Below are 55,789 nucleotides of genomic sequence, written 5' to 3'. Positions count from 1 at the left end.
GTGTACAGCACCGGGAAGTGCGCGCGCAGCCGGGCCGCCACATAATTCGCGGAAAGGACCGCCGCGGCCGTGGCCTGACGCAGCCCCTCAGCCCCCATCATCCGGACATAGGCCCACGACACCGGCAAGATCCCCGCCGAACCGTGCGGCGCCCCCGAAATCGGCGCACCGTCGAAAACGAACCCGCCCGCGTGGTCTGCACGCGGCGAGAACGGATGCCCCGGCAAGAACGGTGAAAGATGCGCTTTCGCCGCGACCGGGCCGACTCCGGGTCCGCCACCGCCGTGCGGGATCGCGAAAGTCTTGTGGAGGTTCAGGTGCGACACATCGCCGCCGAGATCACCGAACCGCGCGTAGCCGAGGAGCGCGTTGAGGTTCGCGCCGTCGACGTACACCTGCCCGCCCGCGTCGTGCACGGCCTGGGTGATGTCGAGTACATCGTGCTCGTACACACCGTGGGTCGAGGGGTACGTGATCATGAGCGCGGAGAGCGTCGCGGCGTGCGCCTCGATGTTGGCGCGCAGGTCATCGAGGTCGACGTTGCCGGCCTCGTCGCATGCCACGACAACGACGCGCATTCCGGCAAGCACAGCCGAAGCCGCGTTCGTGCCGTGCGCCGATGAAGGAATCAGGCAGACGTCGCGTCCGAGGTCGCCCCGCGAACGGTGGTACCCGCGGATAGCCAGCAGTCCCGCGAGCTCCCCCTGCGACCCGGCGTTCGGCTGCAGCGATACGGCGTCGTAGCCCGTGACCTCGGCGAGCCAGGTCTCGAGCTGCTCGATCAGGCCCAGGTATCCGCGCACGTCGGCCTCGGGAGCGAACGGATGTACCCGCGCGAACTCCGGCCACGAGATCGCCGCCATCTCGGTCGCCGCGTTCAGCTTCATCGTGCACGAGCCGAGCGGAATCATGCCGCGGTCGAGCCCGTAGTCGCGGTCGGCGAGCGTCTTCAGATAGCGCATCATCGCGGTCTCGCTGCGGTGCGCGTGGAAGACCGGATGCGTGAGGTACTCGTCCTCGCGCAGCAGATCGGTCGGCAGGGCGCCGATAGGGGCACCCTCGCGCGTGGAAGAGGCACCCTCGCGCGTGGAAGGGGCACCCTCGGGCGCGGAAGGGGCACCCTCGGGCGTGGTGGAGACGGCGCCGTCGGGGAGACCGAACGCCCAGGCCACGGCGGCGAGGTCTGCCGAAGTCGTGGTCTCGTCCACCGATACCCCGACGGTCGCGCCGTCCACCCAGAGCAGTTGGTATCCGCGGGAACGGGCGCGCTCGATCACGCGGTGGGCGTCGCCCGGGACGAAGACCCGGAGCGTGTCGAAGAACGAATCCGACTCGAGCGTCAGACCGTACTCCCGGAGCGCGGTGGCGAGTGCCTCCGCCTTGCCCGCGACATCCTCCGCGATCGCACGAAGGCCCTCGGGACCGTGATAGACCGCGTACATCGCCGCCATGACAGCGAGCAGCACCTGTGCGGTGCAGATGTTCGACGTCGCCTTCTCGCGGCGGATGTGCTGCTCGCGCGTCTGCAGCGCGAGACGGTAGGCGGGGTTACCCGCGGCGTCCCGAGACACACCGACCAGACGCCCCGGCAGCTGGCGAGCCAGGCCTTGGCGCACGGCGAGGTAGCCCGCGTGCGGGCCCCCGTAGCCGAGCGGGACGCCGAACCGCTGGGTCGTACCCGCCGCGATGTCCGCGCCGAGCGAGCCGGGTGAGGCGATGAGGGTCAGCGCGAGCAGGTCCGCCGCGACGACCGTGAGTCCGCCCTGTGCCTGCACGGCGGCGATGGCGTGGGACGGGTCCCACACGCGGCCGGACGCGCCGGGGTACTGGATGAGGGCACCGAAAGCCTCGGGCAGATCGGACGTTTCGACTCGCTGCTCTCGCGGGGCGACCGAGGCGTGCGCGGCGAAGTCGATCGTCTGCAGCTCGATCCCCAGAGCCGCGGCGCGCGACTCCAGCAGAGCGCGCGTCTGCGGCAGCGCGTCCGCGTCGACCAAGAACACATTCGAGCCGGACTTCGACGAACGCCGGGCGACGAGCATCCCTTCCACGACCGCCGTGGACTCGTCGAGCATCGAGGCACCGGCGATGTCGAGGCCCGTCAGGTCGGTCACCATCGTCTGGAAGGTGATGAGTGCCTCAAGACGACCCTGCGAAATCTCGGGCTGATACGGCGTGTAGGCCGTGTACCAGGACGGGTTCTCGAGCACGTTCCGCTGAATGACGGACGGCGTGAAGGTGTCGTAGTAGCCCAGCCCGATCATCGGCCGTGCCGCGCGGTTCGTCGAGGCCAGTTCGCGCAGCTCGGCGAGCGCTTCAGCCTCCGTCGCTGCGGGTGGAATGTCGCTCGTCGTGCGTTCGTGGACGCGGATCGCGCCCGGCACAGCGGCATCGAGCAACGCGTCAACGCTCGGGTAGCCGAGGGTGTCGAGCATCACGGCCTGGGCCGCCGCATCCGTCCCGATATGGCGCGCCGCGAAAGCGCCGCCGGGAGACACGGTCACGAAGCCTGACCCGTCAGGCCGATGTATGCGGCTCGGTCGAGAAGCTCCGCCGGCTGCGACGCGTCGATGCGGATCTTCAGCAGCCACCCGTCCTCGAAGGGCGAGGAGTTGATCAGGCTCGGGTCGTCCGCGACGGCCTCGTTGACCGCGACGATGTCGCCGGTGAGGGGCGCGTAGAGTTCGCCGACCGACTTCGTGGATTCGATCTCGCCACAGACCTGCCCGGCGCTCACGCCCGAGTCGACGGTCGGCAGCTCGACGAACACGACGTCGCCCAGCTTCTCGGCGGCGTAGTCGGTGATGCCGACGGTCGCGATATCGCCGTCGATCGAGATCCACTCGTGTTCGGCGGTGTAGGACAGGGCGGTGAGATCGGTCATTTCTTCCTCCGGTAGAACGGGGTGGGTGTGACGGTCGCGGGGATGCGCGTACCGCGGACATCTATGTAGAGCTGCGTGCCGGGGGTCGAAACGGCCGGGTCGACGTAGGCGAGGGCGATCGGATGCCCGAGCGTCGGGCTGAGCGCGCCGCTCGTGATTTCGCCCACCTCGGTCGCGGCCGGTCCGTCGCCGTCGAACACGGCATAGCCCGCACGCCCGGCCCGGCGGCCCTCCGAAGCGAGGCCGACGAGCACACGAACATCCGGAGCCAACGCCGCGCTGGCGCCCTCGCGACCCACGAAGTCCCCGTCGCTCGCAACCGCGCGCGCGAGACCCGCCTGAGCGGGACGGATGCTCCGCGACAACTCGTGCCCATAGAGCGGCATGCCGGCCTCGAGCCGGAGGGTGTCGCGTGCGGCAAGCCCGGCCGGCACGAGTCCGAGAGGTTCTCCCGCCTCAAGGAGCGCGTTCCAGAGTTCCTCGGCCCGACCAACGGGCACGGCGAGCTCGAAACCGTCCTCGCCTGTGTAGCCCGTCCGGGCGACGAACACCGGAGCCCCATCGAACCGAGCGGCCGCTGCGGCGTAATAGCCGAGGTCACCGAGGCTCGGCGCAAACTCGTCGAGCCCCTCGGTCGCGGCGAGGATGGCGACCGATGCCGGGCCCTGCACCGCGATGAGCGCGAGGTCGTCCGAGACATCCTCCACACGAAAGCCCGTGGCTCCCGCCACGAAACCGAAGTAGACGTCAGCGCCGGGCTCGGACGGTGTCGGTGGCGCGGGAGGAGGGACGGATGCCTCGCGCTCCGCCAGCGCGGTGGCCACGGCATCCCGATTCCCGGCGTTCGCGATCACGACGTAGTGGCCGTCGCCGAGGCGGTAGACGATGACGTCGTCGACGATGCCGCCGCTCTCGGTCAACACGAAGCCATACGAGGCCTTGCCGAGCCGCATCGTGGAGGGCCGCCCCGACAGCGCGTAGTCGAGGAACTCGCCCGCGCGTTCGCCGCTCACGATGAACTCGGCCATGTGCGAAATGTCGAACAGGCCTGCGGCTGTACGGACGGCGTGGTGCTCGGCGAGTTCCGAGCTGTAGCGCACCGGCATCCACCACCCGCCGAAGTCGGTGAAGGATGCGCCGAGCCGCTCGTGGGCTTCGGCAAGTACCGTTCGACGAGGTTCGGGCGAGCGCGCAGCATCGCCCGGTGGGGCCGTCGTCGGCGGGGTGGGGTCTGGCATGAGTTCTCCCGTGGTGGTGCGGGCGGGCGCCGATCGACGCCCGGTGAACTCCCCCTCTGTCATCTGCCTGAGAGTTTCGCCGAGACATCGATCAGGATGACTCGGCTTTCACCGTCGGCGGATCCGCACGAGCGGATCGCTTTCCAGAGTGGCCCGACCCCCGCGGTACGCAATACCTGAGAGATTGGCGGGGAGGCTTGCTCCTTCGGTGCCCGGCGCGAAGCGGTGCCGGGGCTCTCCCGCAAGGGGTCATAGGGCCGGTGTTCAGTTATCGCCGAATCCGGAGGCCCGACGCGGCCAGCATACCCACCGAGGGGCCCCGCGCCGCATCCCCTTTCGGCGACACGCGGAACAACCCAGGGGCGCCCCGCGCCCACACACTCCCCCAAACACCCCTGGTGCGACGAAACACCTCGCGCCCGTGGGTGTTTCGTCGCAGCAGGGGTGTTTCGCTGGCTGAAGCCAGAGCGAGCGGGGGCGAGCGGGGTCAGCGCGTGCAGCTGCCGGACGACACCGGACTCTGCCATCCCGCGGCGCCCTCGACGATCGGAGCGAGTTCGGTCGACGTCGACGCGTAGCCCCGGCTCTCCTGCTCCCCGCCGCGCGCGAAGACGAGGCCCGCAACATCTCCGTCGGCGGTCAGCAACGGGCCACCCGAGTTTCCGGGCCGCACGTTCGCCTCGAGTGTGTAGATCTCGCGGAGGTTCGAGGATTCGTCGTAGATGTCCGGCACCGGTACCGTCCCGACCGCGAGGACCGCTGCCGACATGGACTCGAAGGGTCCGCCGTGCGGATAGCCCTGCACGGCCGCCGACGAACCCGCGGGCAGCACGGGAACGACATCCAGGGGTTCCGCGTCAAGATCGTCGACGGCTATCACGGCAATGTCACCGATGGGATCGAAGTAGACGACCCGGCCGTCGCGCGCCTCGCGGCCGGGCAGCTCGACGACCGGACGATCGACGCCCGCAACGACGTGAGCGTTCGTCACGACACGGTCGGCGCCGATGACGAAACCGGAGCCACTCGAACTCAGCCCGCAGGCGTATGCCACTCCGGTGATACGAGCGACGGATGCCGCGGCCTCCGCGAGTTCCGGGTCGTCGAGCTGAACGGGGGGCTGGACTGCCGCCGTGCCGGGCAGCAACAGTCCGCCGAGTGTGGGGATCGCGTCACCGAGTACGGCGCCGCGCAGCTCTGCGAGTCCCGCCTGGAGGGGTCGCGGCACGATGCTCTCGATGACGGTGAGCACGCGCGACGAGGCGATCGCGGTCGAAACAATGGGCGTTCCGGTGGCCGCGAGGCCCGAGCCGACGAGCGACACGGCGAGTGCCGCGGCCACGAGCGTCAAACCGCCGCCCAGCAAACGATCGACGCCACGCAGCGGCGTACGGTCGACGCCGCGTCGCAGAGCATTGCCCGCGGCGGAACCCAGCGCCGCGCATCCGGCCAACAGCAGAAGCGTGGCCGCGATCACGGCGAGCGCGCGCCACATCGGCCAGGGCAGAGCGGCCGTCACGAAGGGCATCAGCCAGTACGCGCCGACAGCGCCGATGCCGAGTCCGACGAGGGTCCCGAGGCTCGCGAGCAAACCTCGCTGGAACCCGATGATGAGAGCGACGAGAAGCAGCACGAGCACGACGATGTCGACAACCTGCATGCGCCTGCCCCTCTCTGCCTCCGGACTCGCACAATCGAGCGGCCGGGCGCCGGACTCAGGATAATTCGCGTCGCTGAGAAGTCCCGGCAGGTTGCGACCCGCGCGCCCGCCCACGGGGCGGGGCTGCGGCGCACAACGTTTGCCTTCGAGTCGGCATGACACTAAGATCGATGGAGGTTAGAGTCACCTTGACTCGAACCAGCGTCGCCCTAGAGATGTCGAGTCAGCACACCATGAGCACAGCTCCCTCTGCCACGGCCACGGCCACGGAGTCGCAAGTGCTTGCCGCTCCCGCCGCCGAGGCCACGCGCGTCGCGGTCTCGACCGTGATCTTCACGCTGAGGCGACGCCCCGAGGATGACTCGGCTGCGCTCGTTCTGCCCCTGGTCCGGCGCACGCGCGATCCCTACGCAGGACTGTGGGCACTGCCGGGCGGATGGCTCGACACGACCGAGGGACTGGATGCCGCGGCATCCCGCACACTCGGCGAGACCACCGGTCTCTCACCGAGCTATCTCGAGCAGCTCTACGCGTTCGGAGACGTCCACCGCTCGCCCTCACGCGTCGTGTCGATCGTGTACTGGGCGCTGCTGCGTTCGGCTCAGGTCGACGCGCAAGTTGCGGCCCACGCCGCTGCCGGCGACGCCCCCGAGAACGTGGCCTGGTTCGATGCCGCCGATCTGCCGACGCTTGCCTTCGATCACAACCAGATCGTCGACTACGCGCTCTGGCGCCTGCGGAACAAGGCCGGCTACTCGCGGATCGCGCACGGCCTGCTTGCCGATGAATTCACGCTCGCCGAGTTGCGCGAGGTGTACGAGTCGATCCTCGGCCGAAAGCTCGACCCTGCCAACTTCCGGCGTCAGGTCGAGAACTCCGGAACCCTGATCCCCACCGACGGCTTCCGCACCGGCAGCCACCGCCCCGCCCGCCTGTACCGCTACAACCAGGATGTCGAGTTGGCCGAGCGCGGCCCGCTCGCCGCACCCGCTCCCGCCCCGGCACCGAGCCGCGCATCCTTCGATTCGAGGACGACATGAACGCCACTCCCCTCACCCTCAGCACGACCGCCATGCTGAACCCGTCGGTCGATCATGAGATACAGCGGATCACCGCGGGCCTCTCGGACGCCGAGACCTGCAATACCGACCTCGCCGCGGGGCCGTGGAGCTTCGACGGACGCCCGGGATACGGTCCGGGGTCATCGATGGGTGATGTGATCCCGGCCGGTTCGCCGCGCCAGGGCGAACTGCCGCTCGAGTACCGCGAGGCATCCGAGGCCGAGCTGCACGAGCGCATCCTGGCCGCCAAGCGCACACTCGGCGACCGCGTCGTGATTCTCGGGCACTTCTACCAGCGCGAAGAGGTCGTGCGGCACGCCGACTACGTGGGCGATTCGTTCCAGCTCGCGAACGCCGCCCAGGCACACCCCGAGGCCGAGTCGATCGTGTTCTGCGGGGTGCACTTCATGGCCGAGACCGCGGACCTGCTCTCGCGCCCCGAGCAGGCGGTCATCCTGCCGAATCTCGCCGCCGGATGCTCGATGGCCGACATGGCGAACATCGATCAGGTCGAGGAGTGCTGGGAGCAGCTCGAGGATGTCTACGGCCCGATGGATGCCGTGGACGCGGATGGCTTGGTGCCCGTCATCCCGGTGACGTACATGAACTCGTCGGCAGCCATCAAGGGGTTCGTCGGGCGGCACGGAGGGATCGTCTGCACCTCGTCGAACGCGCGGACGGTGCTCGAGTGGGCTTTCGCGCGCGGCCGTCGCGTGCTCTTCTTCCCCGACCAGCACCTCGGCCGCAACACGGCCAAGGCGATGGGAGTTCCCCTCGAGCAGATGCCGATGTGGAACCCGAATCGCCCGCTCGGTGGCAACGATGAGGCGACGCTCGACGACGCCCGCGTGATCCTGTGGCACGGATTCTGCTCGGTGCACCGCCGCTTCACGGTCGACCAGATCGAGAAGGCGCGCGCCGGGCATCCGGGCGTCCGCGTGATCGTGCACCCCGAGTGCCCGATGCCGGTCGTCGATGCCGCGGACGAGGCCGGATCGACCGACTACATCCGCAAGGCCATCCAGGCCGCGACCGAGCCGACAACTTTTGCGATCGGCACAGAGGTCAACCTCGTCCAGCGGCTCGCGGCCGAGCATCCGCAGCACACGATCTTCTGCCTCGATCCCGTCGTCTGCCCGTGCTCGACGATGTATCGCATCCATCCCGGTTACCTCGCGTGGGTGCTCGAGCAGCTCGTCGCGGGCGAGGTCCGCAACCGAATCACCGTCGCCGCGGACGTCGCCGAGCCCGCACGCATCGCGCTCGAACGGATGCTGGCCGCCAAGCCCGCACCGCAGGTGACGGCATGACGAGCGCGATCGTCGTCGGCAGCGGCATAGCGGGACTGACCGTCGCGCTGCACGCCGCCCGCGCGGGCATCGAGGTCACGCTCGTGACGAAAGACGTGCTCGAGCACGCCAACACGCGGTATGCGCAGGGCGGCATCGCGGGGGTCATGTTCGCCGACGATCGGGCAGCGGATCACGCGCATGACACGCTGACCGCGGCCGCGGGCCTCGGCGACCCCGCCGCAGTCGAGGTGCTCGTGTCAGAGGGGCCGGAACGCATCCGCGAACTGATCGCGCTCGGCGTCGCCTTCGACCGTGACGCGTCAGGCGACTTCGTCAAGGGCCTCGAGGCCGCGCACTCGTACCCGCGCGTGCTGCACGCGGGCGGGGACGCCACGGGCACGGCCATCGAGACCGCGCTCGTCGCAGCCGTCCGCGCCTCGGCCATGGAGATCATCGAGCACGCATTCCTCGTCGATCTCACGCTCGTCGAGGGGCGCGTGAGCGGTGTCGACCTGCTCACGACGGAGGGTCGACGGATGCTCCGGGCCGACGCCGTCGTTCTCGCGACCGGGGGCGCGGGCCAGCTCTTCGCCCACACCACGAACCCATCCGTGGCCACCGGCGACGGCATCGCCGCGGCGCTTCGGGCCGGTGCCGAGGTAACGGACCTCGAGTTCGTCCAGTTCCACCCGACGGTGTTGGCTGCGGGCGAGCCGTTCCTGATCTCGGAGGCCGTGCGTGGTGAGGGCGCGACCCTCATCGACGACGACGGTCGCCGCTTCGTGTTCGACACGCATCCCGACGGCGAACTCGCGCCGCGTGACGTGGTCGCGCGGGCCATCGCCCTCCGCATGATCGAGCAGGGTGGTCGGCCGGTCCACCTCGACGCAACACGGCTGGGCTGGACGGAACAGGGCTCGACGGAACAGGGCTCAACGGAACAGGGCTCGGGAGATCAAAGCTCGACCGCATCCTTCCTGACACGTCGCTTCCCCACGATCGATGCCGCCGTGCGTCAGCGGGGTCTCGACTGGGCACGCGATCCGATCCCGGTGACCCCCGCGGCGCACTACCTGATGGGCGGGATCGGGACCGATCTCGACGGACGAACGAGCTTGCCCGGGCTGTACGCGGTCGGCGAGGCTGCCCGTACCGGCGTGCACGGGGCCAACCGGCTGGCGTCGAACTCGCTGCTGGAGGGCGCCGTGTTCGGCGCGCGGGCCGCCGCCGCCCTCGCCTCGCCCGACACCCCCGCCCCCGCCCCCCAGCGCTCCGTTCCGCTGTCGCAGATCGACGTACCGCGAGGCACGGAGCGTCGATCTGCGACAGCGGAGCACATGCCGTTCACGCGCGCGGCGCTGCAGCGCGTGATGTGGGAGAGCGTGGGGGTCGTACGCGACGAACATGGGCTGCGGCGAGCGCAGGGTCTCGTCGACGGATGGCTCGCTCAGCCGCGTACGCCGCGCTCGCAGGCCGAGTTCGAGGACGAGAACCTGCTGCAGCTCGCGGCCGCGACCATCCGTGCCGCCCTCGCGCGGCGCGAGTCTGTCGGCGCTCATTACCGCAGCGATGACCCGAGCCTCTCTTCACACGCCCCCACTCATTCCCCCGCCCTCGTCGGGAGCGCAGGATGCTGACCCGGGCCACGATCGATCGCGCCGTGTCGGCGGCGCTCGAAGAAGACGCCCCCTGGGGCGACGTCACGAGCGAGTTCCTCATCCCCTCGACCGCGGTCGCGCGTGCCGAACTGGTCGCACGCGACCACGGCGTCTTCAGCGGCGGCGAGGTCTTTGCCGCGGCGTTCCGGCTGACCGATCCCACCATTCGTGTCGCCCTCACGGTCGCCGACGGTGCCGAATTCGCTCCGGGAACCGTTCTCGCGGTCGCGGAGGGACCCGCGCGGGGTGTGCTGACCGCCGAGCGCGTAGCCCTCAACTTCGTGCAACGGATGTCGGGAATCACTACCCTCACGTCGCGCTTCGTCGCCGAGGTCGCACACACGGGCGCGCGGATCGCCGACACGCGCAAGACCACGCCGGGCCTGCGGGCTTTCGAGCGGCATGCCGTGACGAGCGGCGGGGGCCACAACCACAGGCACTCGCTCTCAGACGCTGTGATGGCGAAGGACAATCATCTGGCCGTACTGCAGCGCAGCGGCGTCTCGGTCACGGCGGCGCTGCAGGGCGCGATCGCGCGGCTGCCGCACACGACGCATGTCGAGGTGGAGGTTGATCGGCTCGATCAGATCGAACCGGTTCTCGCCGCGGGGATCGGCACGATCCTGCTCGACAATTTCTCGCTCGAGGACCTGCGTCGTGGTGTTCAGCAGGTCGCGGGTCGTGCGCTCGTGGATGCCAGCGGCGGCGTGCGGCTCGACACGGTGCGGGCGATCGCCGAGACGGGCGTGGACATCATCTCGGTCGGCGCCCTGACGCACTCCGCATCGGCGCTGGACCTCGGGCTCGACATCCTCGTGGACGATTCGCACGAATCCGCGGACTGACACCCCATGCTCTATCTCGACAACGCAGCGACCACCCCCGTGCGGCGCGAGGCCCTCGAGGCGATGATTCCGTACCTGACGACCGAGTTCGGCAACCCCTCGAGCCACCACACGTTCGGCGAGCGTGCGGCGGCCGCGCTTGCCGACGCGCGCGGCACCGTCGCTCGCATCCTCGGGATGCGTTCGAGCGACGTCGTATTCACCTCGGGCGGCACCGAGGCGAACAACCTGGCTGTCAAGGGCATCACGATCGCCGCGCATCTCTCCCGCCACGCCGGCAGCGCGCGCCACATCATCACGACCCCGATCGAGCATGAGTCGATCCTCGAATCCGTTGATTACCTCTGCAGGGTGCACGGGTTCACGGTGACAGAGCTGCCGGTTGACGCGGTCGGCCGTGTCGATCCGGGCGACCTCGAAACGGCACTCCGCGACGAGACCGCGCTCGTGACCCTCGGGTATGCCAACAACGAGATCGGCACGATTCAGGATGTCCCGGCCCTGGCCGCCATCGTGCGCGCCCGACGGGTTCCGATCCACCTCGATGCGGTGCAGGCGGCCGGATGGCTCGACCTGTCGGCCGCGACTCTCGGCGTCGACGCGATCTCGATCGCCGGGCACAAGGTCGGCGCTCCCCCGGGAACGGGTGCACTGGCGGTGCGGGGACGGATTCCGCTCGAACCCCTGCTCCACGGCGGAGGCCAGGAGCGCGGCCGTCGGAGCGGCACCGAGAGCGTCGCCGGCGCGGTGGCGCTCGCGACCGCTCTGACGCTCGCCGATGCCGAGCGCGCCGAGGCATCCGCCCGCGTCGCCGGGTTCCGGGACGCGTTCGTCGCGAAGGTTCTCGACGCGATCCCCGCGGCACGCCTGACGGGCGACCCCGTGCACCGCCTGCCCGGCACGGCCAGCTTCACCTTCGCCGGAACGAGCGGAGAAGCCGTGCTCCTCGAACTCGAACGCCGAGGCATCGTGTCCTCGAGCGGCTCCGCGTGCGCGGCCGGCAGCGACGAGCCCTCGCACGTGCTGCTCGCGATCGGCATACCGGGCGAGGTGGCGCAGACATCCGTGCGCTTCACCTTCTCCGCTCGGATCGGGACGACGGATGGCGCCGCCGATGCTCGCACGCTGGGCGAGGCCGTGGCGGCCTCGGTCGCGGCCGTACAATCGGCCGCGTGAGCACCAGTCGTGTGTCAGGCAGCCGCGCGAGTATGACGACCGTTCCCGCGGGTCGCCCGGACGCGGCGCTGGTCACGCTCGTCATCGCGGGATTCGACGTGGCTCCCTACGCCCGCGAGGCACTCGAGTCCGTGCAGGCGCAAACGTTCACCGGATGGCGCGCCATCCTGATCGACGATCACTCCACGGATGGCACACGTGAGATCTTCGCGAAGGCCGCCGGTTCCGACAATCGGTTCACCTTCGTTCCGCAGCCGGAGCGTCGGGGTCTCGGCGTGGCACGCAACGCCGGTCTCGATCGCGTGCGGACCCCCTTCGTCGGATTCTTGGATGCGGACGACGTGCTCCTGCCGGGGGCGCTGGAGCGCCTCGTCGGCACCCTCGAACGCACCGGAAGCGACTTCGTGGCTGGCGCGTACGCGCGGCTACGGCCCCGATCGGGCGTGGAACATGACGCCGACATGAGCACGACGGTGATCACCGGCACCGCTTACGAGGTCGGCGCGGTGCAATCGTGGGTCGCGGCCGCGACGGATCCCGAACGGTCGGCGACGACGATCGATGAGCACCCCGAAGCATCCGGCAACATCGTCGCGTGGTCGAAGGTGAGCCGCACGGACTTCTGGGTGCGGTCTGGGCTCCGCTTTCCCGAAGGGCGCCTCTACGAGGACCAGGTCGTGGCCCAGGCGATGTACGCCCGCGCACGTGCATTCGATGTCATCCCCGACGTGGTGGTGCACTGGCGAGTGCGGCCGGATGGCTCATCCATCACGCAGCGCGAAGCCGAACTGCCCGTGCTGCGCGATGCGCTCGACGCGATGGGTGCCGGTTTGAGCATCTTGCGCGAGGCATCCGCGACGCGAGCGGTGCAGGCTCGTGCGGCACTGATCCTCACGATGGATGTGCCCCGACTCGCCTCGATCGCGCGCGAGCACCCGGAGGATGCCTATCGCCGCGCCCTCGGGGCGTTCGTCCGTGAGGTCTGGGACGTGGCCGATGAATCCACCCGCGGACACGTGGGCCGTGAGACCGCGATCATCATCGACGCGGCATCGCTCTGGTAGCCCCGCCGGTCGGTGAGCGAGCGTAGCGAGACGAAACGACGCCCCGCCGCGCACTCCGGTCAGTGCGCGATGACCGGCTCGGCCGCCGTCGCGCCCGGACGCCCGTGTGCCAGCGAGATGCCGTCACCGCGGCGGCGGTAGAGCAGCGCGGCGATCACGAACCCGATCGCGAAGAAGCCCGCGCCCCACCAATACGCCACGGTGTAGCTGTGGATGGCGGCCTCGGCGAGCACCTCCGGGCTCTCCGGCGCGTTGGCCGCCACATACGCGGTCAGGGCCGTCGCGGCCAGGGTATTCAGCAGGGCGGTGCCGATCGAGCCGCCGACCTGCTGGCTGGTGTTGACCATTGCCGAGGCGACTCCCGCGAACTGCGGGTCCACTCCGAGCGTCGCCGTCTGCATCGCCCCGGGCATGATCGATCCCATCGCGAGCCCCATCACCATCAGGGCAGGCAGGATGTCGCTGACGAAACCGCTGTCGTGGCCGAGGCGGGTGAGGAGAATCATCGCGATCACCCCGAAGATCATCCCGATCGGCACGATGATCTTCGGTCCGAATCGCGGCAGGAAGATATTCGTCGAGAGCTGAGCCGCAAGCACCAGCATCACGATCATGGGCAGGAACGACAGCCCCGTCTGCATCGCCGAATACCCGAGCGAGACTTGCAAGTAGTAGGTGACGAAGAGGAAGACACCGAACATCCCGGCGCCCGCGATCAGCACGGAGATGTAGGACGCACCGCGGTTGCGGTCCAGCACGATCGGCAGTGGCAGGAGCGGGTGACGCGAACGGTGCTGCCACAGCACGAAGACGACGAGCAAGACTCCCGAGCCCGCCAGCATCCCCCATGACAGGGGCGAGTCCCAGCCATCCGTCTCGGCGTTCGAGAATCCGTAGACGAGCAGGAACAGGGCACCCGATACCGCGAGCGTGCCGGGGATATCGAGGGTCGGACGGGGGCCCGTGCGGGTCACGTGCCCGACGAAGAGGATCGCCCCGACGATCGCGACGAGGGCGATGAAGACGTTGATGTAGAGGTTCCAGCGCCAGTCGAAGTACTCGGTGAGGAACCCGCCGAGGAGCAGCCCGATCGCTCCCCCGGCTCCGGCGATCGCCCCGAACACTCCGAAAGCACGGGCGCGTTCGCGCGGGATCGTGAAGGTCGTCGTCAGCATGGCGAGCGCCGTGGGGGCGAGCATGGCGGCGAAGACACCCTGCAGTGCGCGGGCCGCGACGAGAATCCCGAACGTCGGCGCGGCACCGCCGAGCGCCGAAGCGATCGCGAATCCGACCAGGCCGATGATGAACGTTCGCTTACGGCCGATCAGGTCGGAGAGCCGGCCACCCAACAGCAGCAGGCTGCCGAACGCGAGCGCGTACGCCGTCACGACCCACTGGCGGTCGCCGTTCGAGAAGCCGAGGTCGGCCTGTGCGGCCGGCAGCGCGATGTTCACGACGGTGGCGTCGAGAACGACCATCAGCTGCGCGAGTCCGACTGTTGCGAGAGTCCACCACCGGCGGGACGAGGGCGCGGCCGCCGGCTTAGCGACATTCGCGGAAGAGGAAGTCTGTGGCATGCGGAAACCATATACGAGAATCATCCGTTCCGGATACCAAACGTTCTGGAATAGGATGGAGAACGGCAGTCGAAATGCCGCACAGACACCGACAACCACGAAGCCACATCCGAGGAGGACCGCAATGACGCAGCCCGCACCCGCCGTCACGGACGGGGCGGCTCCGCGCCCGGGCCGCAAGAGGGATCACTCGCGAGACCCCGAGATCCTGCGGGCGGCGATCGACGTCCTCGCCGAAGAGGGATTCGACGGCATGACGATCGACATGGTCGCGACCCGCGCCAAAGCCGGCAAGGCGACTCTCTACCGACGGTGGCCGTCGAAGGCCGAACTGGTGCTGGATGCGATCGGATGCATGAAGTCGGCCGACCTCTCCCCCGACAAGCTGCCCGACACGGGCACGCTGCGCGGCGACCTCATCGGCATGATCACACCGCGCACCGCGGAAGACGCCGAGCGCCGCATGCGCGTCATGGCGGGTGTTGCGGCGCTCCTCTCACGCGAGCCCGAGCTGACCGAGGCCGCGAGCGCCGTGCTCATGTCGCCGCGCATCGTGGCGATCCGGGGCCTTCTCGAACGTGCTCTCGCCCGGGGCGAGATCCGCGCCGACGCCGATCTCGACATGTTGGCGCGGCTCCTTCCCGCCCTGGCTGCGTTCCGGGGAATCGTCGAGCGAAAGCCCATCGACCGCGAATATCAGATCGCGCTGATCGACGGCATCCTGCTGCCGGCCGCGGGAGTCGCGCGTTCGGTCGCGTGAGCGGGGCGAGCTGACCGCCCGCGGTCCGGAACCCTCAAGCGAGGCCGCTCGATGCCTCCACCTGGCGCATCGCGAGTTCGGCGTACAGCCCGCCGTCGGCCATCAGCTCGGAGTGTGTGCCGCTCTCGACGATGCGACCACCCTCGACGACGTGGATGACATCGGCGCCGACCACGGTCGAGAGGCGGTGCGCGATCGAGAGTGTCGTGCGACCCCGGGCCGCGGCATCCAGCGCGCGCTGCACGACTCGTTCCGACACGGTGTCGAGGGCACTCGTGGCTTCGTCGAGCAGCAGCACGGGCGGATCCTTCAGCAGCACGCGGGCGATCGCGATGCGTTGCTTCTCGCCACCGGATAGACGGTAGCCGCGCTCCCCCACGATCGTGTCGTAGCCTTCGGCGAACCCCTCGATCACGTGGTGGATGTTCGCGGCACGGCAGGCGTCCTCCAGCTCTGCCTGCGTCGCGCCCGCCTTGGCATATGCGAGGTTCTCGCGCACCGTCGCGTGAAACAGGTACGTCTCTTGCGACACGATGCCGATGTTCTCGATGATCGATGCCTGCCGCAGATCGCGCACGTCCGCGCCGGCGAACAGCACGGAGCCGGAGGATGCCTCGTACAACCGCGGTGCGAGGTACAGGATGGTCGTCTTACCTGCCCCGCTCGGGCCGACGAAGGCGACGTGCTGCCCGGGCTCGGCGACGAACGACACCCCGTCGAGGGTCGGCCGTGTCGTGCCGGCGGCGTCGGGGTACCGAAAGGTCACGTCACGGAACTCGACGCGCCCGAGCGGCCCGGGAGCAGCCTCGACGTCCGTGGCCGTGGGCGATTCGGTGATCGCGGGCTCGAGATCGAGGTATTCGAAGATGCGCGCAAACAGTGCCCGAGAGGTCTGCAGGTCGAGCGTGACACGCATGAGCGCCATCAGCGGGAAGAGCAGACGCGCCTGCACGGTCGTGAAAGCGACGATCACGCCCGCCGATATGTCCGCGCTGCCGCCTGTGATCAGCAGACCCGCGACGAGGTAGATGATCGCCGGCACCGACGACATGATGATGCTGACGATCCCGAAGAACCACTGCCCCGACATCGCCTGCCGCACTTGCAGCACGACCTGGTTGCCGTTCTCGACCGTGTAGCGCTCGATCTCGGCGCTCTGCCGGTGGAACGCCTTCGCGAGCAGGATGCCGGAAACCGAGAGCGTCTCTTGCGTGATGGCCGTCAGCTGCGACAGCGACTCCTGCGTCTCGGCGGCGATCTTGGCACGCACCTGGCCGACGCGGCGCTGCACGAAAACGAGGCCGGGCAGCAGCCCGAGGGCGATGAGGGTGAGGCGCCAGTCGATCATCACCATCGCGACGACCGAGGCGATCACCGTGACGGTGTTGCCGAGGATGCTCGTGAATGTGTTGGTCAGTACGCTCGCGACCCCACCGACGTCGTTCTGCAGCCGCGACTGGATCACGCCGGTCTTCGTGCGCGTGAAGAACGACAGGTCCATCGCCTGCAAGTGCGTGAAGAGCCGAACGCGCAGGTCGCCCGTGACGCGGTTGCCGACGGTCGAGGTGAGCCAGGTCTGGATGACGTTCAGGCCCGCGGATGCCACGAACAAGCCGATCATGAGCGCCACGAGTTCGACGAGCAGGCGCAGGTTCGGCCCGGCGTCACCGGCCGGGAAAAGTGCCGAGTCGAAGATGACCTCGATGATCAGCGCGGGGACGACTCCGATCGCGGCGCTGACGACGACCAGCGCGGCGGTGACGGCCAGGCGCCCTCGATACGGGCGGAAGAGCGCGACGATGCGCCCGCCCAGGTTCGGGATGTCAGGGGCGTCGGCATTGCGCTCACGCTGGGCGTCGGCGTCCACCCCGCGGGTCAGACCCCCACCGAAGCCCCCGCGCGGCATACTCATCCGCTCAGCCTAATCCGGCCCCCGGACGCTGGATCGGGCGCGGTGAGGCCTGAGATCGATGTCCCCCTCGGGAATGCGACGTCGGTGGGCGCGGTTACGGTCGTAGTCCGCGACTTTCGCGCCGTTCTGTGCTGCCCCGGCGCTTCGTGGCTCGACGTATGACCTCGACGACAACCGGCCGCGTCCCCGCTCCACCCGAAGGAACCTCTTGACTCTGCAGGATTCACCGCCCGAAACCGCGTCCACACCGACGACCCCCGCCGTGAAGGCCGGACCGGTCATCGCGCTCCTCGTCATCGCCGCGTTCGTTGTCATCCTCAACGAGACCGTCATGGGCGTTGCGTTGACCCCCATCATGGAAGATCTCGGCGTTACCGCAGCGACCGGCCAGTGGCTGACGACCGGATTCCTGCTGACGATGGCCGTCGTCATTCCCCTGACGGGCTTCCTGCTCGAGCGCTTCCCGCTGCGCAACGTGTTCTTCGCCGCGATGATCCTCTTCTCCACGGGCACGCTCATCGGTGCACTGGCACCCACGTTCGAGGTGCTCCTCGCCGGCCGAATCGTTCAGGCGTCGGGAACAGCGATCATGATGCCGCTGCTGTTCACGACGGTGCTCACCATCGTGCCCGCTTCACATCGAGGACGGATGATGGGCGTCATCACGATCGTCATCGCGGTTGCCCCCGCGGTCGGCCCGACGGTCTCCGGGCTCATCCTCTCCATCGCGACCTGGCACTTCCTCTTCTGGTCGGTCCTTCCCATCGCTCTCATCGCGCTCGCCCTCGGAGCGGTATGGGTGCGCAACGTCACGAAGACCCGCCCAGACGCGCGCTTCGACGTACTCTCCGTCGTACTTTCTGCCGTCGGATTCGGCGGACTGATCTTCGGCCTCAGCAGTATCGGTGAGGCCGCCGCCGGTGAAGCGCCCGTGCCGATATGGATTCCGCTGGTCGTGGGCAGCGTGTCTCTCGTCGCGTTCGTCTTGCGTCAGCTTCAGCTGCAGAAGGTGGACGGCGCACTCCTGGACCTGCGCACGTTCCAGAGCAAGACGTTCAGCCTCGCTGTCGTGCTCGTGGTCATCGTCATGGCAAGCCTGTTCGGTTCGCTGATCCTTCTCCCGATCTACCTGCAGCAGGTGCTCGGGCTAAACGTCCTCAGCGTCGGTCTGATGCTGCTCCCCGGCGGCGTGCTCATGGGCGTGATGGCGCCTTTCGTGGGAAACGCGTTCGACAGGTTCGGTCCGACGCCGCTGGTCATTCCGGGTATGGTCATCGCCGCAGGCTCGCTCTGGGGCATGGCGACCTTCGACGCCGGCACCACCGTCGGTTGGGTCATCGCTGTCCACCTGGGCCTGAATCTCGGCCTCGGTCTCGTCTTCACCCCCCTGCTGACCTCTGCGCTCGGGTCGCTCCCTCCGCGCCTGTACCCATACGGCAGCGCGACCGTCGGCACGATGCAGCAGGTCGCCGGAGCTGCGGGCACCGCACTCTTCGTCACGCTCATGTCGGTGACCGCCGCGGCAGCCCTCGCAGAGGGAACCGATCAGGTCGCCGCCACAGCGGCAGGCGTGCACACGGCGTTCTTCGTCGGCGCCGTCCTCGCCTCCGCAGCGGTCCCGCTCGCCCTGTTCGTACGCAAGCCCGCGGACATGGTCGAGTCCGGCAACGCACCCGTGCACTGACGCGGGTCACGCGCACGGAAGCGGCCTGTCAACCCCCTCGAACCCCGGGTTATGCCGCGCGTAGCGTCGCACGCATGACTGATCTCACAGGAAAACGCATCGCATTTCTCGCCACTGACGGCTTCGAAGACAGCGAATTGACCTCGCCCTGGGCGGCCGTCACGAATGCCGGCGGGGCCGCCCTCATGGTCGCACCGAAGGGCGACTCGATCGAGGGCAAGAACGGCCATACGCAGAATGTGGACGAGCTGTCGGCGTCGGCCCATGCCGACTCGTTTGACGCGCTCGTCCTTCCGGGTGGCGTCGTCAACGCGGATCACCTACGCATGGACGAGGCATCCATCGCCTTCGCGAAGGCATTTTTCGAGGCATCCAAGCCGGTCGGCGTCATCTGCCACGGCTCGTGGCTTCTCATCGAGGCGGGCGTCGTGGACGGCCGCACGATCACCAGCTACCCGAGCCTGAAGACGGATCTGAAAAACGCCGGCGCCGAGTGGGTTGACGAAGAGGTGGTCGTCGACCAGGGCCTGGTATCGAGCCGGACCCCCGACGACCTTCCCGCGTTCAACGCGAAGGTGATCGAAGAGATCGCGGAAGGCGCGCACGCCGGACAGCACGCCTGACGGCCTCAGAGAAGTCTCGGTGCACGGACAGCGCGGCGGGCTTCACGGGATGCCGTGACTCAGCTGCAGCAGCCACCGCCGCAGCACGAGGTCGCGGCATCCTGCGTGTTGGCGGCAAGCAGGTTCTGCTCGTCCGAAACGGGACGGAGGGTCTGCAGGGGCGCGCTCTGGGTGGCGTTCTGGGGCGTGGTCATAGTGTCTATGCTAATCACGGCATTCCGACGGCGGCGCGTTGAGCGCTAGCACGACGCGTCCGTTCCGCACCAGACCGCGCGAAAAAGGGCACGACCGCCATAGGGTCGCCTCATGAATGACACGACGAATAGCGGTGCCGACGACATGGATATGACGAAGGAAGAGAAGCGGCGCGACCAGCTTCTCGCCGCACCCGACGCGGTGGAATCGGACGCGGCGCCGCGCATCGACGTTTCGAAGCACGACGGCAACACTCGAATCGACATCGCCGACACGGCGGCGGTTCGGCCCGGCCCCCCGCCGACGCCCGAAGAAGACGCCTGACGCGGAGGCCGGGCCGCGCGGCTCGCGCGTCAAACAGGGCCTACGGCTCCAGCACGACCTTGATGCAGCCATCCTCTTTCTTCTGGAACGTCTCGTACATCTCGGGAGCGCGCTCGAGCGGAACGCGGTGCGTCGTGAGGTCCATGACGCCGAGCGGATCGCTCGAGTCCTCGACGAGGGGCAGGATTTCGTCGATCCAGCGCTTGACGTTGCACTGACCCATGCGCATGCTGACCTGCTTGTCGAACAGCGTCTTCATCGGCAGGATGTCCGCGTCTCCCGCATACACACCACTCAGCGAGACCGTGCCGCCACGACGGACGATGTCGATCGACGCGTGTAGCGCCGCCATCCGATCGATCCCGGCTTTCTCCATGAGCGGTCGAGCCATCGCGTCGGGCAGCAGACCGATCGCGCTCTGCGCGGCGTGTACGCCGGGATTCCCGTGCGCTGCCATGCCGACGGCGTCGACAACCGCGTCGGCCCCGCGCCCCTCGGTGAGGTCGCGCAGCTCGTCGACGATGGTGTCGGTGAGGTCGTAGGTCAGCGCGCCGTGCCGCTCGGCCATGGCCCGCCGCTCCGGCACCGGGTCCACCGCGAGCACGCGGAAGCCGTGGTGCACACCCACCCGCGCCACGAACTGCCCCACGGGCCCGAGCCCCATGACCGCCAAGGTGCCACCGTCGGGCACATCGGCGTACTCGACGCCCTGCCAGGCGGTCGGAAGGATGTCGCTGAGGAACAGGTAGCGGTCGTCGGGCAGGTCGCTACCGACTCGGATGTGGTTGTAGTCCGCGTGGGGTACGCGCAGATATTCGGCCTGCCCGCCCGGCACCTGACCGTAGAGCTTGGTGTAGCCGAAGAGCGCCGCGCCGCTGCCGTACTCACGCACCTGTGTCGTCTCGCACTGCGACTGCAGCCCGCGGCGGCACATGAAGCAGTGCCCGCACGAGATGTTGAACGGCACGACGACGCGGTCGCCCACGGCGAGGTTGGTCACCTCCGATCCCACCTCGACGACAACGCCCATCGGCTCGTGACCGAGGATGTCCCCGCGGCCGAGGAACGGCCCCAGCAGTTCGTACAGGTGCAGGTCGGAGCCGCAGATGGCGGTGGACGTGATCTTCACGATCGCGTCGGTCGGGAACTCGATGCGGGGGTCTGGAACCTCGTCTACCGATACGGATCGCTTGGCCTGCCAGGTGAGCGCCTTCATGATTCCTTCTTTCGCACAGCGGGTTCGATGAGTCCTCCACGTTCGCTGCTCCGGAAATTCTTGGCCAGGCGGTTGCGCCGACGGGGGTGGCGTCCGGCAAGGTGGTGTACGGATCGGGTGACCGTGTCGCTGCGGACGTAGCGACGGTCACCGCGTGATCCTTCGAGAGAACTCTTCACATCCATCTCGAAAGGACCCCGACGATGACCGTCTCACCCCACGATATCGACCCTGCCCGCTTCCTCGAAGACCACCTCGCGCAGGCGTCTCCCGATCTGCTGCGGGAGATGCTCGGCACGTTCATCAACCAGCTGCTATCCGCGGACGCGGACCAGATCTGCGGCGCCGCTTACGGCACGATCAGCGACGACAGGGTGAACCGTCGCAACGGTTACCGCCACCGCGACTTCGACACCCGCGCCGGGACCATCGACGTGAAGATCCCCAAGCTCCGGCAGGGCACCTACTTCCCGGAGTGGCTGCTGGAACGCCGCCGCCGCGCGGAGGCCGCACTGACCACCGTGGTCGCGACCAGCTACCTCCTCGGCGTGTCCACCCGTCGGATGGATGACCTGGTGAAGACCCTCGGGATCACCGGGCTGTCGAAGTCGCAGGTGTCGGAGATGGCGCGCGACCTTGACGAGCAGGTGACCGCGTTCCGCACCCGGCCGTTGGACGCCGGCCCGTACTCGTTCGTCGCCGCCGACGCGCTCACCATGAAGGTCCGCGAGGGCGGCCGGGTCGTGAAGGTCGCGGTGCTGGTCGCGACCGGCGTGAACGCCGACGGCTACCGCGAGATCCTCGGTCTGCAAGTCAACTCGACCGAAGACGGCGCCGGCTGGCTGACGTTCTGGCGCGACCTCGTCGCGAGAGGCCTGACCGGCGTGAAGCTCGTCACGTCCGACGCACACGCAGGTCTGGTCGCAGCGATCGGCGCGACCGTCGGCGGGTCCTGGCAGAGGTGCAGAACCCACTACGCGGCGAACCTGATGAGCGTGACCCCAAAGTCCTCGTGGCCATGGGTGAAGACCCTGCTGGGCACGGTTTTCGACCAGCCCGACGCGGAGTCCGTGCACGCCCAGTTCGACCGCGTCCTGGACGCGCTCGAGCACAAGCTCCCCAGGTCGTTCGAGCACCTCGAGGCCGCACGTGAGGAGATCCTCGCGTTCACCGCGTTCCCGAAGAGCATCTGGCGGCAGATCTGGTCCAACAATCCGAACGAACGCCTCAACCGGGAGATCCGCCGCCGCACCGACGTCGTGGGCATCTTCCCGAACCGCGACGCGATCATCCGGCTCGTCGGCGCCGTCCTCGCCGAGCAACACGACGAGTGGGCCGAGCAACGCCGCTACCTCGGCCTCGACGCCCTCGCCGCCGCACGCCGCGTCGGCGAACCCACCACAGAGGAGGTGATCGAACCCGACCTTCGGGCCCTCACAGCCTGACCTCGACACGAGGGATCACACGATCACCGATACACCACGTCCCAGGACTTGACCTCGTCGGGCTGGGCCAGCGACAATCCCCCGCGCGGAACAGTGAACGGCCAGTTGATTCGGTCAATGCCTGTCAACCCCTGCACGCACCCGTGCAAAGCGCGCGACAATCGAATACACGCCACCCCGGAATGAGAATGATGTCCCACAACGCCCGTGTTCTGCACTGCCCGCCCGAAGCCGTTTTCCGCGTGCTCGAAGACGGCTGGCTCTACCCGTCGTGGGTCGTCGGGGCGACCCGGATGCGCGATGTGGATGCGAACTGGCCCGAGGTTGGCGGTCGGTTGCATCACTCCGTCGGCGTGTGGCCCGCGCTCATCGACGACGAGACGGCCTCGATCGAGTGGAACCCGCCGCACCGCATGGTCATGCGCGCGAAAGGGTGGCCGATCGGCGAGGCCCGCGTGACGATTGACGTAAAACCGCGGGGCCGGGGCTGCGTCGTCCGCATCCAGGAGCACGCGGTGGCGGGCCCCGCTACACTCATCCCCCGACCGATCGCGGACGCGATGCTGCACTGGCGCAATTCCGAGACCTTGCACCGTCTCGCGTATCTCGCCGAGGGCCTGAGCTCGTCGCCCCAGGAATCGACCGCGGAAGACGAGGGAACGGACGCCGTGGATGGCGACAGCGACCCGCGCGGAGGCGACGACGCGTGAGTGCGACGCGCGCATCCGGACGCTCGACCGAGGTCGATGCGGTCATCGTCGGGGCGGGTCCGAACGGGCTTGCCGCCGCGGTCACGCTCGCTCGTGCGGGGCTCTCGGTGCGCGTCTTCGAACGTGCAGATCGTGTCGGCGGCGGCAGCTCGTCCCGTGAGTTGACCCTGCCCGGGTTCGTCCACGACGTCTGCTCGGCGGTGCATCCGCTCGCTTTCGAATCGCGCTTCTTCCGGGAGTTCGAACTCGCTCGCCGTGTGGAGTTCTTCACACCGGATGTCTCGTTCGCCCATCCCCTCGACGGCGGTGCCGCGGCGATCGCGTACCGCGACCTCGAGCGCACCCGCGAGGGACTCGGCTCGGATGGCGCGGCCTATGCGGCGCTGATGGGACCGCTCGCCGCTCGCTCCGGCCACGTCGCCGATCTGACGGGCAACTCCCTGCTGCGGGTACCGACGAGCCCCGTCACGGCGCTCGCTTTCGCGGCGGCCACGCTCGAGCAGGGCACCCCGGCGTGGAACGCCCGGTTCCGTGGCGATGCCGCGCCCGCGCTGCTGACCGGCGCGGCCGCTCACACCTCGCTGCCCCTCCCGAGCCTCGCCTCGGCGGGCGCCGGACTCGCGCTCACCGCCTACGCGCATGCGCGGGGCTGGCCGATCCCGCGGGGCGGAAGCCAGGCGATCGCGGACGCGATGCTCGACGACATCCGGGCGCACGGCGGAACGGTCGAGACGGGCGTCGAGATCACCAGCCTGAGCCAACTGCCACGAGCCCGAGTGACGCTTCTCGATCTCACCCCGCGCGCGCTCGTCGCACTCGCGGGTCCGCGACTGCCCGACCGATATCGTCGGGCACTGGCGAACTTCCGGTATGGAAATGCTTCGGCCAAGGTCGACTTCGCGCTGTCCGAACCGGTCCCGTGGACGCATCCGGAACTTCGTCGCGCCGGCACGCTGCACCTCGGCGGCTCGCGTGCAGAGATCACGGCCAGCGAGAACGAGGTCGCGAACGGGCGCCTGAGCGGGCTGCCCTACGTGCTCGCGTCGCAGCCGTCGATTTTCGACGACACCCGCGCACCCGAAGGCATGCACACGCTGTGGACGTACACGCATGTTCCTGCGGGTAGCACGGCCGACCGCGCCGAAGCCGTGATCAGACAGATCGAGCGATTCGCGCCGGGATTCCGCGACACCATCGTGGGCATGTCGTCGTGGACCGCCGCGGACCTGCAGCGGCACAACCCGAACTATCCCGGGGGCGACATCGCCGCGGGAACACCGGATCTGTTCCAGCTCGTGCGGCGCCCGGTGCTCAGCACCGATCCGTGGCGCACGCCATTGCCCGGTGTGTACCTGGCCTCGGCGTCCGTGACGCCCGGGCCCGGTGTGCACGGGCTCGGTGGGTGGCTCGCCGCGCGGAGCGCCCTGCGCCACGAGTTCGGGATCGAGGCCTGGCCGAACCTGTCCCTCGGCGCGTAAGCGAGACCCGGGCCAGCACGGCCGCGACAGGCGCCGATAGGCTTCGGCGTGTGGACGAGATCGAGAGCATGGCCCGGCAACTCGAGCGGATGATGGGCGACCCCATCGCCGATTCGGTGAACGGCACGGGGATGATCGTCGCGGTTTCGAAACCGACGCGCCGCTGGGGATACCAGGCGTGTCAGATCGAGGTCGTGCCGGATGCCCCGGGTGTCGAGCCCGTGCGCGTCGCGACGGAGGTCGTGACCACGCGTAAGCACTGGCCGAAGGTCGGCGGGATCCTTCCCGCACGCATCTCGACGACACATCCCGAGCGGATGGATATCGACTGGGACGCGCTCGCCAGAGGCTGAAACCGCCCGCGCTTCAGCCTCAGCTTCAGCTTCAGACGGGCGCCCCGAGAGGTACGAGCGTCACCTCACGCAGCACGCCGGCATCCACGGTGAGCGTCATCATCGTGCGGTGCGGCTGCCGGCGACGATCGGTCGGTGAGCCCGGGTTGAGCAGGCGAAGTCCGCCCGGCGTGACCGTGTCCCACGGGATATGGCTGTGTCCAAAGATCAGGACGTCGGTGTCGGGGAACGAAGCATCCGTCCACGCGTGGCGACGTTTCGCATCACCCGTCTCGTGGATGACCGCGAACCGCACGCCCTCGATTTCGCGCCGGGCGATCTCGGGGAGCAGCGCGCGCAGGTCGGGTCCGTCGTTGTTGCCGTGCACACCGATCAGCTCGCCGTGCTGCGAGAGATCATCGAGGACGGATGCCTGGGTCCAGTCGCCCGCGTGAACGATGATGTCCGCGGCATCGGCGGCCGCCCGCACCTCGTCGGGAAGGCCTCGGGACCGATCCGGGACGTGCGTGTCGGAGATCAGCAGCAGTCGCGTCGCCATGCTTCGACGCTACGCGGTCACAGACGAGCACCGCTCTGTCGAAACGGGCGGTGTCGGTGGAACTGATCCACCGACACCGCCCGAATCAACCGACGGATGCGTCAGGCCGAGCGCACACGCCTCCGCACGATGATCGCGGTCAGGCCCGCGAGCATCAGCAGGAGCGCGATACCGAGTGCCGAGCTGTCCTCATCCGAGCCGGTCTGGGCCAGTGTGCCGTTCGCGACGATCCGGATGCTGGTCCAGCCGAGCAGTTCGCCGTCCGCCGCGTAGACGGCCAGACGGTGCATCCCGAGCGTCGCGTTCGTCGGAATCGTGACCGCGATGCGTCCGGCGCTGTCGAGCGTGCTCGACGCGATCTGCACGGGCGTCGAGTACATCCACACCGAAACGGCCTTACCGGCGTTCTGCGTGCCGGTGTTGATGGTCACCCGTCCGCCCGGCTCCGCGGAGAGCGGTGCCGTGACGTCGCCGTTGTTCGCTTCGACCAGCTGCTCACCGGCAAGCGGCGCTCCGGATCCCGTCTGCGGAAGACCGGGGTTGCTGGGGTTCCCCGCGCCCGGGTCGACCGGCGTCCCGGGGTCCACGGCGCTGCCCGGAACCGTACCTGTGCGCAGCGACCCCGACGGCTCGCCGTCCTTAAACCACCAGGCAGCACGCGCGAAGCCGGCTACGGACGAGGGCGCCGTGGCGAAGCCCTCGTTGTTGCCGTTCGGCATGCTCGCCGGGCGGGCGAAGTGCGCGATCGAGGGTTCAGCCGTGCCGTTGAAGGTGATCTGTGCGGCGGTGCCGTCACAGCCGTCGTCGCACACGGCCCAGAGCACATCGAGCACCGTGTCGTAGTCGAGCGCCATGACTCCGACGAGACCCGGATCGATCGTGGCGACGAGCTTCGATGTGCCGTCCCCGTTCAGAGCGAAGGCGAACACGCCTCCACCTTCCTCCATCGCGACGAAGAACAGGCCGTCGCCGTGACCCGGGTAGCGCGCCGGGTCGTACGCCACGTTGGTGCCCGCGTCGATCAGGCCGGCCAGGTCACCGTCGGCGACCCATTCGACTGCCTCGATGCCGAGGTTCGCGTTGACACTGGGCAGCTTGGCGGTGAGGTCCCACTCCTGGGTGGCCACGACATCCGGTCCCGGCGCGTTCGGGTCGACCTTCAGGACGACGTTCTCGTTGACGCCCTTCACGCTGTTGTCGCGCTCGGAAGCGAGGTAGACCCAGCCCGAGCCGTCCACGGTGATTCCCTCGGTGTCGGGGCCTGCCGCGGACGGGTTCGACGCGTCGCGCTGGAAGCGGGCGCGCTTGCCGTCCGCCCAGCCGTCCGCGAAGGTCACGGACCCGTTCGCCCCGACCTTCAGCTTCCAGAACGTGCCGGTGCCGTTGTCGACCGCCCAGAGGAACGTTCCATCCGACGTCGCCTGAGTGTCGAGGCCCGAGCTGTCGACGAGGAACATCGGGCTCTCGTCGATGACGGTGACCTCGGCCGAGCCGGGCCACTCACCGACCGGGATCTCACCGACGCAGACGTTTGCGGCGCCCTTGGTCGACTCCGCCGTGACGGCGAAGGAGCCGGATGCGTCGGGGCAGCGCCCCCACGTGGTCGCCGCGTGGTCCGCACCCCAGGTCGTGGAGTCGCGCAGCGCGTCACCCTCGAACAGGCGAACCGTGTCGTCCTTGCCCAGTCCGAAGCCCAGGGTCTCGCCCTCGATCACGAGATACCCGAGAGCAGGGATCATGGTCTCGGCCGGGATCTCGTACGAGTGGGTGTCGTCGTCGTCCTTCACGACGATTCCGCTGACGTCGAGCGGGGTCGATGTGGGGTTGACGAGCTCGATCCAGTCGCCGGGCTCACCGCCATCCGATTCGACCTCGTTGATGCGCACGGGGTTGCCGCACGCGTTCAGCAGTCCCTTGGTCGACACTCCGAGGTCGACGAAGTCGCCGACACCATCCGCGCAGCGAGCCCAGACGCCCGTTGCGTGCGCGGGGTAGGCGTGTTCGGCGACCGTGACGTTCTGCGCGTTCCGCACGGTGACGGTGTCACCGCCGCCCAGCCCGAACACGAAGTTGGTGGGCTGATCGAAGACGAACAGCGCACCGGGCGCGATTGTCGTGCCGGAGGGCAGCGGCGTCGTCTCGGCCGCGTGGCCGACGGGGTCGCTGTCCATGACCGACCAACCCGAGAGGTCGACGGTCGTCGAACCCATGTTGATGATCTCGATCCAGTCGGTCGCGTCGCCGTTCGACTCGATCTCGTTGATCTGGATGTCGGGCAGCACACACGAGTTTGTGGCTCCGGGCGTCGGGTACGCGAGCACGAAGGGGCCTTCGCCATCCGGGCATCGTGCGAGGGTCGCCGCGGCAGCGTCGCCGTCGATGGCCGCGTGGCCCGTCCACGGCTCCGAGTCGTCGATCAGCTCGAGCGAGGCGTCGTAGAGACGGATGCGGTCGGCGCTGCCGATGCCGATCGGCGCATCGAAGCGCGACTCGTCACCGTCGACGAGGCCGATGCTGTCGGCCTCCACAACGAGGTATTCGCCTCCCGCGATCGTCGTGCCGGCGAGGAACTGCCAGCGGTGGTCGTCGGAATTGTCACGGATCTCGTAACCCGAGATGTCGAGCGTCTCGGTTCCGGGGTTGTAGAACTCGACCCAGTCGGCCGGCTGCGAGTCGATCTCGTTGATCACGATCGAGCCGGGCACGACGATCGTCGCGCAGTCGTTCGCGGCACCGGGCGTCGCAACGGTCGCGGGGGCCCAGGCATCCGCCCCGTCGGGGCAGCGCGCCCAGATGGCGAGCGGCGCGGTGTTCAGGTAGGCATACGCGTCGACCTCGGTGCTCGAGGCGTCGTACAGCACGACCTCGTCGCTCTTGCCGAGGCCGAAGGGGAAGTCCGTGTCCTTGACGAGCATGAGGAACCCGCCCGCCGCGATCGTCGTGCCCGCCGGCAGGGTGCCGAACTCGTCGCGCTTGTCGTCCGAGACCCTCCAGCCGGTCAGGTCGACGGCCTCGTCACCGCGGTTGAAGAGCTCGATGCTGTCGGAGTAGCCCGAGACCTCGTCGTAGTAGATCTCGTTGACGACGACATCGGATGCCGGGGGCTCCGGGTCCGTCGAGCCCGACGGCTCGGGCTCGGGGTCCGTTGAGCCCGAGGGCTCCGGCTCCGGGTCGACGTCCGCGAACGTGTTCGCCGCGCCCTTGGTCGGCTCGCTCGTCAGCGCCCAGTCCCCGGAGTCGTTCGCGCCCCAGGTGGTCGCGGCGTGATCTGTCCATGCGTATTCGTCGACCAGCGTCTCGGATGCATCGAACAGACGTGCAGAGTCGCCGCCACCCAACCCGAAGTCGAAGTTGCCGACGTCGTCCTTGAGTTCGTCGAGCACGAGGAACGCTCCGGGCTCGACCGTCGTCCCGATGGGGATGGTGTAGCCGTGTGTGTCGTCCGAGTCCTTGACGACATACCCGTCCAGCACGATCGGTGCGTCGCTCGGGTTGAAGAATTCGATCCAGTCGCCGGGCGTACCGCCCGAGGACTCGATCTCGTTGATGCGGATGCCGGGTTGATCGGCGACTGCGGCGGACGGAACAGCGACGATGACGGCACCGGCGGCAACGCCGAGTGCGCACACCATCGTGGCCGCGAGTCCGGAAAGCATGCGGGGCATGAGGCTCCTGAGGAAGGCGAGAACGGGTCTCGTCCACACCATCGACACGGCCTAGACGGTCGGGGGCCGGGCGGTGTCCGCCGGGTTAACGCTGAGCGTCCCGCAGGCGCGCGGCGAACGAACCGGCACCCGCGTCGAGCGCGGCGGGTGTTAGCGTGAAAGCTCGGCCAGATGAGAGGGGATGCGTGATGCGAGAGCTCTTCGCCGCGTTCCTCGGCCTCGTCTTGCTCGCGTCGGGCGCGACCCCCGCCCTCGATTCCGGTGCCACGCTCGGCCTCGTCGTGATCGTCATCGCGGCCGTCGCAACTCTCGCGGTCCTCGCCCAACTGGTGCGACCCGACACCTCCGGGGCTGGCGCGAACATCCGCGCGGAAGGGTCGATCGGCATCGCCACGCCACCGGCGCAGAGCGATCCGGACGCCGCGGGCCACTCCCGCCCTCGAGCCCCGGGTTTCGCGGCCTCGGCCGCGTAGCCCTCGGCAGTTCGTGCCCCCGTTCGCGGGGCGCTTCGCCGACGTTTGTCGCGGCCACACGCCGCCTACCCAGACTCGACGATCGGAACCTCCGTGGACCTTTTTACCCTGCCCCCGCTCGCCGCCATCCTCGACGCCATGTACGCGGCGATGATGTGGCTGACCGACCTCCTCCAACCCGTCGCGGGTGACGCATCCGCCGCCGCAGCGATCGTGCTCCTGACGCTGATCGTGCGTACAGCACTGATCCCAGTGGGCATCTCGCAGGCGAAAGCCGAGCAGACGCGGGCTCGTCTCGCCCCGCGCCTGCGCGCGATCCAGAAGCGCTACAAGCACGACCGCGAGCGCCAACAGCGCGAGATGATGAAGCTGTACGCCGACGAGAACACTTCGCCCTTCGCCGGATTGTTGCCCGTGCTGGCGCAGGCTCCCATCGTGGGCATCATCTACGCGCTGTTCCTGCACAGCACGATCGCGGGGCATCCGAACGCTCTCCTCACCGAGCAGCTCGCTGGAGTGCCGCTCGGCACGAGCGTGGTGGGGTCTCTCGGCACATTCGATCCCGCAACCGGGGTCGTGTTCGGGATCCTGATCGCGATCATGTGCGTGGTCGCCGAGATCACCCGCCGCGCGTTTCGCCCGCCCGTCGCAGCAGCGGCGGATGCGGATGCCTCACCCCTGACATCCGTCGGCGCCCAACGCGTGATGGGACTGCTGCAGTACGCAACCGCGGTAGTGCTGCTGTTCGTGCCCCTCGCCGCGGCGCTGTACCTGACGGTGACGGTCGCCTGGACGCTGATTCAGCGCCTGATCCTACGCCGCCGCTATCCGCTGCCGCTGGTGTAGCCGCCGCACGGCGCCGAGACCGCCGGTTCGCGTCGAGTCCGCCGGTTCTGCACCGCGCACAACCGGCGGACTCGGCGGTACCCGGCGGACTCGACGCGAGAACGTGGTGCTCAGAATGCCGCGGGACCTGGTCTTCAGAGGTCTTCGGGCGACAGGTCACCCTCGCCCTCATCACCGAGATCGGCGATGAGCGGGTCTTCGCCCTGGGACTCCGGCTGGTCGAGCCCCGCACGAACATCCGTCGCGGGAATGTCGTCGTCATCAGCCGGGATCTCCGCGGGGTCGGCGCCCGTCGCGGTCGCGGGTTCCGCGAGCGGGGCCCCGTTTTCGCTGAGGCGGCCATCCCATTCCGCCTGCGCCGGATCGGCGTCCGCGTCCGCTGCTATCGAGGTGTCGATGTCGCTGAGCGGCTGATGAGGCACCGAAGTGCCCGCGTCATCCGCCATGCCGCTGTCCATCGTTTGGTCAGTCATCTCGTCTCCTCGCTGAGGTGTTGCTCGTGCTCGGTATCGCTATGCGTCGTCAGAATCCGGTCCGACGTCATCCAGTTCGGGCGCATCCGGATTCTCCTGCCCGATGCCCGCAGCATCGATCGCCGGCGCAGCCTCGCCATCCCGGGGCCCTGTGGCCTCGGGGTCTGCGATCTGCTGCTCTTGTGCGGGGTCTCGTGTGTCCGACATGGTCGTTCCTCTCGATTGCCGAAGCACGAGCGTTTCACCGGAACGGATGCCTCGCCCCCGGGTTGACGCGACTCCCTTTCCGCAGTAATCGGCCCCGCGCTCGCGGCCCCGTCTCCCCGCGAGTGCACGACTTCCGCGCCAGCGCACGACCTACGCACCGCGCGCAGGTCGTGCGCTCGGGGAAATCCCGTACGCTCGACGACCATCACGCCGACCACAGAAAGGAATGTGGATGAGCACACTGCTGGGTATCGCACGGTTCACGTTCCACTCGGGCATGGTCGACGAGTTCAAGCGACTCTCGCGCGAGTGCATGCGGGTTGTCCGAGAACTCGACACGGGCACGCTCCGCTACGAGATCTTCCTCAATGCGGACGAGTCCGAAGCGATGGTCATCGAGGAGTATGTCGATGAGCGGGCCTTGATCGAGCATTCGGCCCATATCGGCGCAGACCTCTCTGCGGCAATCATCGCGACGGGCACAGTGCACGGCGAGCTCCTGGGTGACTTATCGGATGACTTCCGCGCTCAGCTCGCAGGCGGCCCGGTGCAGTCGTTCTCGTCCTTCCTGTCGAAGGACTGAGCCCCGAGGTCTGCACAGCACCGACCCCGCGAGTGCACGGCTTGCGCGCGCTCGGCGGCCAACACGCCCTGGCGCGGCACAAGACGGTGGCCGCGGGTGCTCGATAGTGTGCGGGCATGGAAAACGAATCCCAGATGGGCCCTGCGCGCTACCGCATCTACATGGTCATCGGCATCATCGCGGTCCTCGGCTTCATCGCCACCGGCATCTGGGGCATCGTCGGCAGCAATGAACCCCTCCTCGGGTGGATCATGCTCGTCGCGGGTGTCGCGATCGGTGTGCTGTCGGTTGTGCGGCTCCGCTCGGCCTAAACCGACCCTCGCTCGCCTGCACATCGCGCACCCCCGGGCAAGCGCCGGTCTCTTCCCCGCACGCCCGGTAGCCTGGGCAGCGCCATTACCGGCATCCGCGACGACGAAAGGCGAACGGTGAACATCACGCTCCTCCGCCGATTCGTGGCGCTGACCGCCGCAGACCTGCACGCGCCCCGCGCGGCGCAGACCCTCGGCATCCCGCTCGCATCTCTGTACACGTCGATCGACAAGCTCGAGGCCGAGGTCGGGCATCCGATCGTCACCCGCAGCAAGTCCGGATGGACGCTCACACCCGCCGGCAAGCTCCTGCTCATCGAGGCGCAGCAGCAGATCGCCCACGCCCCGGCGCCCGCGGCCAAAACGGGCGGGCCCGCGGGTGGCAAAGCGAAGGCGTCAAAGGGCAAGGGCCGCGCGCCCGTCGTCAAGGGCGAACCGAAGCCCTTCAAGAAGCGTCAGGGTCGCTAGCCAGGGCCGTTAGTCAGGACGTTCGTCCGAGACATCCGGATGCTCCGGCCGCGGCGTCTCCTTACAGCTCGGTGACCCGCCCCGCCTCGACCCGCCAGTGCCGGTCGGTCTGCACCGTGTCGAGCATCCGCCGATCGTGAGTCACGAGCAGCAGTGTGCCCACGTACGACTCCAACGCTTTTTCGAGCTGCTCGATCGCCGGCAAATCGAGGTGGTTGGTCGGCTCGTCGAGCACGAGCAGGTTGATGCCCTGCGCCTGCAGCAGCGCCAGGGCGGCCCGCGTACGCTCGCCCGGCGAAAGCTCATCCACGGGGCGATTCACATGATCGGCCTTCAGCCCGAATTTCGCGAGCAGGGTGCGGACCTCTCCCGATGCGAGGGCGGGCACGAGTCCCTCGAACACATCGGCGAGCGCCCGGGTGCCTGTCAGCAGCGACCGTGCTTGGTCGATCTCGCCGATCTGCACGTTCGCGCCCACGCTCGCGGAGCCCTCATCGGGCGCCTGCCGCCCCAGCAGCGCACGCAGCAGGGTCGACTTGCCGGCGCCGTTGGGCCCGGTGATCCCGACCCGCTCCCCCGCGTTGACCTGCAGCGATACCGGACCGAGCGTGAAGGATCCCTGCCGGAACACCGCAGAGTTCAGCGTCGAGACGACGGTGCTCGAGCGCGGTGCCGCGCCGATCGTGAATTCGAGCTGCCATTCTTTGCGGGGCTCATCGACCTCGTCGAGCTGCGCGATCCGACTCTCCATCTGACGCACCTTCTGCGCCTGTTTCTCACTGGACTCGGTAGCGGCCTTGCGGCGGATCTTGTCATTGTCGGGCGACTTCTTCATCGCGTTGCGGACACCTTGGCTCGACCACTCCCTCTGCGTGCGAGCTCGTGACACCAGGTCCGCCTTCTTGTCGGCGAATTCGTCGTACTTCTCGCGCGCGTGGCGCCGCACCGTCTCGCGCTCCTCCAGATACGCGTCGTACCCGCCGCCGAAGACGCGATTGGATGCCTGGGCGAGGTCGAGTTCGAGAACGCGCGTCACGGAGCGCGCAAGAAACTCGCGGTCGTGGCTGACGAGAACAACGCCGCCGCGGAGCCCGCGCACGAACGCCTCCAGCCGTTCGAGGCCGTCGAGGTCGAGGTCGTTCGTGGGTTCGTCGAGCAGCACGATGTCGAAGCGGGACAGCAGCAGCGCCGCGAGTCCCACACGAGCCGCCTGACCCCCCGATAGCGAAGTCATCAGGGCGTGTTCGGCGCTCGCGGCGCCAAGATCGAGGCGCAGGTCCAGCCCCAGGTCGGCGAGCACCACGGGGATTCGCTCGTCGAGATCCGCCGCGCCGCTCGCCAACCAGCGTTCGAGCGCCGCCGAATAGACGTCCGCCGGATCAGCGTCGGTGCCCGTCACGGGTGCGGGATCTCCTAGAGCGGATGCCGCGGCATCCATCGCCGCCGTCGCCTGCGCGCACCCCGTGCGGCGGCCGATGTACTCGGCTATCGTCTCGCCCTCGACCCGCTCGTGCTCCTGCGGCAGCCAGCCGACGAAAGCGTCGGCTGGTGCCAGCGAGACCGTACCGGCCTGCGGCTCGTCGATTCCCGCGAGCAACCGCAGGAGGGTGGATTTGCCGGCGCCGTTCGCTCCGACGACACCGACCACATCACCCGGGGCGACGGTGAGGTCGAGATTGTCGAAGAGCGTGCGGTGGCCGTATCCGCCGGCGAGTCCGCGCGCGACGAGAGTTGCGGTCATGGATTGATTTTCGCATTCCGATGGGGCACCCCGTCACGGGCAGCACCCCACGAGTTGCCCTTACGCGGACAGGCGCGGGTAGTCCGTGTAGCCCTCGGCGCCCAGGCCGTAGAACGTCGCCGGGTTCGGCTCGTTCTCGGGGTGACCACCCTGCCACCGCTCGACGAGGTCGGGGTTCGCGATGGCCAACCGTCCGACGGCGACCGCATCGGCCGATCCGTTCGCAACGAAGTCGATCGCCTCGTCCTTCGTCGTGAGCTTGCCGAAGCCACTGTTGGCGATGAAGGTGCCGCCGAAGTCCCCGCGCAGCGCCTGCACGAGGTCACCGGCAGGCTCCGCGTGCAGAACACTCAGGTACGCAAGGCCGAGCGGAGCGAGACCCGCCACAACGGCCTCATACGTGGCCTTCACATCGTCGGCATCCGTCTCGAACGCATCCTGAATGTTGTGGGCCGGCGACAGGCGAATGCCCACGCGTCCCGCGCCGACGGCATCCGCGATCGCACTCGTCACTTCGACGACGAACTTCGCGCGCGCCTCGGGCGACCCGCCGTATGCGTCTGTGCGCTGGTTCGACGCCGGCGAGAGGAACTGGTGCAGCAGATACCCGTTCGCCCCGTGCACCTCGACGCCATCCATCCCGGCCTCGATTGCGCGCTCCGCCGCCGCAACGATCTCGTCGCGAACCTGCGCGAGCTCGTCCGTCGTCAGCGCGTGCGGCACGGGGTACGGCTTCTTGCCCAGCGGTGTGCGCACATCCCCGGCGATAGCGATCGCGCTGGGTGCGACGATGCGCGGGGTCCCTGTGATGTCGGTGTGCGAGACGCGGCCACCGTGCATGACCTGCATTACGATCACGCCGCCCTCGGCGTGCACGGCATCGGCGACGGCGCGCCACCCCGCGACCTGCTCGTCGGTGACGATTCCGGGCTGGCCCGGGTATGCGCGCGACTCCGCGGTCGGGTACACACCCTCGGTGATGATCATTCCGAGTCCCGCTCGCTGCGCGTAGTGCTCGGCGACGAGAGCTCCCGGTACGCCTTCGGCGCCGGATCGCGTCCGCGTGAGCGGCGCCATGACGACACGGTTGGGAAGAGTCAGGTCACCGACGGTCAGCGGGGAGAACAAATTCACGGATGGAGCCCTTCGACAAGAAGTCGGGCCACGATGTGCGACCCGACCTGACCGGCAACGAGGCGTCCGGCCGTGGTATTCCCCGGGCTGTGCGCTTTACGCCCATGACGCAACCCCCAGCGCCGGTGAGCGCACCCGCGTACCGTCGAGGACATGACACGGGACGATCTGGACGGCTGGGTGCGGGTGCGCGGCGCGCGCGAGCACAATTTGAAGAATGTCGAGATCGACATCCCCCGCGATTGCATGGTGGTCTTCACCGGCGTCTCGGGTTCGGGCAAGTCCTCGCTGGCGTTCGGCACGCTGTATGCCGAGGCTCAGCGGCGCTACTTCGAATCCGTCGCCCCTTACGCTCGCCGGTTACTCAACCAGGTCGGCGCCCCGGACGTGGACGAGATCTCTGGACTCCCGCCCGCCGTCGCCCTGCAGCAGCGCCGGGGCGCGCCGAGCTCGCGCTCCACGGTCGGTACGATCACCACGCTGTCCAACCTGCTCCGCATGCTCTATTCCCGGGCGGGAACGTACCCCACAGGGGCGTCGCACCTCTCCGCCGAGGCGTTCTCACCGAACACGGCGTCGGGCGCGTGTCCCCGCTGCCACGGCCTGGGAACGGTGCACGACGTCACGGAAGAACTCCTGGTTCCCGACGACACCCTCAGTATCCGCGACGGCGCGATCGCCGCCTGGCCCGGGGCCTGGCAGGGCGCGAACCTGCGCAGCATCGTGCGGGGGCTGGACATAGACATCCACAAGCCGTGGCGCAAGCTGCCGCGCAAGGATCGCGATTGGCTGCTGTACACCGACGAACAGCCATCCGTCTTCATCGAACCCGAAGAGGGTCGCGTCGACCACGGCTACTACGGCAAGTTCTGGAGCGCGCGGGCGCACGTCATGCACGTGCTCGGGCAGTCGCAGAGTGAGCGGATGCGTGAGAAGGCGATGCGCTTCGTCCGCAGTATGCCGTGCCCGGAATGTGGGGGCAGCGGGCTGCGTCCCGAGGCGCGAGCGGTGACGTTCAACGGGCGCTCGATTGGCGAGATGAACGCGATTCCGTTCGCCGAGCTCGCGACAGAGCTGCGAGAGGGAGCGGATGCCGCAGCATCCGCGGGCGATGGCGAAGCCGCGGATCGCATCGCGACCGATGTCATCTCGCGCGTCGAGGTACTGCTCGACCTCGGTCTCGGTTACCTGAGCCTCGGCCGCAACTCCACGACGCTCTCACCCGGCGAGGCACAGCGGCTGCGGATCGCGACGCAGTTGCGCTCCGGGCTCTTCGGCGTGGTCTATGTGCTCGACGAGCCGTCCGCGGGTCTGCACCCCGCCGACGCGCAGCCGCTGCTGCGGGTCTTGGAGCGACTCAAGGACTCCGGAAACTCGCTCTTCGTCGTCGAACACGACCTCGACGTCATCCGGCGCGCTGACTGGGTGGTCGACATCGGACCCGCGGCAGGCGAGGCCGGCGGACACGTCGTCTACTCCGGCCCGGTCGAGGGACTCCGTGAGGTCGAGGCATCCGTCACCGGTCGCTACCTGTTCCGGGCGGCGTCGCCGGAGGAGCGCACGCCCCGCACACCGCACGGCTGGCTGCACCTGCGTGGCGTCACCCGCCACAATCTGCGCGACGCATCCGCCGACATCCCCCTCGGAGTCATGACCGCCGTCACAGGCGTCTCGGGTTCGGGTAAGTCCACGCTCGTGACGCAGGTGCTCGCCCAGGTGGTGCGCGATCGCCTCGGATCGGAGCCAGAGGATCCCGACGATTCCACGTTCGATGTCGACATCGAGGCGGTCTCGGGTGCCGAGGCATTCGATCGGCTGGTGGTCGTCGACCAACGCCCGATCGGACGGACCCCGCGATCGAACCTCGCGACGTACACGAGCATGTTCGATGTCGTCCGCAAGATCTTCGCCGCGACGGACGAGGCCCGATCGCGTGGCTACAGCGCGGGCCGATTCTCGTTCAACGTCGCGGGTGGGCGGTGCGAGACGTGTCAGGGCGAGGGTTTCGTCTCGGTCGAGCTGATGTTCCTGCCCGGCACATACGCGCCCTGCCACACCTGCCACGGCGCGCGCTACAACGCCGAGACGCTCGAGGTGACGTATCGCGATAGGTCGATCGCGGATGTTCTGGGCATGACCGTGGCGGATGCCGCGGAGTTCTTCTCCGACTCAGCGCCCGCCTCGCGCAGCCTCGAGATGCTCCGCCAGGTCGGCCTGGGCTATCTGCGCCTCGGTCAGCCCGCGACCGAGCTCAGCGGTGGCGAGGCGCAACGCATCAAGCTCGCGACCGAGCTGCAGCGCGCGCACCGCGGTCACGCTCTCTACCTGCTCGACGAGCCGACCTCCGGTTTGCACCCGGCCGACGTCGAGCTGCTGCTCGATCAGCTGCAGCAGCTGGTGGATGCGGGCAACTCGGTCGTGCTCGTCGAACACGACCAGTCCGCGATCACTGCGAGCGACTGGGTCATCGACATGGGACCGGGCGGCGGCGATGCGGGCGGGACGGTTGTCGCGACCGGCACACCCCGGGAGGTCGCACGGGGCGACGGCGCGACGGCGACGCACCTCGCGGAGTGGCTGGCCCGGGCCGACGAGGCCTGACCGCGGCCTGGTTGGGCCGGTCTAGTCCCAGTCGAGGTAGTCCTCGATGGCCCACGAGGTCGCGCCGACGTGAGTGGTGGGGAACAGGTGTCCGCCGCCCTCGATCGGGACGACACTCACGAGACCCGGAGCGGACGCCTGCAACGCCTCGCCGTTGGCCGGGGGCGTCACATCATCCTCGGTGCCCTGAACGACGAGAACAGGCAGTCCGTCGGCCAGCGGCGGCGCGACATCCGCCGCCTCGACGCCGAGCAGCAGCACGCCGTTCACCCGCGCGTGGTGGTCGAGCGAGACCCGACGCGCGACGGAACCGCCGAACGCGTGCCCGCCGACCCAGGCGTCCTCGATACCGAGGTGGTCCATGACGTCGACGACGTCCTGGGCGAGATCACGAGCCGTGCCACCCACGGCATCCGTCTTCTCCGCTGAATCGCTGAGGCCGATCCGGACGACGCGGAAGTCCTCCTGCGCCACCGAGTGAGCGAGCGAGCCGAGTGCGTCGATGTCCGACCCGCGATCGGCGACCAGCACGAGGGCCGGGCCCTCTCCTTCGGCGGCGAAGGGAATCGCGCGTCCGTCGGGTTCGAAGATCTGGGTCTCGGTCATCGTCGTGGCTCCTCTGTTTCCAGCTAACCAGGGTATCGCCGAGCGCGACGACGAACCGCCAGCTGGGTGGCCCGAGTCTCCGTCGTTTGTCCGCGTCAGCGTTGGTGACGGATGCCGAAGAGGTAGTACGCGGCGGGGCCGATCCAGTTAACCAGGATCACCGGAATCCACACCGGCTTGGGGCCGACGACCTCGTCCGCGTCCCGCCGGGCGAGGTCCCAGAACGCCAGGAACGCGAACACCACCTGCAGGACGCCCACGACGGCGAGGCCCACCTTGGCGCCTGCCGAGACCGCCTTGACCTCTGCGACGACCTTGACACCTTGGGCGAGAACCTCTTTGACCTTGGTTGTGTCGAGCTTGGCGTTGTTGGTCTTGGCCATGTCGATTTTGGCCATGTCGATCTCCTTCGATGGCGCGGTTCGCGGGGGTGGGTTCCACCGTAGTCCGGGAATCGTGTGATCAGACGGTTCCGTTGGCGAAGCGGACCGCTCCGGCCCTCCCGGCTCAGACGCCGGTCTCGGCCGGGAGGCGTCCGGACGCAACCGCTTGACGCAGCAGCTCGAAGTCGGCCTCGGCGACATCGGCGTAGGCGGCCGACCATGCCGCCGTCGCCTCGGCGAACTCGTCTGATCGGCCGAGGTAGCCCACGATCGCGGCCGAGGCGGGCGACTGCCCGTGCGCCCGAGCCAGGAGTGCCGCGCACAGCGCGCTGTATGAGCGGAATTGATCGGCGTTGAGCGTGGCCGGGTCGATCGACCCCTTCATGTCGCGGAACTGCCGCCAGTAGTAGTCCACCCGATAGCGGTCCGCGGCGTCACCGGCCCAGCCGCGCATCCATCCGACGAACAGGTCGGAGTTCGCCTGCAGGATCCGCTGGGCAGCCACAACGCGGTGACCCTCGATGAAGTCCGTCACACCGGGGCGACCCGGGATGAGCGACCGCCGACCCCCATACGTCGACAGGACCGACGGCGGGGCCTCCTTCACCTGAAGGAACAGGATGTCGCCGGTGGGACCCTCGACGGCGATCAGGTAGCAGCGCGTGCCGACGCTGCCGACACCGACGACCCGCAGGGCGAAGTCGACCACGCGGTACTGCTCCAGCAGGAACGCGATGTCTTCGCGCAAGGTCGCGCGGTATTGGGTGAACAGGTCGGTGACCTCGCCCAGGGTCGCGTGGTCGACGTGGCGCAGGACGGGAGGTTGATCGACGATGCGGATGCCGCCGTCGATCGAGATCGTCGTCAGGCGCTGCAGGAGCCGCTCCGACGTGCGGGCGCGGGCCTTCTTCGCCGCTTTGCGGACCGTCTGCTCGCCTTCCTCCCCGAAGTGACGCGCGACCGAAGACATATCGACCCGGGTGTAGTAGCGCTCCCGCGTCGACAGGCGGCAGTAGTCCCGCAACGTCGAGCGGTATGCATCGGCCGCCGCGAAGGCCGCGGCGCGGCATGCGTCCTCGCTCAAGCCGATGTAGCGCCCGGCGATGTGCACGCTCGCGCTGAGCCGGCGCACGTCCCACTCCCAGGGCGCGACGCCGCCCTCGTCGAAGTCGTTGAGGTCGAAGACGAGCGCGCGCTCGGGCGAGGCAAAGAAACCGAAGTTCGAGATGTGCGCGTCGCCGCAGGAGACGACTTCGAGATCGGTGGTGGGCGCACGGCGCAGGTCGGCCGCCATGACCGCCGCCGTACCCCGGTAGAACGCGAACGGCGATTGCAGCATCCGTCCCACCCGCACGGGCACGAGATCCTTCAGCCTCGACGCGTGCTGTTCTTCGAGAATGGCGAAGGGATCCCGGTCGGCGGGAAGGACCAGCTTGGCCAATTCTCGCCGCGGCAGACGCTTACGCAACCGGCGCCCGGCTTCGTACGCGGATGACCGTCGCTCGACGTTTCCCATGTCGCAGGCTACCGCGTGACGGCGCACGACGGGGGGGGTCACATCACCGGTTGCCACCCGCCCGACGCGCGAGCCGCTCAGAGCGAGCCGAGGCGATTCTTGTCCACGCTCAGTCGGCGACCGAACGGACGATCTCGACGATGCGCTTCTCCGTGGCCTCGTCAACGTCCTCGAAGTACCACGCCGCCGGCATCAAATTCCCGTCGTGGCCGCCTGCGGCGCGAAAGGGCACCTTCTCCGTCAGGGCGAGATTCAACCGCTCGTCGTTGCGAAGCGTCACAAGCGCGGGCGCGCTGGCCGACGTCGCGTAGGCGGGCATCCCGTACCAGATCCGCGGCTTCAGGTCGGGGCTGCGGTCACGATGATGCTGTGCACGCGTTGCATCACCGATCGCCGCGGCTCTTCCACGCTCGCGATCTTGTCCATCACGTTCTTCAGGTTTTTTTCGTCTTTCGACGGCATCTCATGTCCTCTCGTCGGCCGACGCCTGGCATCGGCAGAATGAAGTCGGCGCATCTTCGCGCCGCACCCCATCCGGACATGTCCTGATGTGATCAGGCCTCTCCGCAATGATTCACGTGACTCTTCACGTGGAAGTGCAATCGGTGGCATGCCACCGCGATTAGGGTAGCGAATATGGCGACGGATTTCATCGTCAGCTCCGCTGTCTTGGTCAGTTGTTGAAGCGGAACTCCACGACGTCGCCGTCCTGCATGACGTAGTCCTTGCCCTCGAGCCGCGCCTTGCCCTTCGCACGGGCCTCGAGCACCGACCCCGTCGCAACCAGGTCATCGAACGAGATGACCTCGGCCTTGATGAAGCCCTTCTCGAAGTCCGTGTGGATGACGCCGGCGGCCTGCGGTGCCTTCCAGCCCTTGCCGATCGTCCAGGCGCGCGACTCCTTCGGACCCGCTGTCAGGTACGTCTGCAGGCCGAGCGTGTCGAAGCCGATGCGCGCGAGCTGGTCGATGCCCGACTCGTCCTGACCCGTAGATGCCAGCAGCTCGGCGGCGTCCTCGGGGTCGAGGCCGATCAGCTCGGACTCGATCTTCGCGTCGAGGAACACGGCACGGGCAGGCGCGACCAGGGCGGCGAGCTCGGCGAGCCGTGCGGCATCCGTCAGCACGGCTTCGTCGACGTTGAAGACGTAGATGTAGGGCTTGGAGGTCATCAGGCCGAGCTCTTTGATCGCCGCGAGGTCGAGGCCCGAGTGGCTCAGCAACACGCCGCGCTCGAGGGCATCCTTCGCCGCGACTGCCGCCTCGAGCACCGAGGGGTCGGCCTTCTTGCCCTTGACCTCTTTCTCGAGACGCGGAATCGCCTTCTCGAGCGTCTGCAGGTCGGCCAGCATCAGCTCGGCGTTGATGGTCTCGAGGTCGTTCTTCGGGTTGACCGAGCCCTCGACGTGCACGACATCGTCGTCGGTGAATCCGCGGACGACCTGTGCGATCGCATCCGCCTCACGGATGTTCGCGAGGAACTGGTTGCCCAGACCCTCCCCTTCGCTCGCACCGCGGACGATACCGGCGATGTCAACGAACGAGACCGTCGCGGGCAGGATCCGCTCGCTACCGAAGATCTCGGCGAGCTTCGTCAGACGCGGGTCGGGCAGGTTCACGACCCCGACGTTCGGCTCGATCGTCGCGAACGGATAGTTCGCCGCGAGCACGTCGTTCTGGGTCAGTGCGTTGAAGAGGGTGGACTTGCCGACGTTGGGCAGGCCGACGATGCCGATAGTGAGAGCCACGGGCATCGAGTCTACGGCGGCGGGCCGGACGAATCCTCCGGGCCCGTGCGCTCAGCCGCGTAGGACAGCCCGGAAGGCGTGCGTCACGTACGGCATGTCGATCGAGCCGTCGGCTTCGGGGGACGGATGCTGCCCCAGATGATCGGCCACCTCGCGCTCGATGCGCGCACGTTCCTCGGGCTCTGCCGTGATGACGTAGCTGCGTGAGCGGACCATATCGAGCACGGCCTGGGGAGACATCCGCCGCGTCCACGTCCACTCGCGGCGCTCGAGGGCCTCGAACGGCTCGGCTACGCGCGGGCCCCCGTCCGCGATGAGCTGCTCGGCGTTGCTGCCGTGCATGATCTCGGTCAGGCGCGCCACCCACGGCACGTGCTCGTCGCGGATGTTCCAGACGAGGCCGAGCACCCCGCCGGGCGTGAGGACGCGCCCGATCTCGCGCGAGCCGGCGTCGGGGTCGACCCAGTGCCACGCCTGGCCGAGCACCACGGCGTCGACGGATGCGTCGGGCAGCGGCATCCGTTCTGCCTGTCCCTCAACGGTCCGCACGTGGGGGAGCCCGGCGCGCAGCTGGTCGAGCATCGCAGGGTCGGGGTCGACGGCGACCACCTCGGCCCCTACCGCGAGCAGGGCGCGCGTGAGCTTGCCGGTGCCTGCGCCCACGTCGGCGACGCGCAGCGGGGAACGAGCGACGACGGGCTCGAGCATCCACTCGACCGCCGCCGCGGGGTACTCGGGGCGACCTGCCTCGTATATTGCGGCGGCACGCCCGAACGACATCGACATCTGCTCGCGATCGCTCATGCGCCGAGCCTACGTCGGGCGTCCGAAGCGCGACCCCGCCGGACTCGCCGGGGTCGGCGGTAAATCTGAAAGGAATATCGCCTGCCGTGGTAGCCGTATCGACCCTCAGGCGGCCTCTCGCGCTCAATATTCCTTTCAGATTTACGCCGAAACCCATCAGCCACGTCAAGCCAGATCGCGCGACACGCCGGGCCTCCTCGCCGACCCCGGCGCGCCTCCGCCCCCCGCGGCTCCGGCCGCGCGAGGGTGGGGTCGTGCCCCTGGATTTCACCGCCATCGACTTCGAGACGGCGAATTCCAGCCCCGCGTCTGCGTGCGCCGTCGGTTTGGTCCGGGTCCGTGCCGGCCGGGTCGTCGCGAAGGCCGGGTGGTTGATCCGCCCGCCCGCGGGCCACGACGAGTTCAATCCGTTCAACACGCGCATCCACGGCATCCGGGTCGAGGATGTTGCGGGCGCGGCCGAGTGGACGCACCAACTCGACGCCCTCTGCGCATTCGCCGGCGCCGATGTGCTCGTCGCCCACAACGCCGGGTTCGACATGAACGTACTGCGCCGAGCCTGCGCCGCCACGGGCGACGACTGCCCGCCCTACCGTTACCTCTGCACGCTGCAGCTCGCCCGCAAGTCGTACGTGCTCGACTCGTACCGGCTGCCGGTGGCCGCGGCTGAAGCCGGCTTTGCCGACTTCGCGCACCACAACGCGACGGCGGACGCCGAAGCGTGCGCGCACATCGTCATCGACACCGCGCGGCGGCACGGAGTGACGGATGTCTCGCACCTGGCCGAACTCGCGGGCATCAAGGTGGGTCGGCTCGAGCCATCGGCGCCGGCGCCCGTCTCGCCTGGCCCGACCTTCGCCCCGATTGCTCTCGAGGCCGCCGTAGCCTGAGGCCGTCGCCTGAGGGGTTCGTCCGATCCGCGAGCACGAGGCGCGCGGCGCTCCGGGCGATGTCGCACCCCCCTGCGACCATGGGCGCATGGACATCTTGATCCTTCTCGGACTGCTCGCGGCGCTCGTCGTCGGCGCTCTCGTCGGCTGGCTCGCGCGGGGTGCTCGTGCGCAGACCGACATGGCCGCACTCCGCGCCCGCACGACCGGAGCCGAGTCCCTCGTCGCGGGGTTGCGCGAGCAGCTCCAGCTTCAGCGCGGCGCCGATGCCGAGCGGGCCGAACGAGAGCGGCGCGACCAGGCCGTGTTGCGCGCCCTCGCGCCCGTGCAGGAGTCGCTCGATCGGATGCAGCGGCAGGTCGTCGACCTCGAACGTGAGCGCGGCGCTCAGTACGGGGCCATCTCGGCTCAGCTGCGTCAATCCTTGGAGTCCGACGAGCAGCTGCGGCGCACCACCGAGTCGCTCGCCGGCGCCCTGCGCTCGAACGGCACACGGGGCGTCTGGGGCGAGACGGCGCTTCGCCGCGTGGTCGAGGCGGCCGGACTCACGCGTCACGTCGACTTCACGATCCAAACCTCGGTGACGACGGATGCCGGAACCGGCCGGCCGGACATGGTCATCCGACTGCCCGGCGGCGCGTCGGTGCCGGTCGACGCGAAGGTCCCGCTCGATGCGTACCTCGAGGCATCCGCGATCCCCGTCACCGCGACCGGCGAGCAGGCCGAGCGTCGCCAGGCCCTCCTGCAGCGGCATGTACGAGCCGTTCGTGCACACGTGGACGCACTCGCGAAGAAGGCGTATTGGACGGGTGTCGAGTCGAGCCCGGAGTTCGTGATCTGTTTCATCCCGAACGAATCGCTGCTCGCCACCGCGCTCGACGAGGACCCGACCTTGCTCGACTACGCCTTCTCCCGACGGGTCGCGCTGGCGTCCCCGGTGAATCTCTGGGCCGTGCTCAAGACGGTCGCTTTCTCGTGGACGCAACAGGATGTCTCGGCCGAGGCCAAGCGGCTGTTCGAGCTCGGATCGACCCTGTACCAGCGGCTCGGTGCCCTCGCCGGGCATGCCGACTCGCTCCGTCGCGCGATCGAGCGCACGGTCGAGAGCTACAACCGCTTCGCGGGTTCGCTCGAGACGCGCGTGCTGGCGACCGCGCGTCAGTTCCCGGGCATTGACGACACCCGGCTGCTACCCGAGGCGACCTCGATCACCACGACGCCCCGGTCATTGACCGCGGCAGAACTGCTGGATTCTGTCGAAGACGACGAATCGGATGCCGCCGATCGCTCCGTAGACGACAGCGAAGACACCGGCACCCACACGCCGGTCGCACTCGCCGACGTCGGAGAGTTGCGAGATCGGCTTACGATCCCCCGCCAGGAATGAGGCTCATGAGGGCGACAACGGTGCCCGAAATGACGACGAATGCGCCGACGAGCCACCAAGCGCTGACCTCGTGGCCCTCTTCTCGACGTACGCGCAGTAACACGTCCTGGCGACGGGCGGGGTCGATCGCATCGGCGACGACGGCCTGGGCACCGGTCTGCGGGTGAGCAGCGGTCGACGCAAAACCCGGTGCTGAGCCGGGAACTGCCGTCGAATTGGGCGCCGCTGGGGAGCCCTGAACTGCCGTGAAACCCTGTGCAGTCATGCAAAACCGTCCCGTGTGTGCTGTGGATGGACCACCGTCAACGCTGACTGGCACGCCCTATTCTGCCAGACCGATCCGAGAACCGGCTGGCACCGCGGCCCACGGGAGCCGTCTCGGTCATAGCCGCGTGCGGCTGAGGGTCACAGCCGCGTGCGGCTGAGGGTCACAGCCGCGTGCGGCTGAGGGTCACAGCCACTTGGACGTGAGGTGCTCCGAAGTGATGCGCCGAAGGGTTCCGGAACGGCCGCGCAGAACGACACTCTCGCTGTAGATGAAGTCGCCCTCGCGCCGCACACCCGCCACCAACTGCCCGTCGGTGACGCCGGTCGCCACGAAGATCGTGTTGTCTCCCGTGACCAGCTCGTCGGCCTCATAGACGTATCCGTCCGTCTTGAGCCCGGCATCCGCGCCCTTCTGCTTTTCAACGTCATCGCGCGGCCACAACCGACCCTGGATGTGTCCGCCGAGCGCCTTGATGGCACATGCCGTCACGATGCCCTCCGGGCTGCCGCCGACACCGACACACATGTCGGTGCGGGCGTTGTGCCGCGCCGCGTTGATCCCGCCCGCGACATCGCCGTCGGACATCAGGCGTGTTCCGGCGCCGGCCGCACGGATGTCCGCGATGAGCTGTTCGTGTCGGGGCCGGTTCAGCACCGACACCACCATCTCGTCGATCGGCTTTCCGAGCGCCTTCGAGAGCAGGCGGATGTTCTCACCGATCGGCAGACGGATGTCGACCACACCCACGCCCGCGGGCCCCGTCACCAGCTTGTCCATATAGAACACCGACGACGCGTCGAGCATTGTGCCGCGGTCCGACACCGCGATGACCGAGAGCGCGTTCTGCCGCCCGGCGGCCGTCAGCGACGTCCCGTCGATCGGATCGACGGCTACGTCGCATTGCGGGCCGCGCCCGTTGCCGACCTTCTCGCCGTTGAACAGCATGGGCGCTTCGTCCTTCTCACCCTCGCCGATCACGATGACGCCGTCGAAGTTCACCGTCGTGAAGAAGGCTCGCATCGCGTCAACGGCAGCGGCGTCCGCGGCGAGTTTGTCTCCGCGGCCGATAAACGGCACCGCTCGAATGGAGGCCGCCTCCGTCGCGCGAACGAGTTCGAGGGCGAGATTTCGATCGGGATGAAGGGGGCTCATGTCGCCGGTGATGCTGACCATGTCGCCAGCCTAACGACGGGGTCCCGGAATTCGCCGGGCTTTCCTGGCCTCCCGCGCGAAGGAATCGCGCTTCTTTACCGTCGCGCAAGCCGCGCAGGCGAGCGCTCGTTGATCGCGTCCGTCCGGGGGCGCTGCACCAACCGATCCATGGCGCCGTCTCCGGGGTCGAGAGGCGGGCTTCGCTAGAGTGAATACGCACCCTCCCGATCTGTGAGAGCCGCACCCTCCCGATTCCTAAGGAGCACCTCGATGCCCGTCGCCACCCCCGAGCAGTACGCCGACATGCTGGATCGAGCCAAGGCTGGAGGCTTCGCCTATCCCGCCATCAATGTCTCGAGTTCGCAGACGATCAACTCCGTCCTGCAGGGCCTGACCGAAGCAGGGTCCGACGGCATCCTTCAGGTCACCACGGGCGGCGCCGACTACTTCGCCGGCCAGACCGTCAAGGCCCGCGCCACGGGTGCGCTCGCGTTCGCCCGTTTCGTCCACGAGGTGGCGAAGAGCTACCCGATCACGGTCGCCCTGCACACCGACCACTGCCCGAAGGAAGCCCTCCCCGGCTTCGTGCTCCCGCTCATCGAGGCCTCCGAAGAAGAAGTCAAGGCCGGACGCAACCCGATCTTCCAGTCGCACATGTGGGACGGATCGGCCGTGCCGCTCGACGAGAACATCGAGATCGCGGCAGAACTCCTCCCCCGCATGAAGAACATCAACGCGATCCTCGAGGTCGAGATCGGTGTTGTCGGCGGCGAAGAAGACGGCGTCCAGCACGAGGGGTCCAACGAGGCCCTGTACACGACCGTCGCCGATGTGACCAAGGCCGTCGAGGCCCTCGGCCTCGGCGAGAACGGCCGCTACATCGCCGCCCTCACCTTCGGCAACGTGCACGGCGTCTACAAGCCCGGCAACGTCAAGCTCCGTCCCGAGCTGCTCGGCGAGATCCAGGCCGGCATCGCCGCCAAGTTCGGCACCGGACCCAAGCCCCTCGACCTCGTCTTCCACGGCGGATCGGGCTCGACGTCGGAAGAAATCGCCCTCGCGGTCTCGAACGGCGTGATCAAGATGAACATCGACACCGACACCCAGTACGCGTTCACGCGCTCGGTCGCGGGCTTCATGTTCAGCAACTACGACGGCGTCCTCAAGATCGACGGCGAGGTCGGAAACAAAAAGGCCTACGACCCCCGTGCCTGGGGCAAGGTCGCCGAGTCCGGCATGGCCGCGCGTGTTGTCGAGGCAACGCAGCAGCTCGGTTCCGCGGGCAAGTCGCAGGGCTGATCCCCCGCATCTGAACGACCGGATGCCTCGGGGCCGACTCCTCACGAGGATCGGGGCCGGGGCATCCGTCGTTCCACGACGTCCGCGACCGAAATGACCAGAACCTCCGGCCCGGTCCTCGACGCAGCATGATCTAACGTGCGTCGCCGCCGTGTCGGGGCACGCCCGCCCCTTTCGACGATGAGACAGGACGACATGATCGGCACCGCATCGCACCCCTCCCCGCGCCTGAGAGTGCCCGCAGACCTCGCCCGCTCGTGGATGCTGCGCTCACCTCTCGGAGTGCTCGACATCACCGCCTGCGATGCGCTCGTGATCGACCTGGAGGACGGCCTTCCCGTATCGCGCAAAGACGAGGGGCGCGATGCCGCGGCGGCGTTCCTCGACCACTCCCCCGCGTGGGTGCGCATCAACGCGCACGGTACCGAGCATTGGGAAGCCGATCTGGCGATGGCGGCGGCCGCGCCCGGCCTCGCGGGTGTCATGCTCGCCGTGACCGAATCGGCAACGCAGATCGACGCGACCGCCGCCCTGCTTCCCAGAGGCACACGCATCGTGGCGCTCATCGAATCAGCCGTGGGGCTCGAGCGTTGCTCGTCGATCGCCGCCCACCCGTCGACGTTCCGCCTGGCTTTCGGCACCGGCGACTTCCGCCGCGACACCGGTATGGCGGACGACCAGCTCGTGCTGTCGTGGCCACGCGCACGGCTCGTCGTCGCGAGCGCGGCCGCGGGCATTCCCGCGCCGATCGACGGGCCCACCGCGGGAGACCCAGCCGCCGTCCTCGCCGCAGCGCGCCACGCCTCCGACATGGGTATGACAGGCAAGCTCCTGCTGCGTGACGAGCATGCCGCGGTCATCGACGAGGGCCTCTCGCCCTCCCCTCAGGCGATCCGTGAAGCGCTCGACCTGCTCGCGCAGACACCCGTCGAATCGGCGGACGGATCGTATGCGCCGGCCATCGCTCGCGCGCAGCGAGTCGTCGACCGCGCCGCGGCGTTCGGCCTCTAGTCCCGCCCCGTCGAATCGTCGACCCCGACCGCTCAGGCCGGTGCGCGGTACCCGTCGAGCAGTCCCGGCGCGCCCTCCGGCGCTGCGACCACCTCGATCTCATCGCCCGGCCGCACAACACCCGAACGCACGACACGAAGGTACGGCCCGAGGCGGCGCTCCCCGGAGAAACGTTTGACCCATCCGCGCTCGTCAGATCCGCCGAGCCAGCGGGCGAAGGTCTGGCACGGCGTGCGTGGCATCGTCACTTCGAGCACCAGCGTGTCTCCGATGCGCCAGCGCTCACCGATGCGCGCCGTATTGACGTCGAGGCCCTCGACCCGCAGATTTTCACCGAACCAGCCGGGCGGCAGCTCGCGGCCGAGCTCACGCTCCCAGTACGCCGCGTCCTCTTGGGCGTACGCGTAGACGGCCTTGTCGAGTCCGCCGTGGTGCTTGCGGTTGGCCTGCACGTCGCCGCGGACGCCGTAGGGGCCGACCTTCGCGCCGCGCGCGACCGGGCGCTTGTCGATAGCGGTCACGCCCGCGGTGCCCGCTTCGGGTCGCAGCTGATGGACGACGCAGACGGCAAGCACGCGAGGCATCCGCCCATCGTAAGGAAACCAATCCACCGCATGTCCCACTTTTCAGCAATACGGCGCCCTCAAACCGAGCCAAACTGGGACACGCCTCCGAGCCATGTCCCACTATTGCGCTGTATGCCGCCCCCTTGCCGAGAGAAATTGGGACACACACCCCGGAAAGTGGGACATCGAGGCGCCGAGGCGGCTCGAGCGGATCAGCCGACCGAACCGACCAGCGCGTTCCAGATCGTCGGATCGCTGAACAGCGGCACCATCAGCAGCACGCTCGCGGTGAGGGTGAAAACGACCCCTCCGACGAGGGGAATCCACCAGGTGATGCGCCCGCGTCGCAGGTTCAACCACGTCAGCGTGGCGGTCAGGAGCCACCCGAGCCCGAGCACGAACGCGGCGGCGAGACCCCATCCGCGACCCCCGCCGCTGAATTCTGCGTCGACACCCATGATGTCCAGCAGCGTGTTCGCGTAGGTGGAGTACTCGGTGAAGGCCGGGATGGACGTCAGAACGTTGAAGAGCCCGTAGCCGAGCAGCGCGAACGTGGCGATGCGATCGACCGTGCGCGGGCGTCGAACGGGACGCGCGGGACCGGATGCCTCCGGCACCACGGGCGCGGGAGCGCCCGGCTGCAGCGCCGGGGGTGTCGTCGATGCCGAACCGTACGGCGGAGCGGGCGGAACAGGCGCCGCCGGGGCGTCCAGCGACTGACCGGACGACAGCGCATGCGTGGCATCCGGCTGCTGGATACGCGCCCGCTGCTCTTCGGGCGTGGCGTACTCGCCGTATTCGGGGCGTGCCGGCCGGTCGGGCGCTGCGCCCGTCACGCGGTGGTCCCCCGGCCGCCGAGCGCGCGCTCGTCGCGCTGGCCCGACGAATCGTGGCGGAGCTCCTTGGGGAGCGAGAAGATCAGGTCTTCTTCGGCCGTCTTCACCTGCTCGACATCGCGGTAGCCGGCGGTCGCCAGGTCGGCGAGCACCTGGTCTACGAGGACTTCGGGAACGGATGCTCCGCTCGTGACGCCGACGGTCTCCACACCGTCGAACCATTCCTGACGCATCTCGTCGGCATAGTCGACGCGATACGCGGCCTTCGCGCCGTATTCGAGGGCGACCTCGACAAGGCGAACGCTGTTGGAGGAGTTGGCCGAACCGACCACGATGACAAGATCTGCGCCGCGCGCGACCTTCTTGATCGCGACCTGACGGTTCTGGGTGGCGTAGCAGATGTCGTCCGAGGGCGGATCCTGCAGTTGCGGGAATCGGGTGCGGAGGCGCCGGACCGTTTCCATCGTCTCGTCGACCGACAGGGTCGTCTGCGACAGCCACACGACCTTGGACGGGTCACGTACCTCGATCGTGTCGGCTTCTTCGGGTGAACCGACGAGCGTCACGTGGTCGGGAGCCTCGCCAGCGGTGCCCTCGACCTCTTCGTGACCCTCGTGACCGATCAGCAGGATTTCAAAGTCGTCGCGGGCGAAGCGCACGGCCTCGCGGTGCACCTTCGTGACGAGGGGGCACGTGGCGTCGATCGCCTGCAGTCCGCGGTCGGCCGCGGCCGACACGACGGCGGGCGAAACCCCGTGCGCGCTGAAGACGATGTGGGCGCCGGGCGGAACCTCATCGACCTCGTCGACGAAGATCGCTCCGGCCGCCTCGAGCTCGGTGACGACGTGGACGTTGTGGACGATCTGCTTGCGCACGTACACCGGGGCGCCGAAACGCTCGAGAGCCTTCTCGACGGCGATGACCGCCCTATCCACACCCGCGCAGTATCCACGGGGCGCAGCCAGCAGCACCCTCTTGTGTCCGTTGACCGGGATATCCTGAAGACGCCCTGCGCGGCCCGGTACTCGGGGCAGGGGCATGCGGACGACGGGGGTGCTCACTCCTCGATTCTACGGGGGCCTAGCTGCGCCCCGGCCGGGAGGACCCAGATGACGGATGCTTCGACACCGCTCAGCACGAGCGCTTCGACAGCCCTGAGCGGGACGGGCCCGGCATTCGCCCCTCCGGGCGGAACGGTGCACCCGCGCGACTCGAGCCCCGATCATCCGTGCTCCGTCTCGGCCCTGGGCACGGTCGTCCGCGACTATGTCGCGAAGCTCGGTTCGCCCTGGATCGAAGGCGAAGTGACCGAGTGGAACGTCCGGAACGTCGGTACCTTCGCTCGCCTGCGCGACCTCGAGGGCGATGCCGTCATCTCGCTCACGATCTGGTCGCGCGTGCGCGACCGACTGCCGAAAGACATCAAGCCGGGCGATCACATCGTCGTCTGCGCCAAACCCGAATATCGCGTCAAGTCGGGCGATTTGTCGTACACCGTCTCGTCCGCCCGGCACGTCGGTCTCGGCGACTTGCTCGAAAACCTCGAGCGCCTGCGCTCGAAGCTTCGCGCCGAGGGACTGTTCGATCCCGGCCGCAAACGTCGCCTGCCGTTCCTGCCCCATCTGGTGGGACTCATCACGGCGAAGAATTCGGATGCCGAGAAGGACGTGCTGCGAAACGCCGAACTGCGCTGGCCGCACGTGAGCTTCCGCGTCGAACACGCCACCGTGCAGGGCGACCAGTGCGTCCCGTCCGTCCTCGCGGCGCTCCGCAAACTCGATGACGATCCGGCGGTCGACGTCATCGTGATCGCGCGCGGCGGCGGCGACTTCCAGGACCTCCTCGGTTTCAGCGACGAGCGCCTGCTGCGTGCGGTGGCCGAAGCGCGCACGCCGGTCGTGAGCGCAATCGGGCACGACGCCGATCGACCGCTGCTCGACGAGGTAGCGGACTTGCGAGCATCCACCCCAACCGACGCGGCGAAGCGCATCGTCCCCGACGTCGCCGAGCAACTCGCCATCGTGCGCCAGGTGCGCGGTCGCCTGGCCGCTCGCGTCGCCCAGAAGTTGCAGCATGAGAGCGTGCACCTCGAGCAGCTGCGCTCGCGTCCGGTGCTCAGGCAACCCGAACGGATGCTTCAGGATCGGGCGTCCTCGATCGAGCAGCATCTCGCGCGGGGGCGCGCGGCGACAACCCGGGCACTCGCCCGCGGCACGACGGACGTGGCCGAGCTGCGCGCCGGGCTCCGCGCGCTGAGCCCGCAGCACACCCTCGATCGCGGTTACGCGATCGTCGAGGTCGCCGGCGAGATCGTCCGAGACGCGGCGAGTGCGCCGCAGGGCGCCGAGGCCCGCGTGACCGTCGCCCGCGGACGGTTCGCCGCCACCTCTCTCGGCGAGGTAGAGCCGTGATCGCGCGCCGTAGGATGGACGTATGACCGAGCAGGGAGCCGATATCAGCGCGCTCTCTTTCGAGCAGGCACGTGACGAGCTACAACAGGTCGTCGCCCGCCTCGAACAGGGCTCGGCAACGCTCGAAGAGTCGCTGAGGCTGTGGGAGCGCGGCGAAGCGCTCGCCCGCCGGTGCGAGGACTGGCTGCTCGGCGCGAAGCAGCGTCTGGACGCCGCCTCCGCATCCACCGATGCGCCCGCAGCCGGCGGTGACGCGGGATGACGCCGGAGCGCAATCCGCAGCGTGTGGTCGCCGAGCTCGGCCGGCCCGAAACGCCCGACGAGACCGCGGCACGCAAGGCGGAGTCGTCGCGGGTCTACCGGTCGAGCCAGACGTTTCGCAACCTGATCGCGGCGATCATCGTCACCGTCGTCGTCGTCTTCATCGTCATCTTCGGCGTTCCGCGAGGCGAACTGCCCGAGCGGGAGAGTATCGACCCGGCTCCGATTGCCGAGCAGGCGTCGGAAAGCCTGGGCCGGAGCGTCATCGTCCCCGCCGTTCCGTCCGACTGGCGCGTCAACATCGCCGAGTTGTCATCGGACGGCGGGTCATCGGACGGGGGGTCATCGTCTTGGTCGATCGCCTACGTGCCCGACGATGAGGGCTTCATCCGGTTCGCGCAGGCTTTCGACACGGACGAAGTATGGGCACGCAGCGCCCTCGCCGGTACCGCACCCACGGAGACACTGCAGATCGAAGGCGTCGAGTGGGACGTCTTCGAACCGGCGGACCCCAGTCGCGCTGCGAACATCTCATATGCGCTCGGAACACAAGCGGGCGCCGATTACGTGCTGCTGTACGGCGCCGTCAGCCCCGAACAGGCCGCCGAACTGGCGACGATCGTGGCTTCAGATGTCAAGGAACTCCAGGGAGCTAGTCGATGAGCGATACCCCGACGCCCGCACGCGCCTGGGCCGAGATGCTGCGCGGCAACGCGCGTTTTGTTGCCGGCGAGCCTCGGCATCCCCGTCAAGACGTCGAACGCCGCCACCAGACCGCAGCCGCGCAAAAGCCCCGCGCCGCGCTGTTCGGCTGTTCGGACTCGCGCCTCGCGGCGGAGATCATCTTCGATAAGGGCCTCGGGGACCTGTTCGTGGTGCGAAACGCGGGCCAGGTCATCTCGGATTCGGTCGTCGGCAGCCTCGAATACGCCGTCGCCGTTCTGGAGGTGCCGCTGATCGTCGTGCTCGCCCATGACGAGTGCGGCGCCGTGCGCGCCGCGATCGACAGCACGGGCGTGGACGCCCCGGCACTTCCCGCCCAGGTGTGGCGCCAGATCGCCCCGATCGTTCCCGCCGCGCGCCGCGTTCTCGCCGCCGGTGCCGCAGAGGGTGTGACCCCCGCGACGATCGACACCGAGGCCGTGGGACGCGAGCACCTGCGGGCCACTGTTACCGAGTTGCTGCGCACTTCTGAACTGATCAGCGAAGCCGTCGCCGAGGGCCGCTTGGCCATCGTGGGCGCGAATTACCGACTTGCCGAGGGCACGGCCGTGCCCGACGTCCTGCTGGGCGCCGCGATGGACGCGGACGCCTGAGACCCGGAGGAAACGAAGACGTGACTGATACCGCAGCCGGCACCGAAGCTGGCATCGAGTACCGCATCGAACACGACACGATGGGTGAGGTGCGGGTTCCCGCAGCCGCACTGTACGGCGCGCAGACGCAGCGCGCGGTGGAGAACTTCCCGATCTCGGGCGACAGCCTCGACCCGGCACAGCTGGTCGCTCTCGCGCGCATCAAGAAGGCGGCAGCGCTCGCGAACAAACAGCTCGGCACACTCGACGGTGCCATCGCCGACGCCATCGCGGGCGCCGCGGATGAGGTCATCGGCGGAGGAGCGGCCGATCAGTTCCCCATCGACGTGTACCAGACGGGCAGCGGCACGTCGACGAACATGAACATGAACGAGGTGCTCGCAACGCTTGCGACCCGCGCCCTCGGCTCGCCCGTGCACCCCAACGACCACGTGAACGCCTCGCAGTCCTCTAACGACGTCTTCCCGACCTCGGTGCACGTCGCGGTCACGGAGGAACTCCTGAACGACCTGATCCCGGCGCTCGACTACCTCGCCGTCGCGCTCGAGGCGAAGGCCGAACTGTGGAAGGGTGCGGTCAAGTCGGGCCGCACACACCTGATGGACGCCACGCCGGTCACCCTCGGACAGGAGTTCGGTGGCTACGCCCGTCAGATCCGTCTCGGGATCGAGCGCGTGCAGGCCGTCGTCCCCCACGTCGCCGAGGTTCCCCTCGGCGGCACCGCTGTCGGCACGGGCATCAACACGCCCGTCGGCTTCCCGCAGAAGGTCCTCGAGCTGCTCGTGACCGAGACCGGTCTGCCGATCACGGAGGCGGTCGACCACTTCGAGGCCCAGGCCAACCGCGATGCCCTGGTCGAAGCATCCGGAGCGCTCCGCACGATCGCGGTGTCGCTGACGAAGATCAACAACGACCTGCGCTGGATGGGCTCGGGACCCAACACGGGCCTCGGCGAGCTGCACATTCCCGATCTGCAGCCCGGCTCCTCGATCATGCCCGGCAAGGTCAATCCGGTGATCCCGGAGGCAACGCTCATGGTCTGCGCGCGGGTCATCGGCAACGACGCGACGATCGCCTGGGCGGGCGCCTCGGGTGCTTTCGAGCTCAACGTCGCGATCCCCGTCATGGGCACGGCGCTGCT

Annotated in this window: 55 protein-coding genes and 2 riboswitches (2 of these 57 only partly in view); of the genes, 29 read left to right on the top strand and 26 right to left on the bottom strand. The window is 68.5% G+C overall.

Translation table 11 applies throughout. The features are described from left to right. The 4 genes from gcvP to CGU34_RS07350 form a co-directional block, all read right to left on the bottom strand. Positions 1 to 2,435: the 5' portion of an aminomethyl-transferring glycine dehydrogenase gene (gcvP, locus tag CGU34_RS07365; RefSeq protein ID WP_232711595.1), read on the bottom strand. 469 nt of this gene lie to the left of the window's left edge; the window shows 2,435 of its 2,904 coding nt (coding positions 1-2,435); its start codon is at positions 2,433 to 2,435; its stop codon lies off the left edge, out of view. A gap of 65 nt (positions 2,436 to 2,500) precedes the next feature. Further along, positions 2,501 to 2,884: a glycine cleavage system protein GcvH gene (gene gcvH / locus CGU34_RS07360; RefSeq protein ID WP_036299430.1), complete on the bottom strand. Its 384-nt coding sequence runs from the start codon at positions 2,882 to 2,884 to the stop codon at positions 2,501 to 2,503. Next, complete coding sequence (locus CGU34_RS07355; RefSeq protein ID WP_036299437.1) at positions 2,881 to 4,122, bottom strand: glycine cleavage system aminomethyltransferase GcvT; 1,242 nt, start codon at positions 4,120 to 4,122, stop codon at positions 2,881 to 2,883. The genes gcvH and CGU34_RS07355 overlap by 4 nt, the downstream gene beginning before the upstream one ends. A gap of 46 nt (positions 4,123 to 4,168) precedes the next feature. Next, positions 4,169 to 4,275, bottom strand: a riboswitch (glycine riboswitch). Further along, positions 4,276 to 4,374: riboswitch (glycine riboswitch) on the bottom strand. It lies immediately after the preceding riboswitch. A gap of 235 nt (positions 4,375 to 4,609) precedes the next feature. Then, positions 4,610 to 5,782, bottom strand: coding sequence for a MarP family serine protease (locus tag CGU34_RS07350; RefSeq protein ID WP_100813728.1), 1,173 nt, complete (start codon positions 5,780 to 5,782; stop codon positions 4,610 to 4,612). 233 nt (positions 5,783 to 6,015) lie between these two features. Here CGU34_RS07350 and CGU34_RS07345 point away from each other — a divergent pair, with 233 nt between their 5' ends. The 6 genes from CGU34_RS07345 to CGU34_RS07320 are packed head-to-tail and all read left to right on the top strand — an operon-like array spanning position 6,016 to position 12,878. Then, a complete protein-coding gene (locus tag CGU34_RS07345; protein ID WP_081766457.1) occupies positions 6,016 to 6,822 on the top strand; it encodes an NUDIX hydrolase in 807 nt (268 codons plus the stop codon). Then, on the top strand, positions 6,819 to 8,153 hold the full coding sequence (nadA, locus tag CGU34_RS07340) for a quinolinate synthase NadA (protein ID WP_036301462.1): 1,335 nt from the start codon (positions 6,819 to 6,821) through the stop codon (positions 8,151 to 8,153). Before CGU34_RS07345 ends, nadA begins: the two co-directional genes overlap by 4 nt. Then, on the top strand, positions 8,150 to 9,772 hold the full coding sequence (locus CGU34_RS07335; protein ID WP_100813727.1) for an L-aspartate oxidase: 1,623 nt from the start codon (positions 8,150 to 8,152) through the stop codon (positions 9,770 to 9,772). The genes nadA and CGU34_RS07335 overlap by 4 nt, the downstream gene beginning before the upstream one ends. Continuing rightward, positions 9,766 to 10,638, top strand: a complete 873-nt coding sequence (gene nadC, locus CGU34_RS07330) for a carboxylating nicotinate-nucleotide diphosphorylase (RefSeq protein WP_100813726.1) — start codon at positions 9,766 to 9,768, stop codon at positions 10,636 to 10,638. The genes CGU34_RS07335 and nadC overlap by 7 nt, the downstream gene beginning before the upstream one ends. 6 nt (positions 10,639 to 10,644) lie before the next feature. Next, positions 10,645 to 11,814: a cysteine desulfurase family protein gene (locus CGU34_RS07325; protein WP_100813725.1), complete on the top strand. Its 1,170-nt coding sequence runs from the start codon at positions 10,645 to 10,647 to the stop codon at positions 11,812 to 11,814. Then, the gene (locus tag CGU34_RS07320) at positions 11,811 to 12,878 is read left to right on the top strand and encodes a glycosyltransferase family 2 protein (RefSeq protein ID WP_332870609.1); all 1,068 of its coding nucleotides are present in this window, start codon (positions 11,811 to 11,813) and stop codon (positions 12,876 to 12,878) included. The genes CGU34_RS07325 and CGU34_RS07320 overlap by 4 nt, the downstream gene beginning before the upstream one ends. Positions 12,879 to 12,937: 59 nt before the next feature. Here the strand turns inward: CGU34_RS07320 and CGU34_RS07315 are convergent, their stop codons facing one another. Beyond that, positions 12,938 to 14,455, bottom strand: coding sequence for an MFS transporter (locus tag CGU34_RS07315; RefSeq protein WP_100813778.1), 1,518 nt, complete (start codon positions 14,453 to 14,455; stop codon positions 12,938 to 12,940). 124 nt (positions 14,456 to 14,579) lie between these two features. On the opposite strand from CGU34_RS07315, the gene CGU34_RS07310 reads away from it, so the two are divergent. After that, a complete protein-coding gene (locus CGU34_RS07310) occupies positions 14,580 to 15,215 on the top strand; it encodes a TetR/AcrR family transcriptional regulator (RefSeq protein ID WP_100813723.1) in 636 nt (211 codons plus the stop codon). A 34-nt stretch (positions 15,216 to 15,249) separates the two neighbouring features. On the opposite strand, the gene CGU34_RS07305 is transcribed toward CGU34_RS07310, so the two are convergent. Further along, positions 15,250 to 17,127: an ABC transporter ATP-binding protein gene (locus CGU34_RS07305; protein ID WP_100813722.1), complete on the bottom strand. Its 1,878-nt coding sequence runs from the start codon at positions 17,125 to 17,127 to the stop codon at positions 15,250 to 15,252. Positions 17,128 to 17,335: 208 nt separating this feature from the next. On the opposite strand from CGU34_RS07305, the gene CGU34_RS07300 reads away from it, so the two are divergent. Together CGU34_RS07300 and CGU34_RS07295 are read left to right on the top strand one after the other, a co-directional pair. Further along, positions 17,336 to 18,811, top strand: coding sequence for an MDR family MFS transporter (locus tag CGU34_RS07300; protein WP_232711579.1), 1,476 nt, complete (start codon positions 17,336 to 17,338; stop codon positions 18,809 to 18,811). A 74-nt stretch (positions 18,812 to 18,885) separates the two neighbouring features. Then, positions 18,886 to 19,434 carry a type 1 glutamine amidotransferase domain-containing protein gene (locus CGU34_RS07295; RefSeq protein WP_100813721.1) on the top strand — a complete coding sequence of 183 codons (549 nt, stop codon included), beginning with the start codon at positions 18,886 to 18,888 and terminating at the stop codon, positions 19,432 to 19,434. A 59-nt stretch (positions 19,435 to 19,493) separates the two neighbouring features. On the opposite strand, the gene CGU34_RS17515 is transcribed toward CGU34_RS07295, so the two are convergent. Further along, complete coding sequence (locus tag CGU34_RS17515) at positions 19,494 to 19,628, bottom strand: hypothetical protein (protein ID WP_269800294.1); 135 nt, start codon at positions 19,626 to 19,628, stop codon at positions 19,494 to 19,496. A 112-nt stretch (positions 19,629 to 19,740) separates the two neighbouring features. Between CGU34_RS17515 and CGU34_RS07290 the strand changes: the two genes are divergently transcribed. Beyond that, positions 19,741 to 19,953, top strand: coding sequence for a hypothetical protein (locus CGU34_RS07290; protein WP_036297505.1), 213 nt, complete (start codon positions 19,741 to 19,743; stop codon positions 19,951 to 19,953). 40 nt (positions 19,954 to 19,993) lie between these two features. Here the strand turns inward: CGU34_RS07290 and CGU34_RS07285 are convergent, their stop codons facing one another. Continuing rightward, positions 19,994 to 21,169 carry an alcohol dehydrogenase catalytic domain-containing protein gene (locus CGU34_RS07285; protein ID WP_100813720.1) on the bottom strand — a complete coding sequence of 392 codons (1,176 nt, stop codon included), beginning with the start codon at positions 21,167 to 21,169 and terminating at the stop codon, positions 19,994 to 19,996. A gap of 203 nt (positions 21,170 to 21,372) precedes the next feature. Between CGU34_RS07285 and CGU34_RS07280 the strand changes: the two genes are divergently transcribed. The 4 genes from CGU34_RS07280 to CGU34_RS07265 all read left to right on the top strand — a co-directional run bounded on the left by CGU34_RS07280 (position 21,373) and on the right by CGU34_RS07265 (position 25,155). After that, entirely contained in the window at positions 21,373 to 22,614 is a 1,242-nt protein-coding gene (locus CGU34_RS07280) for an IS256 family transposase (RefSeq protein WP_100809640.1), read from the top strand. A 191-nt stretch (positions 22,615 to 22,805) separates the two neighbouring features. Further along, positions 22,806 to 23,324: an SRPBCC family protein gene (locus tag CGU34_RS07275; protein ID WP_036297515.1), complete on the top strand. Its 519-nt coding sequence runs from the start codon at positions 22,806 to 22,808 to the stop codon at positions 23,322 to 23,324. Next, a complete protein-coding gene (locus tag CGU34_RS07270; protein WP_100813719.1) occupies positions 23,321 to 24,802 on the top strand; it encodes a phytoene desaturase family protein in 1,482 nt (493 codons plus the stop codon). The genes CGU34_RS07275 and CGU34_RS07270 overlap by 4 nt, the downstream gene beginning before the upstream one ends. Positions 24,803 to 24,852: 50 nt before the next feature. Then, on the top strand, positions 24,853 to 25,155 hold the full coding sequence (locus tag CGU34_RS07265) for a hypothetical protein (RefSeq protein WP_100813718.1): 303 nt from the start codon (positions 24,853 to 24,855) through the stop codon (positions 25,153 to 25,155). Positions 25,156 to 25,186: 31 nt separating this feature from the next. Here the strand turns inward: CGU34_RS07265 and CGU34_RS07260 are convergent, their stop codons facing one another. Together CGU34_RS07260 and CGU34_RS07255 are read right to left on the bottom strand one after the other, a co-directional pair. Continuing rightward, entirely contained in the window at positions 25,187 to 25,693 is a 507-nt protein-coding gene (locus CGU34_RS07260; RefSeq protein WP_100813717.1) for a metallophosphoesterase family protein, read from the bottom strand. Positions 25,694 to 25,794: 101 nt separating this feature from the next. Then, positions 25,795 to 29,358: a lamin tail domain-containing protein gene (locus tag CGU34_RS07255; protein ID WP_198517708.1), complete on the bottom strand. Its 3,564-nt coding sequence runs from the start codon at positions 29,356 to 29,358 to the stop codon at positions 25,795 to 25,797. A gap of 188 nt (positions 29,359 to 29,546) precedes the next feature. Between CGU34_RS07255 and CGU34_RS07250 the strand changes: the two genes are divergently transcribed. Then, positions 29,547 to 29,831: a DUF6412 domain-containing protein gene (locus CGU34_RS07250; protein WP_051513262.1), complete on the top strand. Its 285-nt coding sequence runs from the start codon at positions 29,547 to 29,549 to the stop codon at positions 29,829 to 29,831. A gap of 93 nt (positions 29,832 to 29,924) precedes the next feature. Next, positions 29,925 to 30,677 carry a YidC/Oxa1 family membrane protein insertase gene (locus CGU34_RS07245; protein WP_100813715.1) on the top strand — a complete coding sequence of 251 codons (753 nt, stop codon included), beginning with the start codon at positions 29,925 to 29,927 and terminating at the stop codon, positions 30,675 to 30,677. Between the two features lie 134 nt (positions 30,678 to 30,811). Here the strand turns inward: CGU34_RS07245 and CGU34_RS07240 are convergent, their stop codons facing one another. Beyond that, complete coding sequence (locus CGU34_RS07240) at positions 30,812 to 31,150, bottom strand: sugar ABC transporter ATPase (protein WP_100813714.1); 339 nt, start codon at positions 31,148 to 31,150, stop codon at positions 30,812 to 30,814. 39 nt (positions 31,151 to 31,189) lie between these two features. Beyond that, a complete protein-coding gene (locus CGU34_RS16945; RefSeq protein WP_157811255.1) occupies positions 31,190 to 31,357 on the bottom strand; it encodes a hypothetical protein in 168 nt (55 codons plus the stop codon). 232 nt (positions 31,358 to 31,589) lie between these two features. Here CGU34_RS16945 and CGU34_RS07235 point away from each other — a divergent pair, with 232 nt between their 5' ends. The 3 genes from CGU34_RS07235 to CGU34_RS07230 all read left to right on the top strand — a co-directional run bounded on the left by CGU34_RS07235 (position 31,590) and on the right by CGU34_RS07230 (position 32,719). Next, positions 31,590 to 31,940, top strand: coding sequence for a putative quinol monooxygenase (locus CGU34_RS07235; protein ID WP_232711578.1), 351 nt, complete (start codon positions 31,590 to 31,592; stop codon positions 31,938 to 31,940). A 116-nt stretch (positions 31,941 to 32,056) separates the two neighbouring features. Then, positions 32,057 to 32,251, top strand: a complete 195-nt coding sequence (locus CGU34_RS16940) for a hypothetical protein (protein WP_157811254.1) — start codon at positions 32,057 to 32,059, stop codon at positions 32,249 to 32,251. Between the two features lie 117 nt (positions 32,252 to 32,368). Beyond that, entirely contained in the window at positions 32,369 to 32,719 is a 351-nt protein-coding gene (locus CGU34_RS07230) for a LysR family transcriptional regulator (protein WP_036297521.1), read from the top strand. Positions 32,720 to 32,780: 61 nt separating this feature from the next. Here CGU34_RS07230 and CGU34_RS07225 read toward each other — a convergent pair whose 3' ends face one another. Continuing rightward, positions 32,781 to 34,460, bottom strand: a complete 1,680-nt coding sequence (locus CGU34_RS07225; protein ID WP_100813713.1) for an ABC-F family ATP-binding cassette domain-containing protein — start codon at positions 34,458 to 34,460, stop codon at positions 32,781 to 32,783. A 60-nt stretch (positions 34,461 to 34,520) separates the two neighbouring features. Then, positions 34,521 to 35,594 carry an alkene reductase gene (locus tag CGU34_RS07220; RefSeq protein WP_100813712.1) on the bottom strand — a complete coding sequence of 358 codons (1,074 nt, stop codon included), beginning with the start codon at positions 35,592 to 35,594 and terminating at the stop codon, positions 34,521 to 34,523. A 153-nt stretch (positions 35,595 to 35,747) separates the two neighbouring features. Here CGU34_RS07220 and uvrA point away from each other — a divergent pair, with 153 nt between their 5' ends. Continuing rightward, entirely contained in the window at positions 35,748 to 38,195 is a 2,448-nt protein-coding gene (gene uvrA / locus CGU34_RS07215; protein ID WP_100813711.1) for an excinuclease ABC subunit UvrA, read from the top strand. A 21-nt stretch (positions 38,196 to 38,216) separates the two neighbouring features. On the opposite strand, the gene CGU34_RS07210 is transcribed toward uvrA, so the two are convergent. The 7 genes from CGU34_RS07210 to CGU34_RS07185 all read right to left on the bottom strand — a co-directional run bounded on the left by CGU34_RS07210 (position 38,217) and on the right by CGU34_RS07185 (position 43,251). After that, positions 38,217 to 38,801: an alpha/beta fold hydrolase gene (locus CGU34_RS07210; protein WP_100813710.1), complete on the bottom strand. Its 585-nt coding sequence runs from the start codon at positions 38,799 to 38,801 to the stop codon at positions 38,217 to 38,219. A gap of 95 nt (positions 38,802 to 38,896) precedes the next feature. Next, on the bottom strand, positions 38,897 to 39,199 hold the full coding sequence (locus tag CGU34_RS07205) for a PLD nuclease N-terminal domain-containing protein (protein ID WP_036294689.1): 303 nt from the start codon (positions 39,197 to 39,199) through the stop codon (positions 38,897 to 38,899). 109 nt (positions 39,200 to 39,308) lie between these two features. Further along, positions 39,309 to 40,700 (bottom strand): DUF2252 domain-containing protein, encoded by a 1,392-nt coding sequence (locus tag CGU34_RS07200; RefSeq protein WP_100813709.1) that lies wholly within the window; start codon positions 40,698 to 40,700, stop codon positions 39,309 to 39,311. Positions 40,701 to 40,809: 109 nt separating this feature from the next. Next, a complete protein-coding gene (locus CGU34_RS17175; protein WP_198517707.1) occupies positions 40,810 to 41,019 on the bottom strand; it encodes a hypothetical protein in 210 nt (69 codons plus the stop codon). 20 nt (positions 41,020 to 41,039) lie between these two features. Further along, complete coding sequence (locus CGU34_RS17510) at positions 41,040 to 41,162, bottom strand: hypothetical protein (protein ID WP_269800293.1); 123 nt, start codon at positions 41,160 to 41,162, stop codon at positions 41,040 to 41,042. A 211-nt stretch (positions 41,163 to 41,373) separates the two neighbouring features. Further along, the gene (gene ychF / locus CGU34_RS07190; RefSeq protein ID WP_100813774.1) at positions 41,374 to 42,447 is read right to left on the bottom strand and encodes a redox-regulated ATPase YchF; all 1,074 of its coding nucleotides are present in this window, start codon (positions 42,445 to 42,447) and stop codon (positions 41,374 to 41,376) included. A 51-nt stretch (positions 42,448 to 42,498) separates the two neighbouring features. Beyond that, the gene (locus CGU34_RS07185; RefSeq protein ID WP_100813708.1) at positions 42,499 to 43,251 is read right to left on the bottom strand and encodes a class I SAM-dependent methyltransferase; all 753 of its coding nucleotides are present in this window, start codon (positions 43,249 to 43,251) and stop codon (positions 42,499 to 42,501) included. A gap of 254 nt (positions 43,252 to 43,505) precedes the next feature. Between CGU34_RS07185 and CGU34_RS07180 the strand changes: the two genes are divergently transcribed. Together CGU34_RS07180 and CGU34_RS07175 are read left to right on the top strand one after the other, a co-directional pair. Beyond that, positions 43,506 to 44,141: a 3'-5' exonuclease gene (locus CGU34_RS07180; protein ID WP_100813707.1), complete on the top strand. Its 636-nt coding sequence runs from the start codon at positions 43,506 to 43,508 to the stop codon at positions 44,139 to 44,141. Positions 44,142 to 44,229: 88 nt separating this feature from the next. After that, positions 44,230 to 45,528: a DNA recombination protein RmuC gene (locus CGU34_RS07175; RefSeq protein ID WP_100813706.1), complete on the top strand. Its 1,299-nt coding sequence runs from the start codon at positions 44,230 to 44,232 to the stop codon at positions 45,526 to 45,528. Here CGU34_RS07175 and CGU34_RS07170 read toward each other — a convergent pair. Both CGU34_RS07170 and glpX read right to left on the bottom strand, forming a co-directional pair. Continuing rightward, on the bottom strand, positions 45,506 to 45,793 hold the full coding sequence (locus tag CGU34_RS07170) for a hypothetical protein (RefSeq protein WP_081766097.1): 288 nt from the start codon (positions 45,791 to 45,793) through the stop codon (positions 45,506 to 45,508). The two genes, CGU34_RS07175 and CGU34_RS07170, sit on opposite strands and share 23 nt — an antisense overlap. A gap of 186 nt (positions 45,794 to 45,979) precedes the next feature. Then, on the bottom strand, positions 45,980 to 46,969 hold the full coding sequence (gene glpX / locus CGU34_RS07165; RefSeq protein ID WP_036294698.1) for a class II fructose-bisphosphatase: 990 nt from the start codon (positions 46,967 to 46,969) through the stop codon (positions 45,980 to 45,982). Positions 46,970 to 47,218: 249 nt separating this feature from the next. On the opposite strand from glpX, the gene fbaA reads away from it, so the two are divergent. Together fbaA and CGU34_RS07155 are read left to right on the top strand one after the other, a co-directional pair. Beyond that, the gene (fbaA, locus tag CGU34_RS07160; protein ID WP_036294699.1) at positions 47,219 to 48,247 is read left to right on the top strand and encodes a class II fructose-bisphosphate aldolase; all 1,029 of its coding nucleotides are present in this window, start codon (positions 47,219 to 47,221) and stop codon (positions 48,245 to 48,247) included. A gap of 195 nt (positions 48,248 to 48,442) precedes the next feature. Then, positions 48,443 to 49,258, top strand: coding sequence for an HpcH/HpaI aldolase/citrate lyase family protein (locus CGU34_RS07155; protein ID WP_051512866.1), 816 nt, complete (start codon positions 48,443 to 48,445; stop codon positions 49,256 to 49,258). Positions 49,259 to 49,290: 32 nt separating this feature from the next. On the opposite strand, the gene CGU34_RS07150 is transcribed toward CGU34_RS07155, so the two are convergent. From CGU34_RS07150 to CGU34_RS07140, 3 genes are all read right to left on the bottom strand, one after another. Then, the gene (locus CGU34_RS07150) at positions 49,291 to 49,842 is read right to left on the bottom strand and encodes an MOSC domain-containing protein (RefSeq protein WP_036294701.1); all 552 of its coding nucleotides are present in this window, start codon (positions 49,840 to 49,842) and stop codon (positions 49,291 to 49,293) included. A 194-nt stretch (positions 49,843 to 50,036) separates the two neighbouring features. Continuing rightward, positions 50,037 to 50,660 (bottom strand): DUF6264 family protein, encoded by a 624-nt coding sequence (locus CGU34_RS07145; protein WP_036294703.1) that lies wholly within the window; start codon positions 50,658 to 50,660, stop codon positions 50,037 to 50,039. After that, positions 50,657 to 51,700, bottom strand: coding sequence for a 4-hydroxy-3-methylbut-2-enyl diphosphate reductase (locus tag CGU34_RS07140; RefSeq protein WP_051512868.1), 1,044 nt, complete (start codon positions 51,698 to 51,700; stop codon positions 50,657 to 50,659). The genes CGU34_RS07145 and CGU34_RS07140 overlap by 4 nt, the downstream gene beginning before the upstream one ends. Positions 51,701 to 51,769: 69 nt before the next feature. On the opposite strand from CGU34_RS07140, the gene xseA reads away from it, so the two are divergent. The 5 genes in view from xseA to CGU34_RS07115 are tightly spaced (at most 22 nt apart) and all read left to right on the top strand, a layout consistent with a single transcriptional unit that may run on beyond the window. After that, the gene (gene xseA, locus CGU34_RS07135; RefSeq protein WP_081766098.1) at positions 51,770 to 53,071 is read left to right on the top strand and encodes an exodeoxyribonuclease VII large subunit; all 1,302 of its coding nucleotides are present in this window, start codon (positions 51,770 to 51,772) and stop codon (positions 53,069 to 53,071) included. A gap of 22 nt (positions 53,072 to 53,093) precedes the next feature. Then, positions 53,094 to 53,333, top strand: a complete 240-nt coding sequence (locus CGU34_RS07130; protein ID WP_036294707.1) for an exodeoxyribonuclease VII small subunit — start codon at positions 53,094 to 53,096, stop codon at positions 53,331 to 53,333. Beyond that, entirely contained in the window at positions 53,330 to 53,995 is a 666-nt protein-coding gene (locus tag CGU34_RS07125; RefSeq protein ID WP_100813704.1) for a DUF4245 family protein, read from the top strand. The genes CGU34_RS07130 and CGU34_RS07125 overlap by 4 nt, the downstream gene beginning before the upstream one ends. Then, positions 53,992 to 54,648, top strand: coding sequence for a carbonic anhydrase (locus CGU34_RS07120; RefSeq protein ID WP_036294710.1), 657 nt, complete (start codon positions 53,992 to 53,994; stop codon positions 54,646 to 54,648). Before CGU34_RS07125 ends, CGU34_RS07120 begins: the two co-directional genes overlap by 4 nt. A 20-nt stretch (positions 54,649 to 54,668) precedes the next feature. Beyond that, positions 54,669 to 55,789 carry the 5' portion of a class II fumarate hydratase gene (locus CGU34_RS07115; RefSeq protein ID WP_081766099.1) on the top strand. 298 nt of this gene lie beyond the right edge of the window, so the window shows 1,121 of its 1,419 coding nt (coding positions 1-1,121); it begins with the start codon at positions 54,669 to 54,671; the stop codon falls past the right edge of the window.

Origin of the sequence: Microbacterium lacus (assembly GCF_002812805.1) — a bacterium.
Lineage (GTDB): Bacteria > Actinomycetota > Actinomycetes > Actinomycetales > Microbacteriaceae > Microbacterium > Microbacterium lacus_A.
This window is presented reverse-complemented; position numbering and strand designations above follow the sequence as displayed.

Coding starts and splice junctions, on each gene's coding strand:
- CGU34_RS07205 (WP_036294689.1), bottom strand. CDS start 39,199: ATGGCCAAAATCGACATGGCCAAGACCAACAACGCCAAGCTCGACACA.
- nadA (WP_036301462.1), top strand. CDS start 6,819: ATGAACGCCACTCCCCTCACCCTCAGCACGACCGCCATGCTGAACCCG.
- CGU34_RS07350 (WP_100813728.1), bottom strand. CDS start 5,782: ATGCAGGTTGTCGACATCGTCGTGCTCGTGCTGCTTCTCGTCGCTCTC.
- CGU34_RS07185 (WP_100813708.1), bottom strand. CDS start 43,251: ATGAGCGATCGCGAGCAGATGTCGATGTCGTTCGGGCGTGCCGCCGCA.
- CGU34_RS17175 (WP_198517707.1), bottom strand. CDS start 41,019: ATGCCCGCCTACGCGACGTCGGCCAGCGCGCCCGCGCTTGTGACGCTT.
- CGU34_RS07125 (WP_100813704.1), top strand. CDS start 53,330: ATGACGCCGGAGCGCAATCCGCAGCGTGTGGTCGCCGAGCTCGGCCGG.
- gcvH (WP_036299430.1), bottom strand. CDS start 2,884: ATGACCGATCTCACCGCCCTGTCCTACACCGCCGAACACGAGTGGATC.
- CGU34_RS07315 (WP_100813778.1), bottom strand. CDS start 14,455: ATGCCACAGACTTCCTCTTCCGCGAATGTCGCTAAGCCGGCGGCCGCG.
- xseA (WP_081766098.1), top strand. CDS start 51,770: ATGACGGATGCTTCGACACCGCTCAGCACGAGCGCTTCGACAGCCCTG.
- glpX (WP_036294698.1), bottom strand. CDS start 46,969: ATGGTCAGCATCACCGGCGACATGAGCCCCCTTCATCCCGATCGAAAT.
- CGU34_RS07170 (WP_081766097.1), bottom strand. CDS start 45,793: ATGACTGCACAGGGTTTCACGGCAGTTCAGGGCTCCCCAGCGGCGCCC.
- CGU34_RS07200 (WP_100813709.1), bottom strand. CDS start 40,700: ATGGGAAACGTCGAGCGACGGTCATCCGCGTACGAAGCCGGGCGCCGG.
- CGU34_RS07325 (WP_100813725.1), top strand. CDS start 10,645: ATGCTCTATCTCGACAACGCAGCGACCACCCCCGTGCGGCGCGAGGCC.
- CGU34_RS07310 (WP_100813723.1), top strand. CDS start 14,580: ATGACGCAGCCCGCACCCGCCGTCACGGACGGGGCGGCTCCGCGCCCG.
- CGU34_RS07175 (WP_100813706.1), top strand. CDS start 44,230: ATGGACATCTTGATCCTTCTCGGACTGCTCGCGGCGCTCGTCGTCGGC.
- CGU34_RS07355 (WP_036299437.1), bottom strand. CDS start 4,122: ATGCCAGACCCCACCCCGCCGACGACGGCCCCACCGGGCGATGCTGCG.
- CGU34_RS16940 (WP_157811254.1), top strand. CDS start 32,057: ATGGAAAACGAATCCCAGATGGGCCCTGCGCGCTACCGCATCTACATG.
- CGU34_RS07305 (WP_100813722.1), bottom strand. CDS start 17,127: ATGAGTATGCCGCGCGGGGGCTTCGGTGGGGGTCTGACCCGCGGGGTG.
- CGU34_RS07290 (WP_036297505.1), top strand. CDS start 19,741: ATGAATGACACGACGAATAGCGGTGCCGACGACATGGATATGACGAAG.
- CGU34_RS07345 (WP_081766457.1), top strand. CDS start 6,016: ATGAGCACAGCTCCCTCTGCCACGGCCACGGCCACGGAGTCGCAAGTG.
- fbaA (WP_036294699.1), top strand. CDS start 47,219: ATGCCCGTCGCCACCCCCGAGCAGTACGCCGACATGCTGGATCGAGCC.
- CGU34_RS07255 (WP_198517708.1), bottom strand. CDS start 29,358: ATGCCCCGCATGCTTTCCGGACTCGCGGCCACGATGGTGTGCGCACTC.
- CGU34_RS07295 (WP_100813721.1), top strand. CDS start 18,886: ATGACTGATCTCACAGGAAAACGCATCGCATTTCTCGCCACTGACGGC.
- CGU34_RS07235 (WP_232711578.1), top strand. CDS start 31,590: ATGAGCACACTGCTGGGTATCGCACGGTTCACGTTCCACTCGGGCATG.
- CGU34_RS16945 (WP_157811255.1), bottom strand. CDS start 31,357: ATGTCGGACACACGAGACCCCGCACAAGAGCAGCAGATCGCAGACCCC.
- CGU34_RS07275 (WP_036297515.1), top strand. CDS start 22,806: ATGTCCCACAACGCCCGTGTTCTGCACTGCCCGCCCGAAGCCGTTTTC.
- CGU34_RS07140 (WP_051512868.1), bottom strand. CDS start 51,700: ATGCCCCTGCCCCGAGTACCGGGCCGCGCAGGGCGTCTTCAGGATATC.
- CGU34_RS07240 (WP_100813714.1), bottom strand. CDS start 31,150: ATGACTGACCAAACGATGGACAGCGGCATGGCGGATGACGCGGGCACT.
- CGU34_RS07250 (WP_051513262.1), top strand. CDS start 29,547: ATGCGAGAGCTCTTCGCCGCGTTCCTCGGCCTCGTCTTGCTCGCGTCG.
- CGU34_RS07210 (WP_100813710.1), bottom strand. CDS start 38,801: ATGACCGAGACCCAGATCTTCGAACCCGACGGACGCGCGATTCCCTTC.
- CGU34_RS07335 (WP_100813727.1), top strand. CDS start 8,150: ATGACGAGCGCGATCGTCGTCGGCAGCGGCATAGCGGGACTGACCGTC.
- CGU34_RS07280 (WP_100809640.1), top strand. CDS start 21,373: ATGACCGTCTCACCCCACGATATCGACCCTGCCCGCTTCCTCGAAGAC.
- CGU34_RS07260 (WP_100813717.1), bottom strand. CDS start 25,693: ATGGCGACGCGACTGCTGCTGATCTCCGACACGCACGTCCCGGATCGG.
- CGU34_RS07155 (WP_051512866.1), top strand. CDS start 48,443: ATGATCGGCACCGCATCGCACCCCTCCCCGCGCCTGAGAGTGCCCGCA.
- CGU34_RS07225 (WP_100813713.1), bottom strand. CDS start 34,460: ATGACCGCAACTCTCGTCGCGCGCGGACTCGCCGGCGGATACGGCCAC.
- CGU34_RS07130 (WP_036294707.1), top strand. CDS start 53,094: ATGACCGAGCAGGGAGCCGATATCAGCGCGCTCTCTTTCGAGCAGGCA.
- CGU34_RS07150 (WP_036294701.1), bottom strand. CDS start 49,842: ATGCCTCGCGTGCTTGCCGTCTGCGTCGTCCATCAGCTGCGACCCGAA.
- uvrA (WP_100813711.1), top strand. CDS start 35,748: ATGACACGGGACGATCTGGACGGCTGGGTGCGGGTGCGCGGCGCGCGC.
- CGU34_RS07120 (WP_036294710.1), top strand. CDS start 53,992: ATGAGCGATACCCCGACGCCCGCACGCGCCTGGGCCGAGATGCTGCGC.
- CGU34_RS17510 (WP_269800293.1), bottom strand. CDS start 41,162: ATGCCGTCGAAAGACGAAAAAAACCTGAAGAACGTGATGGACAAGATC.
- CGU34_RS07285 (WP_100813720.1), bottom strand. CDS start 21,169: ATGAAGGCGCTCACCTGGCAGGCCAAGCGATCCGTATCGGTAGACGAG.
- nadC (WP_100813726.1), top strand. CDS start 9,766: ATGCTGACCCGGGCCACGATCGATCGCGCCGTGTCGGCGGCGCTCGAA.
- CGU34_RS17515 (WP_269800294.1), bottom strand. CDS start 19,628: ATGACCACGCCCCAGAACGCCACCCAGAGCGCGCCCCTGCAGACCCTC.